Here is a 57671-nt window from a genome sequence, read left to right on the forward strand (position 1 = left end):
CGCCGCGCAGAAACGCAAAGGCGACAGCCCCGAAGAAGACAGCGTGATAGACCCGCTGTCGCCACGTCTCGAGATCCTCGACATGGCCGTAGAGCCATTTGGTGGAGACGATGGCGAAGGAGAGCCCGCAGACGCATCCCAAACACACGCCGATCGACGCCGCCGCCATGAAGCGCGAGGCCGTCGTCTGCACGACCTGCTCTCCATGGCGGCGCGCGGTCCGCCGACGCGACTCGATCCACAAAAGATTGCCGGAATAAAACAGGAAGGCGCCGGCGAGGCCGAGGAAGAAATAGGCCCAGCGCACGGGATCGCCGCCATAGCTGCCGAAATGCAGCGCGAAGAAAGGCGACACGGCGGCCGTCCAGCCGCTCTGCCTTTCGGGCAGATAGTCGACATTGACGATCTCTCCGGTCTCGCCCCGCAAGACAGCGAATCCGCCGCCGCGCGATAGGAAGCGCGGATCCTCGCCGACAGCGCGCACGAGCGCGCCGCGTGTGCCGGCGTCGCGATATTGCAGGCTCGTGAGCGAGAACTCTGGCGACACGGCCGCGACGGCGGCCATCAATTCGGCGACAGCTCTCATCGGCGCCGTCTGCTCGTCGCGCTTCACCCCTGCAAAGGGGCCGGTCGAGCGCATGATCGCCGGCAGCCTGCCATCGTAGACGACATGGTCCAAGGCGTCATAGATCGGCTCGTGCAGGCCGAACACGACCGCCGTCAGCGCGATGACGAGATGGAAGGGGAAGCTCGCGACGCCGACGAGACTATGCGCATCTAGCCACATTCGCTTCAAATTCGCGGTGAGACGCAGCGCGAGAAAATCCTTGGCGAGCGAGGGCAGAACCAGGATGAGGCCGGAGACGAGCGCGACGGCGTAGATAGCGCTCACGACGCCCATCACCGTCGTTCCAGTTTCGCGATCGAGAGGAAGACCAGCGGTGCGATGGATCGCATCGACGAATCCGCCGACGCCAAAAACATTCGAGCGTTCGATGCGCAATTCGCCATCCGCTCCGAGCGTCGCCGACCAGACGACATCGTCATTGCGGCTCTTGCGCCAAGTCAAACGGGCCGGCTCGCCGACCGTCGCGAGATGGAGCGTGAAGTCCTTGGCCGCCTCTGGTCGCGCCGCCAATGTCTTCTCGATGAGACGATCGGCGTTCTCGGTCGAAATGGAGCCGCCGATCGGCGGCGAGGCCCAATGAGCGAGCGGCTCCTCGAAGACGGTGAGCGCGCCCGCGTAGAAGCAGACGAACAGCAGCATGCCGGCCACGAGCCCGGTCCATGTGTGAACGCTCTTGTAGAGCCGCAGGATCTCGCTGCGCATGTCTCGTCCTCAGTGCAGAAGCCGCCGACAGAGATAGAGGCCGCCGAAAGCGAGAAGATTGGCGCCGCCGAGCCACAAAAAAGCGGCGCGACCGCTGCGGAAGAGAAAGACGAGGCTCGCGACGCCAAGCCAGATCGGCGCGACGAGCCACATCACGAACTGATATTTATTGCGCGCCTCGAGGCCGCCGGGACCGGCGACGGCGAACAGCCCGGCGAATGCGATCGCCAATGTGAAGCCGAGGACCGAGCCGGCGAGGCTCTTGCTCAGCCAATCAGGACGATGCTCGGCCACGGCTATTTTCTCCCTTTGAGACCCACGAGGCTCGACCATGCGATCAGCAGCGGCATCAGCGCGGCGACCGCCGTGAAGAACGCCGTCGACGCCTCGAGCCGAATTCGCCAGACCATCCAGGCGGCGAGAAGAAAGGCGGCGGCGAAAAGGCCGGGCCGTCTCCCGCGAGCGCGCGTCAGCAATTGCCGCGGCGACGCGACATAGAGGCAGGCGGCGCCTGCGACGACGAGAGCCAGAGCCGCCGAATGAATGAACGCCGCCGCCATTTTTCATCCCTCAAAAATCGACGGTCGCGGAAAGGAGAACCGTTCGCGGCGCGCTCAAAATGACGATGCCGTCGGCGAAATAGGACCCGGCCCAATAATTGTGATCGAGGAGATTATTCGCTTTGGCGCGGAAGGTGACCTTCTTGTCGAGGAGCTGCGTCGAATAGCGGAGGCCCGCGTCGACACGCGCCCATTCGGGAATTTTTTGCGTATTGGCCGAGTTGACGAATTGCGCGCTCGTGTAGACGACGCGTCCTTCGAGCGTCAGGCCTGGAACGAAGGGCGTGTCCCATTCGCCGCCGAGATTGACCTGCCATTTCGGCGTTCCATAGGCGGTCTTGCCGTCGAGCTGCCCATTCGCCGTCTTGGTGAGCACGCCGATCGTGTAGGCCGCGCCGCCGAGGATGCGCACGCCTTCGACGATCTCGCCGAACACGTTCCATTCGACGCCCTGATTGCGCTGGCGTCCGTCGGAATTGTAGACATTGCCGCTCTTGATGAGGCTCGGCTTCTCGATCTCGTAGAAGCTCAGCGTGTTGGCGATCTGTCCCGCGTCCCATTTGACGCCCGTCTCGATCTGCCGCGACTTATAGGGCGGAAATATCTGATTATAATTCGCGGCCGCCGTGTCGGTGACGCGGTCGCCCTGGGTCAGACCCTCGATGTAATTGGCGTAGAGCGACATGGGCATCGGCAAAGGCTTGATGATGAGGCCGAAAGCGGGCGTCACCGCGCTCTCGTCGTAATAATTCGTCTCGGCGCCCGTCGTCGTATTGTAGCTCTTCGTCTGAACCCGCTGCGCGCGGAGGCCGAGAATGAGCTGCGCCCGATCGTCGAAAGCGGAGAGCGTATCGGCGAGAGCGATGCTCGAGAGCGTCGTATCTGTGGACTTCGGCGCTTCTCCCGGATCGCGCGCGATGAGCGGCGTGACGGGAAAGTAGATGCTCGACACATAGGCCGAGCTGCGCTGAAAGGCCGAGCCTATCTTCGATTCGAGATTGGCCGCGCTCAAAGACAATCGATGGCCGATGTCGAAAGTGTGGAAGTCGGCGCGCAAGCCGCCTTGAAACGAAATCGTGTCTGTATAGCCGCGCAGATCGATCGACGTTCCGCTGTAGCGGCCGAGGACATTGACATTGGTCGCGACGGTCGAGTTCGTCAGGCCGTTGAAGCGGGCGTCGATCGCGCCTGCGCTCGCGAACAGAGTGACATTGTCGGCGAGATCATATTCCACGCGCCCCATGGCGCCGGAATTGTTCATTCGGCCGGAGAGACCGCGGAAAATATTATTGCTCGAGTCCGGCGCGGCCGCGACGCCGGTTCCGGTGAAGCTCGCCATCATCGGCACGCCGCCGCGGGCGATCTCCTGGTTGAAATAGGCGTCGAGCGCGATGCGCAGCTTCTCGCCGCGATAGTCGAGCGCGAGCGCCTCGAGCCCGCGTTCACGCGATTGGTAATCGAGCGTCGTATCGCCGCCGCGATAGGCGCCGTTGAAGCGAACGCCGAAGGCGTTGTCCTGACCGAAACGCCGGCCGACGTCGATATGCGTTCCGAATTGCGAGTTCGATGTATAATCGCCGGTGACACTCGTCACGGGCGTGTCGCCGGCCTGCTTGGTGACGAGATTGATCGATCCGCCGACGGCGCCATAGGGAGCCATGCCGCTCAACAGCGCAGCCGGTCCCTTCAGCACCTCGACTCGCTCCAGAAACTCCGTCGGCACGCGGCCATCCGGCGCGACGCCATAAAGTCCATTGAGCGCTGTCTCGCTGACGAGGACCGAAAAGCCACGAATGCGGAAATTCTCGCGAACCTGACCGGAAGAGACGGTGAAGCGCACGGAAGGATCATTCTCGAGCACGTCGGAGAGCGTGCGCGCCTGCTGGTTCTCGATGAGCTTCGAAGTGTAGCTCGTCATATTGAAGGGCGTATCGAGAAAATCGCGATTGCCGAGCATGCCGAGACGCGCGCCGCGCGCGGCCTGGCCTCCCGCATATTCCCTCGGCAGATTGCCGAGCTCGGCCCGCGCGGGCGCAGCGAAAAGCGAAGGCGCGGTCGATGGTCTCGCGGCGACGGACGGCGAAGGCGCATGCCTCCGCGCCGGCGCCGTCGCAGCGCGTGCGCGCGTCTGCGCGACGCGCGCCGCAGCTGCGCTCTGGCGAACGACAGGCCGCGGCTTCTCTTTGGGCGCATCGACCGCTACGGCTGGCAAGGAGGTCACGGGCTCTGCATGCGCAGCCGCGTCGGCGCCGAGACAAAGCATCGCTGCTGCGCTCAGGAGCTTCGCCTGATGGCTTCTTTTTTCTGAGCCCGTTTTCGATCCGGCGCGCTCTAGTATATCGCCAGCGCATGTTATTGTCATTTGTCATCTTCTATATTCGAGTGACGTTATTTGTAGGAACTCTATGTAAATGTATAATTACGGTCAATAATCTGAGCGGTCATTTGGATGCATTGTAATAAATGGATAATATTATGTATTTTCATACATTTGGCTTGTCTGCTCGGGTCACAATTTCGATGTTTGGAATTGTTACACTTATAATCTAGCCGCATTGCGCGCCGCGCTCGACAGACGCCGCCGACGGCGGATCCGGGGCGCGCGTCTCGGCCGCCCGTTCGAGGCCAACGGCGTTCGCGAACCTCTGAACCGCGCGCAAATTCAATCGCTGTATGACGCTCGGATCGCGCAACAAATATGATAAAGAGAGCTCGCAGGCGCAAAATCCACTTTGGCGGAGCCATAGGCGTCGAACTCGTCGATCCAGCTTCCCGACACGGCGGGTTCGAGGAATCGAGCGCGCATCGCATCCAGAAAATCGCTCGCCATCGGACCATCGCATCTCCGATATTTCGACCGCATTACATGGGCGGCCTTTGCAGCCTCGGCATAGAACCAGAGCCGAGTCGAGCGATCCGCGGCTCCGCCGACCGTCGCGCGAGCGTAAATTCGGCCATCTGCGCCGACGCCGCTGCGAAGCGCGGTTTCCCATAGCCGCGCCACGGTCGGCGTCTGATTGAAATGTCGAAGCTCCTCGTTTTGCTCGAGCAACCATATCCACTCGAAATGATGACCAGGCTCGAACGGAAAATGCGGGCCGTCGAGAGGACGCCAAATTTCATCGAAAAATTCGACGAGAATGGACTCTTCAGCCTGAACGAATCGACTGAAGAAAATGTCTCGCACCGCAATGGCTCGTTCCAGATACGCGGAGCGCTTCGTCGCATCGAAGAGTGAGAGCAATGCTTCGAACAAATGCATATGCGAGTTCTGACGGCGCGGGCTATCGCTCGCCGGAAGAGTCTCGACATAGCCGCCATGCTCGGAAGCCATGTCGCGATCCAGAAAGCTCAGCGTCGCATCGGCGAGCGCGATATAAGTGGAATCGCGCGTCGTCTCATATGCCTTCGCGAGAGCGAGCAGAATGAATGCATGTGTATAGAGATCACGACGACCATCGACGACGGCGCCGTCGCGCGCCACGGAAAAGGCCCAGCCGCGAGCGCCGTCGGCTTCATAATAGCGTTCGATCATCGTCGCGCCCGCGCGCGCGACCAGCTCTGCTCCCTCCGCGAACCAGCCTGTTCGATGCGCAACGCTGTAAGTGTAAATCTGACGCGCTTGCACCATGGCTCGCCTGGGCGTCTCAAGCAGCGGCGCGCCTGTGAGCGAAAGACGTTCGACGAATGAGCTCGTGCGCTCATCCCAGCCATTCGAAGCCCACAACGGAAGCGCTTTCTCTTTCAGCCACGCACGGATCGAGCTCGGCTCTTCGGCGCCAGTCATATCGTATCCTTTGAGAGTGCGTGTTCGAAGGCAAGGAGGTCGCGCAGCCGCGACGCCTCAGCGTAAGCCGATTGAACCACAGGTCGACGCCGGCTCGATGCAAGTCCGTTCACGGGCGGCGACCTCATCGGCATGCCTCGAAAGCGATATCGCGAGCCGCTTCCGTCGAAGTCCTGTCATCATGAGCGCGCGCGAGCGCAAAGAGCCGCTATCCGCTCGATCTCCCATCGGATCGATGCATAGAGATCGCCGCCCGAAAACAAGCGCCCACGAATTCCTGCGCGCCGCGCCGCCTCCATGTCGATTTCCTTGTCGCCGACGAGAAGGCTCGCACCCATGTCGATCGGCCACTCGGAAGACGCCCGCAAAATCATGCCGGGATTGGGCTTCCGATCGGGATGATCAGTATGTCGCCATTCAGCGTCGACGGCGTCCGGGTGGTAGGGACAGAAATAGAATGCGTCGATATGAGCCCCCGCCGCAGCGAGTTGCGCGGACATAGCGGCGTGAAATCTGTCGATATCCGCTTCGCGAAACAGCCCGCGCGCAACTCCGGCTTGATTGCTGACCACGAAGGCGAAAGCTCCCGACTCGTTCACGCATCTGATCGCTTCGACGGCCCCCGGAATCCACTCCAAGTCCTCGACGCGATGGCAATAGCCCGCATCGCGATTCAGCACGCCGTCACGGTCGAAAAAAACCGCGGGTCGGCGCCTGTTGCCAAGATCTCTACGCGCTTGGTCGAGCGATTCCGGCGTTCCGATATCGATAAAATATCCTTCGAGCTCCTCCCCGAGAATAGCGCGGGTCGCGGCGAGCCGCGGATAAACGTCCGACTCGATCGAGCAGGGCTCGCTCTCGACAAACGTCAATATCTGTCGCCGAAACACGCCCACTCCGGCATTGATCGACGCCGGTCCCGAGCCTTGCTCTTTTTCATGAAAGGCGACGACATAGCCATCTTGCAATTTCACGCTGCCGTAGCGCGTTGCGTCGGACTCTCGTCGCAGCGCGAGCACGCCGAGAACATCCGGCCTCTTCTCCAGGCCGGCCGACAGGCGCCGGAGATTGATGTCGAATAGCGTATCGCCATTCGCCAACAGAAATACAGGATCGAGCAAGTGCGCGGCATTTTTCAAAGCGCCCGCCGTTCCCGCCGGCGCAGATTCGACCACGATTCGCACGGACGCGCCGCGAATGGAACGTCCTTGGTAGCGCTCGAGGACGCTGTCGTGCAAATGTCCAGCGAGCAGAAGAATGTCATCGAAGCCGTGGCGAATGATCTCGAGCAGCAATGCATCGAGAAACACAGTGTCCCCGTCGATCGCCATGAGCGGCTTTGGCGTCGTGGATGCGAGCGCGCCGAGCCGCGTTCCTTTGCCGCCGACCAATATCACAGCCTGCCTCGTCGTCATGACCGCATGAACCTCGCATATAGGCGCCGGTCGGCGAATGGAACCGCTCTATCTGAAAAGCGAATACGAATCCCCGCGCTTGTAGACTCTCGCTCGGGCCGCTCTGAAGAACTCCTTCCAGGCGCCGGCAAATACGTCGTGAGAGGGAAGGGTGATCGCCCCAGCCCAATGGGCGAGATAGATTTCCTTGCCTTCTGGATCGAGCGGCTTACCGTTCGAGAAAGTGATCCCCGGAGCCTTATAGTAGTTCTCGTGGGAGGCGTTCTCGACGCAATGAGGCAGCAGCGCCGTCTTCAGCCCTCGCCTATGCACCACGAAATTCATCAGCGGTTGCGCGAACAATTGGCCTCGCTTGCGAACCTCGTGGAAGATGTCGATGTCGGCTCGAATCGTCTCGAGAACGTCGGACAGACTCAGAAAGCGGCTCGACGTAACCCAAAACCCATCATTGAACAGCAGCGCGCCGTCCAAGAACGCGTGCTTCTTTTGGTTCTCGTTGTAAACATAGTCGAAGCTCGGGGACGCGACGATGAATTCTCGCTCGCCGCGTTCGAGGCGACCGAAGACCGTCCGCAAGTCACGAAAAAGGATCACATCGACGTCGACATATGCGACTTCGTCGAGCTCGAGCGCGAGCGCCTGCAGCTTGCGAAGGCGACGCCGATGGGAGTTGAATATTCCAGGATAGAGCTCGTGCGACAGCCGGTCGATTTCCGCGGGCTCGCTTTCGACGATTGTCACGCCATAGACGTCGGCGGCCCGTCTGGTCAGTGAGATATTGTCGTCATAGGGAATGAGATAGAGCGGCAGCGCGGCGTTGGTGTCACGATAGCTTTCCAGAAAGGGAAGCAGCCAGTCGATCACCTTGTCATTGGCGACGATCGCGACTCCATACCGACGCTCGTCGGACGGGGATGAATCGAACCCGGCTCCAGTCATCTATTATCCCATGTCCGTGCAGTCGTCCGTATCGAAGCTTGCGCGTCGCGAGCGACCTATATTTGTTCGAATCGACAGCCCTGCGCAACTCGGAGGCGTCGCCTTTGGCGCATCGGCTACTATCTATATTCGAACCTGAGCGGAAGCATAAAGTCCAGCATATGGCGAAACAGGGACTTTTCTTTGAACGGTCTGTATTTCGATAAAATGTCAATTTCAAATCGAATTCGAAATTATTCGGAAATACCTCTCCTCGGCAAAACCGCTAGGAGGGGCTGGGCGCTGTCGCGAGAAAGGCTTCTTGAACGGCATGTCGCAATTCGGGCGAATAAAAACTCCCAGCTTCGGTCCGTCGGGCCACCGCCGTCGACTCGATGGGAGAACGGTCGCTATCGTTCATCCGGCGTGGTCCTCGTGCGGCTCCTATCGAGTGATCTTCAGCCAGGCCATGGCGTATCGCGCGCTCGGAGCGCGCGTCGTGTCCATAGCCGTGATGGATGCGCCGACGGCCGACGCGCCGCATGGAGAGCGATGGCCGCGGTACATCGCCGAGAGCGCCGATTTGCCTGTCGACAAGCGCTATTTTTCCGGCCCTCCGACACGCAGCTGGACGAGCTTCTCCTTGCTCAAAAACGGGTGGTGGCCGCTGATCCATGGCGATCAGGCGTCGTGGCTCATCGAGCTTTGCAAGCGCGCCCCTTTGCCGGAAGGGATCGGCGACGAGAGGATCGATCTCGTCCACGCCAATCACTTTTTCACGCTCCCTTTGGTGCGTCGCATGCTTCGAAACCGTCGAGCGCCCGTGGTCCTGGAAACCCATGACGTCCAGGCGGCGCAATTCATATTGCGCAATCGTGACGGCTTCTTCGTGCCTCCATATGTCGGTTTCTCGGATCTTCTCGCGATCGAGCTCGAGTGGATGCAGAAGGCGGACTATTGCGCGCATCTCAATCGTGAGGAGCACGACACCTTCCAACGACTGCTCCCGAAAAAACGCCATGCGCTCATATATCCGGCTGTGCCGCCAGCGCGACCGTCGCGCGGAGGCGACAGGATTTTGACGGTCGCCAGCGGGCACTACCCGAACTATCTCGGAATCAAATGGCTGCTGGAGGAGGTGCTTCCTCTCGCGCCCGGCGTTTCGATCGACATCGTCGGGGACGTCGACGAAGCGGTGAGAAAGCGCGACAAATCACTTTTCGACGCTCATCGACATCTATTTCGAGGGCGCGTCCCGCAGATCGAGTCGGCATACGAGCGAGCCGGCTGCGTGCTGCTCCCGACCTTGGAGGGATACGGGCTTTCGATCAGAACGGCGGAAGCGCTATCCAGCGGCGCTCCGCTGATCGCGACGCCGCTCGCGTTTCGGGGCCTGGACGCCGGCGTGCAAAGGCTTCGCAATGTCACGGTAGCGACGGACGCCCCGAGCTTCGCAGCAGCGCTACGCGCCGCTCACGCGCGCATCGAGGATGGCGTCGGGACGACGGACAGCCGCACGAGCGACACGCGGCAATTCTTCGACACGGTATTCGGCTTCGACGTCTATGTCGACGCGCTCGCGGAGATCTCTGCAATGATGTTGACCGCATGAACGAGCCAGCTTTCCGACCCCGCACGAGCCCCTCGGCGCTTTTCGGCAAGGAGGTGGCGATCGTGCATCCTGCATGGCATTCTTGTGGGAGCTATCAGTCCATCCTCGGTCAAGTCGAGGCGTATCGCGCGATGGGCGCGAATGTGTCGATGGTCGCCGTCAGCACCGATCCCGGATTCACTCCAGAACGTTCTTGGATCTGGCGATCATATATCGAATCGACGCCCGAGCTCGATCGCGACGCGCGCTTCTACGCCGGAGCGCCGTTGAGCGCTCTTTTCCATCCGAGCTTTCTTCGTAACGCCGTTTGGCCCTATGCGCACGGCAATCAAGCGATTATTCGCAAGGCTCTCGCCGAGCGATCACGGCTTTCGGAGAGGCTCGACAGCCTGTCCTTCGACATGGTTCACTGCAATCATTTCTTTCTGATGCCCGTCGCCGAACGTCTCGCGAGAGGCGGCTCGCCTATCCTTCTAGACAGCCATGATCTGCAAGCCCGTCAGTTCATGCTCATGAACCAGAAGATTCCGTGGCTGCGCCCGCATGCGAGCTACGAGGCGATGCTCGCGGTCGAGCTTGAGAGCATGCGAGGAGCCGATCTGCTCTTGCATGTGAACATCGAGGAGCATGAGGTATTTTCAGAACTTTTGCCCGAGAAGCGTCATGCTTTGCTCTATCCGGCGGGGCCGGAGGCGCCTCGCGGGCCAGGCGGCGACGACATAGTCGTCGTGGCGAGCAACAACACGGCCAATGTCGAAAGCGTCGTGTGGTTCCTTCGGGAAGTCGCGCCGAAGGCGCCGGACATCGATATCAAGATCGTCGGCAACATAGATGCTGGAGTGCGCTCGGCGGCGCCGGAGGAATATAGGCGCTATCGTGATTGGTTCGTCGGACGAGTGGATGATGTGCGGCGCGTATATGAGAATGCGCGACTCGTCTTGCTTCCGATGGTCAATGGCTTTGGCCTTTCGATCAAGACGCTGGAGGCGATGGCGAGCGGCTTGCCGTTGATTGCGACATCCGCCGCTCTGCGTGGCATGCAAGACGACGCGTTGGCTCTACGAGACGTGACGATCGCCGATGATCCAGAATCGTTCGCGCGCGCGCTGAATCGAAAAGCTCGCGAGCCTCGTCGGACGGAAGCGCAGCGGCGAACGAGCGGCGTGAGAGCCTATTTCGATGCTCATTTTTCACAAGCTGTCTATCGCCGCAACCTCGAGGCGTTGGTCGAATCGCTTCTAGAGAACGGACGTCGGCCATGAAGTCGTTCAGCCTCGGCGCGGACGCCGTTCCACGCGGAACGCGAGTTGGCGGTCTCGCAGCGGGCGCGACGATTCGCTCCCGGGCGCCCTTGCGCCTGGGCTTTGGCGGCGGCGGCACCGACCTTTCGCCTTTTTGCGACCTGCACGGCGGCGCAGTGTTGAATTGCACCATCGATCGTTACGCATATTGCTATTTGAGCGCGCGCGACGATATGAAGCTGGTGCTGGACGCTCGTGATAGAGGCGTTGTCGAGACCCACGCATTCGGGGAGCCGATCGATTGCTCCGGCAAGCTACGGCTGCATCGAGGCGTATATAATCGGTTTCTGCAGGACGGCTTCCTGTCACGATCTCGCGGCGTCACGATCGTGACGACGACTGATGCGCTCGCGGGATCGGGGTTGGGAACGTCGTCGGCCCTCGTTGTCGCCATTTGCGAAGCGATGCGGGAATATGCCGATGCGCCTTTCGGATTGTATGAGCTGGCGCATCTGGCCTTCGAGATCGAGCGTCGGCAGCTTCGACTGGCGGGCGGCAAGCAGGATCAGTATTCGGCGGCGTTCGGCGGCGTCAATTTCGTCGAGTTTTTCTCGCAAGATCGTGTGATCGTCAATCCGCTCCGCGTTCACAGGAATATTCTGCTCGAGCTCGAAGCGGCGCTCGTCATTTGCTTCACCGGGCTGTCTCGCGAATCGGACACGATCATCCAAGCGCAGATCAACCGGTTGAACTCGAATGACGAGGACGTCATCGCAGCGATGATGGCTATGAAGGCGGCGGCTTACGAGATGAAGGCCGCGCTGCTCGCCGGAGATTTGTTCGCTTTCGGAGATATGTTGAATCGGTCTTGGCGCTTCAAGAAGAGCACGGCGGCGACCATTTCCAATGATCGTGTCGAGCGGCTCTTGCAAGTCGGGCTCGCGGCCGGCGCCTTCGCCTGCAAGGTGTCGGGAGCGGGCGGCGGCGGCTTCCTCATGTTCATGACGGAACCCGAGAGCAAAACGGCCGTCATGCACGCCCTGAACGCCGCGGGCGGGGAGGCGACGCCGGTGCGACTGACTGGCGAAGGAGTGGAAGTCTGGACACGCCCCTGAAGCGGGGCAAGCTCGGCGGCTAATAGCGTTTCATGCTTTCGAGCTTCTAACGCGCGCCGCGCGCGTCTGCTGGCGGCGCAAAGGCGCTAGATGGGAAGGCGATCCGGGCGATGAGGCCATTCGGCTCGCGTTGGCGCAGCTCGATCTGCCCTTGATGAGCTTCGACAATTTCTTTGACGATAGAGAGCCCGAGGCCCACGCTTCCCGATCGGGACGAGCGCGAGGCGTCGAGTCGAACGAAAGGTTGGAGAACATCCTCGATACGATGCATGGGCACGCCGGGGCCGTCGTCGGCGACATCGATGACGACGCGGTCGCTCTCGACCGATGCGGAAACAATGACCCGGCCGCCGAAATGAAGGCCGTTGTCGATCAAATTGGTCACGGCGCGGTGGATCGCATTCGGCCGACAAAAGAAGGGAATTCCTTCGCGGCCTTCATATTGAATATTCGCTCCGGTCTCTTCGAATTCGTCGCATAGAGTCGAAAGGAGCGCGCCCAGATCGAGCCATTCCTTTTCTTCCTCGTGGAAGGCGCCGCTGAGAAACGAGACGGCGGATGTCACCATCGAATGCATCAAATCGATGTCACGCAGAAGCTTGGCTGTGACGTTCTCCGCCTGTCCCGCTTGAAGCTGCAGGCGCATGCGCGTGAGCGGTGTCCTGAGGTCGTGGCTCACCGCCGCGAGCACGCGCGTGCGTTCGCGTAGCGACCGCGTGATGCGCTCCTGCATGAGATTGAACGCCCGCGCCACACGTCTTATCTCGATCGGCCCTTCTTCGTCGATCGACTCCATGACGATGTCGCGACCGAAAGCGTCCGCCTTGTGCGCCAGTCGACGCAAGGGGCCGGTTACTCGCCACACCGCCCAGCCGGACATTGCCGCCACGGCCACGCAGAGGAATGAGAGGGCGCTCATGAGCGGAAGGGTCAATTTAAAAAACTGGTCGGCTTTCGGATCGCCGGTCAGAACCTCGAGCATTCTCCCCTCCAACGGCAGCAAAACTTGAATATCTGTCGCCGGAACGTCGGAGCCGCAGGATCGAACCGTGAATGTCCCCATGACGTCGCCGAATTTCGATTGCAGAGCCGATCGAAGCTTCTGCGCGTCTTGGCCGAGGCCATCGCAGGGCCGCGGCGTTTGCGTCATCTCGATGGAGAAGTCGCTTCGTCGGGCGCCTGCGGCGATAGCGGCGCGCGCATCGTCCGGCGCGCTGCGCATCGTCTCGACGAAAGTGGCGATGCGATAAGCGGTCGGCCATGGCCATGGCGGCGGCGGCGGCGTCGGATCGAAGATCGAGAGCAGAAGGATAAAGAGAAGGATGGTCGTCGCCGAGGACAAGGCGATGATGGAAGCGATCTGGCCGAGCGTCGTCGCAAAGAAGCGCCGCATCATTCGATCGAAACCTCGGGCTGAAAGGCGTAGCCGTCCGTGCGAATGGTGCGGATGACCTCGACGACCGAATCATCATGCGCCAGCTTGCGCCTCAGGCGACTTACAAGAAGATCGACGGATCGCGGCGCTATGGCGAAACCCTCGCCACGCGAAAGATTGATCAGCTCTTCTCGTGAAAGGACGCGGGACGCGTTCTTGCAGAAAACCAGCAGCAGATCGGCTTCGGCGCCGGTCAGAGGCACGCGCAATCCTGCGGGAGAGCGCAGAAAACGCCGCTGCGGATAGAAAGCGAAGCCCGAAAAGCGCAGAACGAATTCCGCGCCCACAGCGCGAGGCCCTTCGGCGCTCAACGAAGGTCGCCGGAGCACGGCGCGAATTCGTGCGAGCAGCTCGCGAAGATCGAAGGGCTTGCTGACATAATCGTCAGCCCCGAGCTCCAAGCCGACGACTTTGTCCACCGGCTCGTTGAGCGCAGTCAGCATAATGATGCGCGGCCCCTCCGTCGACCTCAGACTACGGCAGAGCTCAAATCCATCCATGCCGGGAAGCATGACGTCGAGGAGCACGAGATCCACATCGCCGCCCGACAGAATTGGTTTTGCTTTCTCCGCACTGTCGCACACCGAGGCGACGAAGCCCTTCTCTTCGAGAAAGGCTTTCAGCAGATCGCGTATGTCGAGGTCGTCTTCGACGATGAGTATGTGGCTTTTGTTCAACGGTTCATTGCACTCCTGGAATCATGCGTCCTCGAGGAGCCGCCGCATCGGGATAGGCGCTATTTCATCGAACGGCAATGCTCCAGCATGTGTCGATTATGACACATTGCTTTAAGATATAAAAATGACGTTCGCTTGATTGAGACCTGCGGCTGCTCGGCTTCTTACGTCGCCGATGACGAGAGTCGCAGCGACGTGCGGAGAGGCCACGTCGGCTTCAATGTAGAAGGCGCTTCGATGTCGGCCAATCGTCGGGTCGGACGCATGCCGGAAAAGCCCAAAGAAGACCTCTGGAACGACGTCACAAAAATATTGGTAATGGCTGGGAAAGGGGGTGGACATTTCATGAGGATCGGGCGGCCAGCGCCGCGCTCCAAATTTCGCGCGCAGCGGCTCTAAATTTGCTCAGCGCGAATCGCCCCTTCCTCGTGCGATGCACGAGGCGGCAAAATTCGCGCGGCCCGTCGCGCCGCCGCCGGGGACGCGGTCGTTCGCCCCGGAGCGTCGCGGCGGCGTCGCACGAGCGCCGAATACGCGCTAATCGAATTTCTTCGCGCCCAGCGTGTACCAAAATCCGCCGACGGCCGCCGGGGACACGAACAAGAGCCTCAGATTGTCGGGCGCCGATTGGAACAACGCCACGGCTTCGGCGCAGGAGCTTCGGAGCGCGGGACATTTCGTCTCCACTCCGGCGCTCTTGTCGCACGCCTCCAGATGAATAGTCTCGCCGGGCACAGAGCACTTCAGGATGACGATTTTCGCGGCGCCGGAAGGCGTGTCGGCTATGCCGCTCGAAGAAAGAAGACATAGGAGGCCGAGCGCGGCCAAGCCGCGCATACCGATACGAACACCAATCATTTTTGCCCTCTGGCGCGAAATTCGGGACGCGACGCCGCCCCGGCGGGCAGCTTAGAAAAGTGTCGCGACGTCGACAACGGCTTTTTTGTCCGACCCTGCGGCGACACGACCGGTGATTTGCGCCTCGCGCTTTAGCCGCTATCTTGCCGCCGGTCTCACGAGAAATGGGCGCGGTCGCATGTGGCGAGATCGACTTGACGCATTCTGGGATGGACGACGCGGCTTCGCCATTCTCTTTTGCGATGACGAGGAGAGCGGCGCGCCGACCCTGCGGCCGGATATAATCGTTCTTTCGGCGCCCGATCCCGAATTCGCCGGCGCGACGCTGCTCGACCGGCTCGACGCGCGGCGGCTTCGCGGCGGTTATTGCGTGCTCGAGCTGCCGCCAGATCATTCGCATGTCAGCCTGCGCGCGCCGGACGGCGCGGAGCTGCGCGTCGCGCTGCGGGGCGCCGACGCCCCCTTCGCCGGCGGCGAGATGCGTCTGCTGCTCATCGACGCGCCGGAGACGGCGGGCGACGAGCCGGCGTCCTTCCGCGCCGTCTCGGCTCCGGCGCGCGGCGACGTCGAGCGCGCCACCCGCGGGCCGATCGCCCGCTCCGGCGCGCGGCTCGTCTGGGCGCTCCGTGAGCGCCGTCACGTCGAGCGGCGCGACGGCGTCGCCGCTCTGCTGCAGCTCTGGGCCGCGCAGCGCGTCTTTCCCGCGCAACAGAGCCGCATCGTGCTCGAGGCGCTGGAGCAGCAGACCGTCCGCGGCGCGCCGGCGCTGAAGGCGCCTTTCGCCATAATGGAGAATTGGCTGCGCGAGAACGGGGCGCCCTGCCCCGCCTTGCGCCTGCGCTGTCCGGGCGCCTTCGACCGCGACGTCTCGCTGCTCGCACGCACCAGCGTCGTGCTGGCGATGCATCAGCGACAACGTTTGCGGGAATGGGCGCACGAGCAGCGCGCCGCGGGCGAGCCCATAATAGAGCCGCTCGATTTCGCCGACATTCGCCGCGCGGTGGGCGCCGCGGATGAGCGTCCCGAGGCGGTGGAATCCGACCAGAGCATCGTCGTCCACAATCTCGCGAGCATTCTCGCCGCCGGCGACGGCGCCGCCTTCGACGGCGTGTCGGCGACGCGATGGGCGGAAGACGGCGAAAGGGGCCTGGTGCTCGATCTGCACTTCTTCGGCGCCTCGCTCGGCGACGACATCGGAATCGTCGGCGCCGCCGCCGACGCCTGCGATCTGGGCGTCGTTCCAGACGATCCCGGCGGCGCCGCCTTCGCGCGCCTGTTCCGCGTCGAGAGCGACGGGCCGCGGCCGCGACGGGTGGCGGAGGAGGACCGCCTCCTGGACGAGATCCTGCGCCTCGCCGCGGATCGAGAGCAAGACGCCGGCCTCGCCCGCGCGCCGTCCGAGCGAAGGACCAACGCCGAGGGCCGTCGCGAGGGTTTCGTCTCCGGCATGAACGCCGCGCTCGCCGCGGCCGCCTATCCAGGCCGGCTCCACGCCGCGCGGCAATGGGACATGCTTGAGCCGATCGCGATGGCGGCCTTCGCCCGTCTCTGCGCCGAGGCCGACGCGGAAGGGCGGGCGACCGTCTCGCGCCTCGGCGGCTATGACGCCTATCGGGCCGATCCGTCGCTGATGGAGGCCTGCGTGCGCGCTCCGCGGCTCGCGCGGGCGAGCGACGAAGCCGGCTTCCGCGCCTATTGCGGCGGCGCGCGGGCGTTGCCGCCGCGTTTCCTCGCTTTGTGCCGCGCGAGCGGCCTGATGGCGGCGGCGGTCGGCGCGGCGGCGCAGAGCCGCCTTCTCGAATTGTTGCTCGCGCATCCCGCTGTCGCCGCTCACGCCATGGAGACGCGCATCGAGCTCGACGACGCGCGCGATCTGGAGCGCGTCGACGAGATCGCCTTGCTGCTGCGCGACGAGGCGATGGTGGAGCGAGCGGCGATCTATTGCGACGATCTGCAACTCGACGAGGAGGCGCGCCGACTGCGCGACTATGTCATTCGCCGCCGCGCCGGCGAATGGACGCAATTGGCCGAGGCGCAACGCCTCGCAGTGGTCGTCGACGAGGCCGACGCCTATCGGCGCCGGCTCGACCTGGAGCGCGCGGCTCCGATCGAGACGGAGCCGCGCGCCGTCGCGGCGGCGCCGAAATCCGACGGCATCCTCGCCACAATGCGGAATTTCCTGCGTTTCGGCGGCGCCAGGGGGCCGGGAGGCTGAAACAGTCGGAATCGAGCCTATGACGCAGAAGCTCACATTATGCCTGGTCGGACCGCGCGGCGGCGGCAAATCCGCCGCGCTCGCGACCTTCACCGACTGCATCGTGCAGAACGCCCATGGCTATCCGGCCGAACTGCGGCCAGCGGCGCAGTCCATCACGCGCGCCGCCTTCCACGGGCTCGATTCCGAAGCGTCGCGGCTCGATATTCTCGATGCCGGCGCCGACGAGTATCAGCGGCTGCGTCGCGATTTCGCCGAAGGCGGCGCGCCGACCGACGCGACGCGCCTGCACGAATATTTCTTCCGCATGACGCTGAACGGCGAGGCGTCGCCGCCGCTCGCCGAGCGAATGCCGGCTCTGGTCAGGATCATCGACGCGGCGGGCGCCGCCTCCATCGCCGACGAAACGGCGCCGCCAGAGGCTCCGCGCGAGCTGCGAGACGATTTCGTCAAGAGGCTCGCCGAGGCGGACGCCATCATCCTCGTGCTGCCGATGACGCGCTTCGAGGACAGCGGCTGGGTCGGCAATCTCGCCCGCCTCGTCGAGCGGCTGGCCTTCGCCGCCGATTGCCGCGCCAAACGCGTCGTCGTCGCCTTCTCGCATTATGAGCGGCTGTTCGTCCGGCTCGGCCCCAGCGCCTTCACCTACGCCTGCGATCCCGCCGTAGCGCTCCATGTGCTGCGTGGCGCGCTGCGCGCCTCGTCATGGAGCGACGGCCTGCGCGCGCTGGAGGCCTCCGGGCGCACGGCGGTGCGCTTCACCGTGTTCTCGGCCCATGGATTCGTGAAGGGCTTTCAGAACCCGAACATCGATCCGCACATTCGCGGCGACCAGCGCTTCCGCCGCGCCGGCGTGGACGGAAGACGCGGCTTCAACGAATTCTGGCGGCCCTTTCTGACCGCTGATCCGTTTCTCTACGCGGCCTTGGATCTCGAGAACGCCTTCATGTTCTCCTTCGCGCAGATCGACGCATCGACGCTCGCCGGACGTTCGCCTTCGATACGAAATTCAACCCCCTCGTCCTGATGCGCTTTTTGCGGCGCGCAAAACGCCTCGAAGGAGACGCGCGGCGAGAGTTTCGCTCGGGGCAGAAGCGTCTATTCGGCGGCCGCTTCCTCGCTCTCGGCATCGACGGACGAGGCGGCGCGCAGCGTCAGATAGCGGTCGAGCGCGCTGCGCCGGCGGCGCCAGTAGCCACGCGCCGATCCGTCCCCGGCGCCGAGCTCGGCGGTGAGCGCGGCGACCTCCGCCGCGACGGAGCCGCGCGACGCGCGCTTCAGCGCGAGCGAGAGCTTCGCCTCCACCTCGGCCAGCGTGCGATTATCGAGCAGGTAGACGCCCTTGCGGTCGAGGCTCGCCACTCCCTCCCGCACCAGCCGGTTCAGCAGGCCGACGATATTGCTGCGCACGTCGATCGGCAGATCGGCGATCTCGGCCGCGTCGAAGGCGCTGCGGCCGCCCGGGCGCGGCCGCGAGAGCCGCAGCAGCGCCTTCATCAGGCGTAGATCCGCGGCCTCGCCGTCGCTGTCCGCGACATCGAGCGCGGGCAGAGCCGGCGCCGGCGCGCGCGACTGCGAATCGCGCGCCTTGAAGATTTCCGACAGCAGCTTCATCACGAACATGAAGGCGTCCTGCGCCACGGCCACGCCGATCGCCATGGTCGCGTCCGGCGTGAGGCCGACGAAGGCCTCGCGCGCCAGCTCGAAGCGATTGCGCTGCATGCTGTGCGTGCGCAGGAAGATGTCGCTGCGCTCGAGATAGCTTCGTACCTCCGCTTCCGTGAGACCGGCCGCCTTGGCCATCACGATGCAATCGTCGACGATCTTCTTGGCGTCCTCGAAGCCGCCGGCGGCGGAGGCCGTGTCGGCGTCGGCCGCGTTGCGGATGCGCGTGGCGATGGCGCTCATCTCGCCGCGAATCTCGCCGTCGAGCGAGCATTTGCGCTCGAATGTGGCGCGGCCGGCGATCGTCTCGTCCCGCGTCGTGAGCCGGTCGCGCGTCTCGACGCTCGCGGGCTCGCAATCGAATTCGGCGGCGACGCCGCCGTGCTTGACGCCCGCGGCCCGCATGGCCTCGACGATCGCCTCGCAGGCCGGCTTGGCCTCGCGAATCCGCGCCCAGCTCGGATCGGCGCGAATGAGATCGCGCGCGAGGGCGAGGCGGCGCGCGGCGCTCGCGATATCGGCGGGCTCCTCCCCCGCCACAGCGGCGGCGGCGTGCGCGGAGGGCGCGCTCTCCGCCTTCTGCCGCAGCGTGACGATCTGCGCCGCGAGCATGTCGCGCTGCCGGATCGCCTCGTCGCGACGACCGGTCGGCGCCGCGAGCGTGTCCTGTATCGTCTGAATGCGCTTGCGCGCCGCATTGGCCTTGCCGCGATGCGACTCGCAATTTGCGCCGCAGGCGGCGCCGAGCCCGTCGAGGCCCTTCGACGCGTCGACGGCGAGCTGGTCCTCCTGGCGCGCCGTCGAGGTGAGCGCGACGATCTCGTCCTGCTTGGCGCGGATGATCGGCTCGAGGTCGGCGGCGGCATGCTCGAGCGCAGCGAGCCTTTCGCGCGTCTCCGCCAATTGCCGCGCCGCCGCCTGCGCCTCCTCGATCTCGGAGGCGCGCTTGCGGGCGAGCTCGGAGGCCGCGCGCCGGCGCTCCTCGCGACCTTTCTCCAGCCCGTCGCGCAGGCGCGCCGCAGCGTCATTGGCCGCCTGCAGCGCAGCCTCGAGCGAATCCTGATAGGCGCGCATGCCCGCCGTCGCATTGAGGCGCGCCGTCTCAGCGTCGTAATCGGCCGCCGCGGCCTCGGCGGCCGGCAGCAGCACGTCGGCGGCGAGCGCCATGGGCTGCAGCTCGGCCACCATCTTCTTCGACGAGAGCCGGAATATGTTCGTGTAGTAGTAGGTGAAGGAGAAGAAGGCCGAGATGGAGAAGACGAAGAGATAGACGATCGCCGTGACGCTCGTCTTGACGAGCATTCGCTCGCCGAAGATCTGCCGCCGCGCGATCAGCGCGCCGAGATCGGCGCCGAGCGACCAGCTCGTCGCGGCCAGCATGACGAGTATGGCCGATGTGCCGATGATCGCGCCGACGACGCCGACGAGGTCGCTCGACTCGCGGCGCATGATGTCGATCATGCCGCTCGATGTGGTGAAGAACACCCAGCAGAATACTGGAACGACGACGATGGCGGCGACGCGGCCTATGTCGATCGACGGCGGAGCGGCGAAAAGCGGGCGAATGCGCGCGAACGCACGGAGCAGCGGCTTCTGCCGCTCTTCCGTCGCGAGCGCGGTTTCATCTGGCTCAGGCGCCGCCTCGACGACGGCGTCCGGTCGAATCGAATTGACGTCGGCCATGCCCGGCTCCCTCGCGCGCTCCGCATCTGCATCGAAGCCAAACTTAGCATAGAGCCGGGAATGCTTGAACGCGCCGGCGCGCCCTCGTCGTTCGACGCTGTTTCCGCGCCCATTTCGGGCGCGCGGGATGGTCCTGGGCGCGGCGTCGCCGCTCGTCGATGTCCGAGCAGCATGGCCGACAGCGGATCGCCCATGAGCAGCCGGAGCGCAAGACCGCCGATCACATACTCGGATAGCGATGCGCGGGGGCGACGCGCGACAACTCCAGGGACGCGAGGAGCGGATGAAACCAGCCGCTGCCGAGCGAGCGATGGCGAGGCGAGCCGGCAGCCGAGCGTGGGCCGCGCCGAGCGCATCGTGAGATGCGCGCCGGCCAGATCGACGGCGGGTAGAGGTGTGTGAATTTCGCGGAACGCGCCTCTGGAAGGACAAGCGTGCGGCCATTTCGCCGTATTGCGAGCCCATGCGACCCGATACGCGGCGTCAGATCGCCGTCGATGTTTCGGCGCTGGACCGCGGCCGCGCGGCCCGCGAGACGAGAGGCGCCTGCTTCCAAAAGCGCAATGCGCTGAGACCTTCCGGGACGATCAGCGACAAATAGGCGACGAAAGGCGAATCGATATAAAGTCCGAGCGCGACGAGCGGCAAGGCGACGAACCAAAACACTGAGCTATCCGTTTTCGCCACCGCCCCGAACGACCCTCGAGCCTGCAAGACGGCTCTGAGGATCGACGTCATGTAGCGCAGCGGTATCGATGCAGCCAGAATTTCGACCAAGGTCGTCCACCAAGGACCATGCTGACCATATAATCGCCCAAGCGCGTCGGCTCCGGCCATGAGCAAGATCGCAACGCCCACGGCGAAGGGAGCGCCCTTCAGCGAGATCGTTCTGATCGAATCTATGAGGCGTTCGTCAGTGAGCCCTGCAAGGCGAAATGCGAGAAAGCGCATCAAAGTGACGAGCGGCGTGAAAACGATCAACATCAATGTCTGACCCGCGGCGAAGCAATTCAGCCTCCCGACGTGATAATTGCCGAGTCCGGGCGCCGCGAACATGGCGAGGCATGCGAGCATAGCGAGATGCATGGCGACGCCCCGCTCGGACTCCCAGAGCGCCGCTTTGCCGAAGCGACGCGCCCATGAGGCGCCCGGCAAGGTACGCCAATCGACGCCATGCCGCGATAGAGCCCAAACTCCCCAGATCGACGAGCCGACGCAGATGACGGCCCCTATCTGGAAGCAGCTGGAAAACCCCAGTCCGAAAATCTCCATGGCCAAAAAATTGCCGATGGCTTTGGCGGCGAACTCCCACAGCTTCCATTTCACGACGCCAGAGCCTTGGTCGAGCGCATGGAGCATGAAGGCCGAAGTGCTGCTGACGAAGCGGAACGGCGCGGCGAACGAATACCAGAGTACTCCGTCGCAGATCAGTCCAGCGATCGCATCGTCATCGACGAGCAGCCTCGCAAATCGGGGATAGCTCGCCGAGCCGAACGCCGCGCAGCACAGGCCTGCAAACAGCGAGAGCCATAGGATCGCGCCGATGACGCGCGGACTTGCGCCGCTTCGCCGCGCCTCGCCGATCGCGGTCGAAGCGACGGCGCCCAGCGCGCTCAGCAAGATCACATCGACGACGACCAGACGTGTCGTCATCGCATAAGCGCCCGGCGCGCCGCCGCCCAAATGGCCGACCATTATCACATCGGCTTGCTGTGCGAGCTGCCCCGCCACGATCACGAGAAGCAGGGGCCAATAGCCTCGCCAAAAGCCCTTGTCGCTCTCGATCATAGAGGTATGGGCCGCCATCCCGGGAAATGATCGAGCTCGTAGCCCGGCGTCCGAAAACATCCAAAATTGTCTTCGGGCGCCGGAAGCTCGCATTCGAACTCGACCTGTTCGACTTCGATGAAGCGCGTCTCTATGCTGCTGAGCTTCCAGCCGGCGACAGCCTTCGTCGGTCCGATCAGACGGCTCGCGATGACGATCCCGCAATAATCGAGATCACGGTCGCGTCCCGACCACCGCGACGCGGCCGCGGCCATGAGCTTCAGAGCGAGGTCTGCTCCCACGCGTTCACGAAACTCCGATTGCAGCAGCCATTCCGCGGCCCAAATATGATAGGCCCAATCGAATGTGAGGTTCTTCTCCTGCGCCCATTGCATGAACGGCAGGAAAATCGCGCGCCCGTCAGGGCCCGAAAGCTCCAACAATTGCGGAACGGCGTCGAACAGCACATGCCAATAGGCCCGATAGCTGATGTCGAGACGAACATGACTTCGTGACTCTCGCGCGAACGCGTCGAGCCGGGAAGGGTTCATCATGTCTTGATAGAGATCGGCGTCGATTCTAGCCGGCGCAGGCGACAAGAGACTCATTGGTCGTGTCCTCGGCGTGGGGGAATATCTCGCGCAAACGTTCGAGATCGATCGCGATCGAGTCATATTCGATCTCGAAATCGCGCTCATATGTGATCGTCGAGCCCGGCTTGTCGAATGCCGCGCGCATGGAGCGAAGGAACTCCAACGTGTCCGGCGCCATTTCCCTATCATGCGAATCGACGATGACTCGCGGGTCCAGAAACGAAGGCCCATATCCCGCGACATGAAAATGTCGCGTCGACGAGATGACATCGTTCCAAGCGTCCAGCGGCGCGCCGCAATTGTGTCGGGCGACCACCGCATTGGAGGCGTCGAAGAGGATCCCCGCTCCAGTTTCTCGGCAGAGCCTTCGAAAAAACTCGGGCTGCTCCCATCCGCCGTCCATGATGGATGGATAGTTTTCGAGATGGAGCTGGACGCCGAGCATATCCTGCCATTGCTCCACGCGATTCCGAACGGGGGCGTATTGGGCGTAATCGATTTCGCCGAGATAGAAGAGATTCCGTCCGTTCGGCGCAAAGCGCAGCAGATGGTCGGACACGTATGCCGGCTGAAGCGCATCGATGAGAATACGGATCTGCTTGGCGAGCTTCTCGAGCGTCTCTCTGTCATTCTCGAGAAACTTCGACAGCATGATATGGAACCCGACCGGACACTCGAACGCGTCCGCCAGCTCTTTGACCGGAACATTCAAGAAATTGTCGATGAGCAGCTCGCAATAGTCGATTTGCCGCTCTCTGAGCATGCGCCGAACCATGTCCAGCGTGCCGTTCAAGGTGAAGTTGAATCCGATTTGCATCTGGAAAGCTTTCGACGATGTCCGCATGGAAGCTGGAAAGCCGTCCCCGGCCGTATGAACCGGGGACGGCGCTGCCGAATAAAATCAGCAGGTGCCGCACCACGGCGGGTTGCACGCGCACATGGCCTGAACGCGGCCGATCACGGGGAGGATTTCCTTCTTGACGACTTTGATGGTCATTGCTTTCTCCATTCGGCGTTTGATCTGTCGCCACGCCGTCGCAACCGGCGACGTGACGACTCGCTCTTCCGCAACGCCCCAGCGGAAGACGATTCCGTGTCGCGTTTCGCTCTTTATGTCGAAAGAGATTCGCGGCTCTCGACGGGCGACAGTGATGCGAGCGCTTCGAGGAGCGCATCGTTTTCCGACGGCGTCCCGACAGTGATGCGCAAATGCTTTCCGATCCGAGAGGTCGGAGGAAACGCTTTGACGAAGATGCGAAATCTCTCTCTCAATTCCTCCGCGACGCTCGCGCCAGTCCGCGGCGTCGCGCAAAAGAGGAAATTGCCTTCCGAGCGAAAAGGAGAAAAGCCCGGCATCCTCGCCAGTTCCTCGCGCAAGCGCTCACGCTCGCGCTTCACCTGGTCGATGAGCGGTTGGAACAGAGCGGTTTCTTCGAGAAAGATTCGCGCGACGCATGCGGTCATCGCATTCACGCGGTAAGGGAGCGAGGCTCGTTCCAATTCGTCAATGAGCGGCTCCGATGCGACGAGATATCCCAATCGGCACCCCGCGAGTCCGATCTTCGAAAATGATTGCGCGACGATTACATTGTGGCGATCGATCGCATCCGTCGCATAGGAGACGTCGGCATAGGCGGAATATGCTTCGTCCAGGCACAGCAGGTCGCTCGTGGACACCGCGAGCCGCTCGAATATGGCGCGATCCAGGGCGCGGCCGGTCGGATTATTGGGATTGCCGACATAAAATATTTTTGCGCCGTCCACCGCCGTCATTTTGTCGACGACCTCCGTCGACAAGGCAAATGCGTCGTCGAGCGGAACAGTGACGAAGCCTTTGTCGTTGAGCGCGGCGAAATGCCCGTAGAGCGGGAATGTCGGCGTCGGAACGACCACCGCTTCGAACGGGCCCCCGAAGGCACGACAAACAAGATCGAGCATTTCCGTCGAGCCGACGCCGAGAAGAATATTTTTGGCCCGCACGCCGATATTCGCAGCGATCGCGGCCTCGAGCGCATCGATCTCCATCGCATCTGGATAGCGTCGAAAGTCGATCGTCGAAATCTCTCGCGCGACACGCGCCAGGAATTCGTCCGGGAGAGGAAAACGCATCTCATTGGCGTCGAGACAAAGGCCGTCGCCCCGCGGAATCGCGCCGTACATCGGCGTCGCTCCCAAGCGTTTCTTGGCTTGCGGCCGGGGCATCGCAGAGGGCGCTGTTTGCGCGAGAACATCGATCAGGACCGACAAGGCGCGTCTCCTGTTCTACCGATGGTGAAAGCTATCGTGGCCATGCCTGGGCTCGCTCTGTGTGCTTCATCGAGACATGGGACGATGGCGCCTCGCGCATCTGCGAGTCATTCACGAAACATGTCGGATCATTCACTCGTCATGAGAGACGCACCGATGCGATCGAAACCGACATGGGCGAAAAAAAAATTTCTCGTGATACCGAAAAATTCGCTCGATCGATCTATGTCGCGGCGATCGACTAGAAAGAGACATACGTCGACGCCGGAACTTATGCGCGAACCTCGAACGAACGCCCGCTCGAGCCGCAGATGTGGAAGCGAACGGCCTCACAGCAGTGACGCCGTTCGTCATGTTTCTTATCGGGCGGTCGTGTCGGGGAGGCTCAGCTCCAGCGCTTTCGACAATCGTGCGCGATGCGCCTCGATCTTATCGCTTTCGGAGCGAGGAATTTGCGGAAATGCGAGCGCCTGCGCGCAAGCATCGGTCGCGGCGGCGATCGATGTCGGCGAATTCGGCTTTTTGAAGCACCTGCGCCAGCTCTCGATATATCTCGCCATGCCCGGATCGAAGGGTTTCGCCGATCCGGCGCGATGCGCATCCGCGTCGGCGCCCTCGTCATTTTCGCAGACTGTTTCGATGATCTTGCAGGGACCTTTCGCACGGCATTCGGCGTCGGCTTTGTCTCGTGCATGAGCGAGGCTGTCGCCGAGCGCCGCTACGTAGCGAGATCCGTCGAGACTCGCCGCGACGGCGGCGCAGCCGTCGTGAAACGACTGCGCGACCGTGCAGGCGCTTCTCTCGCCGCCGCAGACATAAACGGCGAATCGCGCGGCCCCGTGCGGGTCTGAAAAGCCGCGCGCGGAGCCCGTCAGCCATTCCCCATTGTCGCGTCGCCCGAGCGCGAGAGCCGACTCCGCCCGAGAGCCCGAAGAGGCTCCCGATATGAGCAAAATCCACGTCGATAGGACGTATGCGGCGCCGCGCCCGAGGCGCATTCTCTTCGGCCTGTGGGCGTGAGCGTGAAATAGTGAGATTGGTTCAGTCATGAACGAGCTCGATTTTCGATGAGTCGGCGAATGCGCGCGCCTGCCGAAAAGTCATGCAGGATTCGACGATTGAAACGCCATGCTATCGCGTAAATCGCCACGGGCTTTGGTCAAATGCCTTTCCACCGTTCGTGTCGATACGCCGCAACGGTCGGCGATTTCGATGTTGGTGGCGCCGTCGACCACTTTCAAGAGGATGATCTGCTTGCGCAATGGCGACAGCTGTTCGAATGTCGAGGAATAGTCGTGAGGCTCGGCGACATTCGGCGTGTCGGAATGAACGGATTCGTCGAAGGGCGTCGCGGCGTCGGTAAAGGCGGAGCGGAGCTTTCGCCGCCTGTGCATGTCGGTGACGAGATTGGCGGTGATGCGATATAGATAGGCGCGCGGACAGGTTAGCTTTTCGGCTCCTTCCTTCACCAGTCGCAGATAGGCCTCCTGAACGATGTCTTCAGATTCTTCCCAACCGAGTCGACGGCTGGCGAATTGACGTAATCTGGGCGCATAGTCCCGGTAGAGCTGTTGGACCGACTTCTCCTTCGCTGTCATGCGCATCTCCATAGCTTCGCTCGGAAGTGGTGAAACAGGCGTTCTGTGGGCTCTAGCGTCTATGGCGCGATCGATCGCCTCCTTCGCCGCCGAGCTTCTTCATGGATTCGCCCGACGACCGAATATGAGAATGGCTTCGGTTCAAAGCGATCTGATTCATCGGCACGACCAAGACGGTGGGGGCGATCGACGCATCCGCGAGCGCGATCCGGCACATGAGTCCGAACCCTTCGCAGCGTCGAAGAACTTCGATCGCCGTGGGGCGGGGCAAGCGCCGGTCATCGACCAAACGGCTACGCGAGAACGGTAATAGCGCGGGGCGGCCCTGCGCCGCGAAAGGCGATTCACGTCGCAGGCGAGCGACGAGCTCTCTTTCTCTTTGCATGCCAATCCGCCTCGAATGAGATTGCGAGAAGCTAAAAAGGCGGGAGCGACGTCGCGACAAATCAATCGCTCTTCACCGAATGGAAGAGGCGTTGAAATTTGGGTCGGGTCCGCTCGTCGTCTCGGACGTGAGCTGCTTCGGCTTTCCCGGGTCGCCTGGTCAGTTGTCCATCGGCGGCGTCCGTCGCCACGCTTGGTTAGAGGCGGCTTCGCTCGGAGCGCGCTGGATGTGCCGCGTCATGCGGTGTCGATGCGACGAGCGCGCCAAGCCAAAGCGGTCGCGCTCGCGCCTATGACGCGCGTTCGATGTGATGTCGGCGCGGCGAATGTGGCCGTTCGAGCGCCGAGACAATTTATATGTGACAGAGCGCTTTGCGCCCTCATTTCCTTCGAAAATCGCAATAGCCGCATTTTGTTTCCTCTGACGATCGGTTTCAGTCGCCTCGCTTTCATCGATGCAATAGTAGGCGTCGTCGCGTGAGGCGCGCGCCCGCTAGATGAGGCCTTCCGCTCGAGGCGGAAGGCGTCCGCTTTTCCCGTTCAGAACTCCCATCGGAGCGAGCCGAGGAAGCTGCGCGGCGTTCCCGTTTGAATCGTCGTCCTGCTGCTCGCCGTAGGATAATAGATGGCGTCGGTTATGTTCTTGACGTTGAGTTGCGCGGTCACCTTGTAGCCCGCGATCTCGGTCGTATAGGCAACCATGCCATTGAGCAGCGCATAGCTCGGCAGGATCAATGTGTTGGCGTTATCGCCAAAGGAATCGTCGACGACGGTGACGCCGGCTCCGAGGCTCAGACCGCGCAATTCGCCATCGGCTGCATATTTGACCCAGAGGTTGCCGTAGTTGCGCGGGCTGCCGGGCAGCTTATAGCCGGCGACCGCGAGTTGCGTCGTCATCAGCGTGGCCGGATTATAGGTCAGCGCGCCTTGCATCGTGCGCACATCGTCATGCGTGTAATTGGCGATGACGCTCCAATTGTCGTCGATGCGGCCCATGAGATCGAATTCGACGCCGCGGCTGCGCGCTTTTCCGATGACCAGCGAATTGCTCGCATTGGTGGGGTCCGGCGTCGGAATATTCGTCTTTGTGATGTCGAAATAGGCGAGCGTCGCCGTCAGCCGACCGTCGAGGAGCTCCGCTTTGACTCCGCCTTCGAACTGCTCCCCTTTTTGCGGCGGAAGCGCCACTCCGAGGCTGGTCGTATTGTTCAAGCCGAAGGAACGCGTGAAATTGCCGTAGAGCGAGAGCCATGGCGTCGGCTGATAGACGAGGCCGACTCTGGGGCTGAACGCCTTATTATAGACCGTGGTGTAGGAAGCGAGAGCGCCGGCGAGCGAGGTGACGGTCTTATTGCTGCCCGTTTCCGCCCAATCATAGCGCCCGCCCAGCAGCACATGAACCGAGTCGTCGAAGAAGGAGACCATGTCCTGCGCATAGACGCCGGTCCAGCGTTGATCCTGCGTGATATATTGTGGGGCGGCGAAGGGATTGTCGAGCGTCCAATAATTGGGAGCATAGATGTTTATCGAGCTCGTCGCTGCGAATATATTCGTGTACATCGGCATATGAGTGCTGAGATAGTCATAGCCGACGAGGGTCGAATGCGATAGCGGACCCGTCTCGAACTTGCCTTTGAGGTCCAAATTGGTCGCGAAGTCGAATTCGTGGAATCCGCCGCCGAGCGTGGAGTTCGTCAATGTGCGCGTGAGAACGCCGGTCGCTTGATTGATGGTCGAGCCGAGCGCGTTGATCTGGCTGTCGTCGAATGTCGAATAGCTCATCCGATTGGTGAGGCTCCAACCGGGGAAGAAATCATAGGTCCAGTCATAGGCGACGCGCTTCTTGTCGTATTCGTGCGGAGAGGTCGTCGTCAAAAGCGGAGTCTGAAGATAGCGCGAGATCGGTATCGGCGCAGGATAGGAGCCGATCGCCGGCAGCACGGGATAGTCGTCGACCCAAGTGCGATGCTGATATTCGAAATCTATGTTCATCCGAAATTGCTCGGTCGGATGAAAGCTCAGCGTCGGCGCCAGAAAAATATTCTGGTCCTTCACGAAATCCCGATAGGAATAAGTGTGGTAGAATTCGCCGTTGATCCGATATCCGAATACATTGTCCGGCGTCAGCGGACCGGTGGCGTCGACCGTCGTTCGGGTAAGTCCATAAGAGCCGTTCTGCTGCTGAACGGAATAATAAGGCGTCTCCAACGGGCGCTTCACCACGAGATCGATAAGGCCGCCGGGCTCCACGCGGCCATAGAGAATCGCCGCCGGACCTTTCAGCACCTCGACCGATTGCAGATTGGCGGTGTCGAGATAGCGCATTCGGTATTCCATCAGGCCGTTCTTATAAGCGTTGCCATTGCTGGAAAATCCACGAATTTTATAAGATTCGGAAAAGCCCGGAGTCGTTTGCACGGAGCTGACATTGGTGACGATCGCGTCCTTGACGCTGATCGCTTGCTGATCGTCCATCAGCTGCCGCGTCACCACCTGAACAGCGACCGGCGTTTTCAGCAGCGGCATGTCCATCTTCATGGCGCTGGACGCGTTTTCGGCCTTATATCCGGTCATGCGATCGCCGGGGCCCTGGGGAGCGCCGCCAACGCGACGACCCGCGCGATCGGCGTTCGATTCGTGTCCGATATCGATCGTCGGCAGCGGCGTCGCGCCCTCCGGGCTCGCGTCATTGCGCACTTCGGTCGCCTGGGCGAGAACGATCACCACGGATTTTCCGTTGGGCGACAGCTCATATTTCAAGCCGGTTCCAGACAGAACTTCCGACAGCGCTTCGGCGAGGCTGTGCTGGCCGGTCAATCCTCTGGTCCGATGGGAGCGGGTGAGGCGCGAATCATAGACGATGCGCACGCCGCTCGCATCGGCGACGCTGTTCAACGCGGTCGACATGGGGCCGGCCGGAATATCGTAGCTGCGGACGATCTCGGAGATTTCCTGCTGCGACATCTGCGCATGCGCTTCGGCGCGATCCGCGTTCGAGCCGAACGCGATGGCGCTCATCACGGACGCGATCGCCGTGGCGCTCATCATCCCACCCTTCGCCGACTTGCTTCCATTGGGAATCCGATCCGACATCGATTTGGTTCCGTCCCGTCTCCTAGCGGCAGGCACAGCGCCTCCCACTCTGACAAGGACGAAGCTCTCCTCCTCCAGGGAGGTCGACGAGTTAAAAAATTCTCCTTTCTCTTTGCCGCGAGCGCGACGCGGTAGCCGAGGCCGCCGCCTTCGCCCGACGGCGAAGACGGCCCGCTATACAACAAGACGAACGGCGGCCGTGATAGGGGACGCGGCCGCGCGGAAAAAGGCATGGTCGAGCGCAGCTGGTCCGCGCGCCGGTTGTGGTGCAAATGGATCCTCGACTTTGCGGAAAGCCGAGATGAGAGCCTGCCCGGCCCTCGTCCGGGGAGGTCGAAGAGCACAACTTTCTTCTTTTTATCCCGTGAGCACGACGAGATAGCCGAGATCGAGAGCGCGAAGGCCGAGGGCCTTCTCGATCGCGGAAATCGCAGCCATTGGCTCCGCCGCATCGAACACGCCGCTCACACGCCTCTCGCGGATCGAGGGATCGAGAATCAAAATATATCCGCGCAGATAATGTCCGAGGACGGAGACAACCTCGGTGAGCGGCCTGTCGTCGAAAATCAGCTTTCCGCGCCGCCATGCGGTCACATGGTCGACCTGCACCCGATATGGATCAACCGCGGCGGCGCCCGGCCCAAAAGCGCTCTGTTCGCCTTCATCGACGATGATCGCCGGGCCGCCCGCCATGACGCGCACGCGATGCTGCGCGACTGTGACCTCGGTTCGCTCGCCTGTGGTCGAAATGTCGAAACTGGTGCCGAGAGCCGTCACCGAGCCGCGGGCGACCAGAACAGAGAAAGGCCTACCGGCGTCCGGCGCGACCTCGAACCATGCCTGCCCCTTCAGGAGCGTCACATTCCTCTTGCCTTCGTCGAAATCCAGCGAGATGGCGGAGCGAGGGCCGAGTTCGATCCGAGAGCCATCCGCGAGCGGGACCATCCGCGTCTCCGCGACGCCGGTGCTGGCCTGCGCCCGTAGCATGATCCAGGCGTCGTCGAAGAAGACATAGGACAGCAGCGCGAAAGCGAGCCCCACGAGGCCGGCGGCGACGCGAGCATGCGGCGTCCGGCGCGGCGGGGCCACCTCGAACTCGTCGATGAATGGCCGGAGGCCTTCGAGATCGCCCCAGATACGGCAAACCTTTTCGAATGCTTCGCGGTTCGACGGGTCACATGTCAGCCAAAGGACGAACGCCTCGCGCTCCTGCGGCGTCGGGGCTCGGCAATCGAGGCGCGTCCACCATTCGATGGCCGCTCGACGACGGCTCGATCGATCAAAAAGAGCGTCGTCATCCTCCATACGTCGCGCCAATCTGCCTCTTATCGGGCGTCACCGCCGCCACTGATCCCTTACTGTAAGAGGACGTATGTCGACAGTCGCAAGGAGCTTGCCTCGCGGAAAAATTTTAGTCGAGCGCCGCATGGCACCGCTCTAGCGCCAATCGTAGATGTTTGAGGACCATGTTTCGGGAAATGCCCAATCTATGAGCAATCTCGTCCGGCGAGAGATCATGGAAGCGGCGCAAGATGAACACCTCCTGGCACTTGGGGGGTAGACCGGTCAACGCAGCGTAGTACAAGCGGACGCTTTCCTTCGCCTCGCAAATCTGTGATGGATCGAGCCCAGCCTCGGCGATCTCAGTCGGAATATCGCCCGGCGCGACGTGCTTGGCCATGCTCTTGCGGTGGCGGGATAAGTCGCGTGCGAGATTGATCGCCGTTGTTCGCAGATAGGCGTCCTCGTCGACGATCGGCTCGATCTCCCGACGGCGCATAAGTCGCATAAAAGTCTCTTGTAGAAGATCAAAAGCATCTTCGTGGCCCACGCGCCGCGTCAGGCAGCCGAGAAGATCGCGCTTGTTGCGCTCGAAGAGTTCGCCGATCAAACGGCCTTTGGTCTTGGACATGGGCGGGCTTCCGCTGGAGCCTCGAATTCGCGATGACAGCGAAGCGAGAGGCCGCCACGAGCGGTTCCCGCCTCCAACGATCTCCCCGCTCTAGATCAGGGAGACTCGCGTTCAGGACAGAGACGGCGGAGCGCGAGCGAGGTGAGAATTTGCCCAAGGTTCGAGGCTGCGGTCGAAATCGTCGACCGCGGCGAGGGGGACGCCGGTCGAGGCTGGACGGGTGAAAAAATCGCCAACAACTGCGAGGAATGAAAGCAGAGTGGGCGGATCGCCCCGTCCACCGGCCCCGCAGAGAAGGCAGCACTGATCGGTCGTGTGGCGTTCATCAATAGGTGCGCCTCGATCCGACTCTGAGCCGATTCTGCAAATCTCATAATTTGCCGCCGCGACTGAGGCGGAGGCATGAAATCGAAACGCGGCAGCGGTACGTGCAGAGAAAATAATTCCCTGCAACGCGACCAAGCAAATCAAAGCGCCAAAGAGGGCGCTCGCTGCTCCTTTCCGCTGAGATCCCCAATCCGCCATGAGCGATTTGTAAGCTCGGTCTCCGGCGTCGGTCAAGGCTCTGGGACATCTAGCGCTTGTCCAGGCGGTAGTGAGGGGCGCGGTGGAATGAGACGAGGCTCCTCGATCTGGACGAATTCGCCCACGCGCCACATAGCGGCGCAGGCGTCGTGGAAATGCGCGCGAAGAACGAAGGCTTCGGCGACGGGACTGGAGCGAAGCCGCTCGTCGAAACGTGCGAGGGCGTCCGGGCCCGCTCTCGAAGGGCGTTTGGAGGCGCTCTAATGAAACCGAGCCGGGAAGATCTAACCGCATTCTAATTCCGTGCGAACCAAGATATTTTTCAAGTTATTTCTAGTTTAGCTTGAATGATAGAAGGTGCCTTTTTCTCCTTCGCGGCTTGGATCGAAAAGCGCCGCCGCGGCCGCCGAAAGCGAGCCTCGGAACGGCTCTGGAGACGAGCTTTCGGCCAGCAAATCGACGAAAAGGCGTGTTTTTCCGGCCTTTCTCCTGCTTTCCCCCGGGTGGGGTCGGTGGATTTCGGCCTTCGGCTGCGTTTTCAAACGACCGATTTGTAGTCACGTGCAATTATGTATTTGCCTATTGCGCTGGAGCTTGTATGTCGATAGAAACTCGAATCATCGACACGTTTCCGGCATTTGTCGATCTCATCGACATCTCGGGAGCAATCTGTCGATCGACAGAGGTTTCTTCGACATGTCGTTCGACCCTGCACGCCCTTACAATGACCTTCCAGCTCTGCCGCCGAGCCAGGACGTCGAGACCAAGGCCATTCTCAAGGCCTGCGTCGGCGCCCGCTCCGCGCTGGCCGAGCTCAAGATTTCGGGCCGGCTGATCCCAAACCCGTCGGTTCTGATCAATTCGATTCCCCTCCTCGAAGCGCAAGCAAGCTCCGAGATCGAAAACATCGTCACGACCACGGACCGGCTATTCCGCTTCGCCAACCGGCCAGAAGCTGGCGTCGACCCCGCGACCAAGGAGGCGCTCCGCTATCGCACGGCGCTTTATCAGGGCTTCGAGAGTCTGAAAGATCGCCCGCTTTCGACGCGGAACGCCATCGAGATATGTCGGACCATCAAAGGAGTGGATCTCGATATCCGCGCAACCCCGGGCACGGCGTTGCTGAACGAGGCGACGGGCCGAGTGGTTTACACGCCGCCCGAGGGAGCCGAATTGCTGCGCGATAAACTCGCCGATTGGGAACGCTACATCCACGCGGACGACAGCGTCGATCCGCTGATCCGGCTCGCCATCATGCATTATCAGTTCGAAGCGATCCATCCGTTCACAGACGGCAACGGTCGCACGGGCCGAGTTCTCAATCTGCTGTTCCTCGTCGAACAAGGACTGCTCGACATTCCCGTCCTGTATTTGAGCCGCTATATCATTGATAATAAAAAGTCATACTACGATGGCCTGCTCGCGGTCACGACGGATGACGCGTGGGAGCCATGGATCTTGTTCATGCTCGCCGCCATACGCGAAACCGCGACGTGGTCGACCGCAAAAATCTGGGCGATCCGCAACCTGCTCGATGTGACGGCCGAACAAATCCGGCGCGGCTTGCCGAAAATCTATTCTCGCGAATTGGCCGAGATCATATTCGTCAATCCCTATTGCCGAATCGCCGATCTGGTCGGCGCGGGCATCGCCAAGCGCCAATCCGCTTCCGTTTATCTGAAAGCCCTCGCGTCCCTCGAGCTTCTTCAAGAGATTGAAGCAGGCAGAGAGAAAATTTACACGAACCCCTCCCTGCTGACGCTTCTTTCCGACCGCGGCGGATCGGACGTCGTCTCCCGATGACGGATTCGAACGTCAGGGGCCGGCTTATCGGCTATGCTCGCGTCTCGACCGAGGAGCAGGTCACCGACGCGCAGACCGATGTGCTGAAGGCGGCCGGCTGCGTCGAGATTTTTCGTGAGCATATGTCGGGGGCGAAAGCCTCACGGCCGGAACTCGCCAAGGCTCTTTCGCGCGTGCGACGCGGCGATGTGCTGGTCGTCGCACGGCTCGACCGTTTGGCCCGCTCGCTGTCGCATCTCCTGGCCGTGATCGCCGAGCTCGACGCCAAGGGCGCGCATTTCAAATCGCTCGCCGATCCCATCGACACCACGACCCCGCAAGGCCGGTTCGCCCTGCAGGTTCTCGGCGCCGTAGCGGAATTGGAGCGCGCCCTGATCCGGGAGCGCACCAAGGACGGCCTGCGCGCCGCCAAGAAGCGCGGCCGCATCGGCGGCAATCCAAAGCTCCGCGCCGGGCGACCGCGACGCCATCCAGCGCATCGTCGACGCCAAGGCGGCGAATTATTTCGAGCGCGTCAACCGAACGGCCGAACATTGGCTGCCGGTCGTCCGGCAAATGCGCCCCGGATCACCGCTGGCAGGACGTCGTGCGCGTGCTCAACGCCAAGCGCGATGCCGCTTCAGGCGCTCCCCTGCCCCAATGGACCGTCGAGAGCCTGAAGCGCGCCGTCAAATGCTTCGTCGCCGAGGGCTTGATCGAGCCCCGCCTCCTCCATCAAGCCGCCAGCCGAAAAGTCAGCAGCGAACGCCTGGTCACGCTCGTCGCCGGGATCAAGCGGGCCAATCCCGATCTGACGCTCGCGCAGATCGGCGCGCAGCTCGAGGCTATGTATGAGCGCACGCCGCGCGGCGGAACCCGCTGGGCGCCCTCCTCCGTCAAAAGCCTACTCGATCGCGCCGAAAAGCTCCGATTGCTCGACGCCGAAACGCTGTGAGCGAGCGGACCGCCGGGGCTCGATCCAATAATCCATCCCCGCGTCACCCCGTTTTCTTTCGTTCGCGCGCCGCCTTCGCGGCCTTGCCGCGCAACAGCGCCATCAGCACGGGTCCGAGCGAGAACTCCCCTGCCCTCGCCTTTTCGGTCAGGACGCGAAGATAGCCGCCGGCGCTCTTGATCTCATCGCCGCGTTGCAGGATCGCGGCGATGACGATGGAGGCGTCATGCTCGCCCAGAACATCCAGGGCCTGTGACCAGGCGTCCGGCGACACGCCGAGCGCCGAGCGCACTGTCGCCGCCGCAGCAGCGAGGTCTCGCCATGACGAGATTTCGCCACTCGGGCCGTAATCGACGATGTCTGGACAGGCCTCCAGCACCATTCCGAGCGGATAGGCGCGAAGCGGCGGTTTTGGATCGACGGTTCGAGGACGATCTGGGGATGTTTCTGGGGCGCGATCGATCGCTCCCCCGGGCTCTTCGAGATTTGGCTGGGGTGGCTGAGCCCTGCCTTCTTGAAGGCTAGGTTCAAGATCAGAAGAGTTTGTGGTTTGATTCTGTATGTGACGCTCAGTTTGAGACTCATTGCCGCTCATATTTTGAGCTTTTATATGCGTTTCCAGCGACTTGTGGATTTCCGCCGCTAGAGCGGCCAGTTCGCCGGTCAAAGCCTCCAGATCGGCGCGGGAAAGCCCCCGTCCATAGCGCCCCGAAAGCGTCGCATAGCGCTGATGCGCCTCGTCCCAATCGCCCGAGACGCCCTCCTCCAATGCTGTCTCGATCATTTTGACAATGTCGCGGCGGGTGAGGGTGATCTTTTCCCGCAGCAACGCGATCGCGCGGTTCTCGGCCCGCACCTCCTCGGCGAGATTCTCGATTTCGCTCGAGCGCGCCACGAGTGGCGCGAGGTCGAAGCCGAAGGCGTCCGCTATCGCTCCCCCCTGCCCTTTCCGGGCGAAGCGTTTGCCGTTCGGGGAATCACGGCGGATGATGAGCCCGGCGTCGACCAAGCAGGCGAGATGCCGGCGCAAAGTCGCCGGCGCCATGCCATGGGCGCGGATCGAGAGTTCCTTGTTCGAAGGAAACACGACGATTCCGGCGCCGGCCGAGCCCGCCTCGGCGGACATCGAAGCGACCTCCGGCAGACTGAGCGCGGTCTCCTGGTGGAAGCTCAGCAGCGCGTGCAGCACCGATAGCGCGCGCTCGGTGACGCCGAGCGGCTCTTTGGCCTCGGTGAGCGCGCGGAACAGCCGCCACTTATGGACGACTGTTTCGGATGCGCCCGGCTTGGCGGCGAAATTCTCGGTCGCGGCCTGGCTCGCCACCATGGCGAGCGACAGCGGCCGCCGCCCAAAGGGCGTCGTTGGACGTGTCTGCATGATCCTTTGCCTCGTTCAGGCAAAAGAAATCCGCTCGCCGAAACGGCGCCGACTCTTGACAGCGATTCGCGGAAGTGGGATTCTCTCAGTCGCAACACATCGAGAAGGGCTTCCGGGGCGTGATCGTTTCGGGGGCCTTTTTCTTTTGCTGGGTTCTCCTCTCGTCGACTCTCACGCGCCTTTCGATGCGCCGTCGATGGCGTCGAAAGAACGATACTCCTCGAGCAACTCGGGTAGGCGCGCAGCGAGGAACCGCGCAAATGCGCTTCCGTCCACTTTCGCCAGAGTTACTTTGACATCGCGCTCAGAGGCGCGAATTTCCGCGACCGACTGGCCGGCGGAGTTCTTGATTTCTATGATCGGCCGGGCAGGGCGCTGCTCCGCCTCCCCCCGCTTTGCGGCGGCGAGCGCCCGTGCAAAACGCGCGTCGCCGTCGAGCAACGAGAAGGCGGGCAGGGTGATCGCGTCCCGCGCCCTCTTCAGTGCTGAACCTTCGCGCAGCAGCTCGGCGAATTCCTGCCAGCGGCCGCGGCCGATTCTCGGCGCCTTTCCGATCGCTCGAACGACATCATCTGGGACCGCCTTGGCGACCGAAATCAGCTTGGAGGCCTCGGCCCTGTCGATGGCCAGCGCCTGCTGAATCACAGAACGGCTTCGCCCGGCGCTCTCCAAGCGCCGGGCGAAGACCGCGCGCTCGATGAAGCTCAAATCCTCGCGCGCCGAATTTTCGACGCCCTGCGCGATGACGAGATCATCATCGCCGAGCGCGCGAATGATCGCTTTCACGGGACGGCCGAGCTGGAGCGCTGCGCGAATGCGGCGATGCCCGAAAGCCGTCTGATAGCGTCCTGCCAGCGTCGGGTTGGGGCGCAGCAAGACGGGGATTTCCTGCCCGCGGTCGGCTATCGATTGCTTCAGCGCCTCGAAGGAGGCGTCCTCCTCCTGGAGAAAGCGATCGGCGTAAGGGGAAGGATCGATCGCGCCAGGATCGACATCGACAACCTGCTCGCCTGCGGCAATGCGGGCGCGCAGCGCCTCATTTTCTCGCTCTATGTCGGAGAAAGTCTCCTTCATCGAGCGCACGGCGCCGGCCGCCACTCGGCGCGGCTCTGGATTGTTGTCTGCAGACAACATCGGGGCAGGGGGCTGCGCGAACAGGGAGCGGATCGTATCCGTGCGCTTGCTCATCGCCGCCACACCTTCTTCATGAGGCCGAGAATTTCGCGATTGACGCCGTTCACAGAATCGAGCCCGCGCTCGAAAGCGGCGCGCCCGACCGAACCCTTGTCGAGCTCGTAGAGTGATTGCTTGGTGAGCCCGGCATTGGCTATGGCCGTCGATTTCCAAACCGTCGCGCCCAGCACATCCTCGTCGAAAAGATTGCGCAGCAGAGCGACGATCTGCGTTTCCGGCACGTCATTGGGATCATGCCGCGTCACGACATATCGGATAAAGTCATAATCCAGCTGGCCGCCGGCCTCCTCAATGACCGTCATGACGTCGGACGTCATGAGAAGAAATTGATTCATGGAGGCCACATCCACCATCTGCGGATGAATGGTCACGAGCATGGCGGTCGCCGCATTCAACGCGCCCATGGTGAGATAGCCCAGCTGCGGCGGGCAATCGATCACGACGATGTCGAAATCGTCGGCGACCTGGTCGATCGCGCCGCCGACACGCCGGAAAAACAGATCGCCGCCGCGCAGCGATCGCTCCGCCATCGCGCGCGGGGTGTGATGCTCGAACTCCATGAGCTCGAGGTTGCCCGGAACGAGCGACACGCCGGCGAAATAGGTGGGCCGCACCACCTCCCGCATCGGGCGGCGCGCCTCGTCGTAGCGAATCGCGCCATAGAGCGTTTCGCCTTCCCCTATGTCGAACTCCGGCTGATAGCCGAACATAGCGGAGAGCGACGCCTGGGGATCGAGGTCGATCGCCAGCACCCGGTAGCCTTCGAGCGCGAGAAACTGCGCCAGATAGAGGGAGGTCGTGGTCTTGGCCGACCCGCCTTTGAAATTCGCGACGGCGATGACCTGCAATTTGTCGCCGAGGCGCCGATGCGGCAAAAAGCCGAGCGCCTCCTTCGGCCGCGCGCCGGCGAGGTAGACCCGCAGCTCACCGATCTGGCTCGGCGTATAGGATCGCCGCCCACCGCCGGACACTGCGGGAATTGGGCCGAGCCCGTCGAGCGATAATTGCCTGAGGTAACCGTCAGAGACGCCGAGAAAGCGTGCGACCTCCCCGGAGGAAAAGGAACGCAGCGTCTTCCGCGCGGCCGGCGGAAAAAGCGTCGCGCTCAGCGCCTGCATTTGCCCCGACAAGACTTTTGCATGCCGGGTCATTCGCTGCAGCGCGCTCTCCGGCTCCGAATAGGGCAGGGCGTCCAAGTTGCTCGTCACAGAAAACGGTTCCTGAGCGTTAAACGGCTAATTTCCGTTTGCGACTAGAGGCCGATTCTCGATTCTTTGCAAGTCGTATTGGGTTAACCGAGTCCTAACGGCCACCGAGCCCACACCACATGCACGCGCTCGTCCCCTATGCGCAATGCGGATCGCCAGTCGAGACGCGGTTCAGCGCTTCGGCGCCCAGACTTCGCCAAGCTGACCGCAGTCGCGTCGACGCTCGGAGCCGCCCGAACGAAACGGCGCCTTCCCAATCCTAGCCCATGCGGAGATCGCACGATTGCGCGGATAGAGGCGCCGCGCCGACGCCATTGGCCATTCGAAACATCTCGGTTCAATCGAAGCGCCGTGCCCTCACCCGAACGCGAGCGCCGGGCGTAAGCGGCCCGGCTCTCGTGACGCTTGACGCTTCCAATGCGCACCGCACGACGACGCTCTTGAAACCCAGCGAGCACGCCGGCCTAACGACCGGGCTCTTCCGCTCGCATCGATCGAAGAATAGCTTCGGCGAAGCCGAGGAGCGCGTCTGGGGGCAGGGATAGACGTAGGCTTGCGGCATTCTCAGCCTGAGCGTCCGACACGAGACGAACTCGAACGACTTTCCGTTTTAAATCGGGCTCCTCGACAATCTCGAGGGCCTCTCCCTCCAGGATCGGCGTGTCGATCGGGCCATTACGTGAGCGCAGCTCGCGGGCGATCTGCGCCAATTGCAAGAGCAGAACCGCAAGGCGCTGCGCTTCGTCAGTGGGGAAAATAATATCTGCCGCAGCGTCATCGGCTTTGGCGTGGAGAACAATGTCTTCGCCGTCATTGGCGACGGCTCCGCTTTCGATAGACCTGAACCCGACACGAATGGTCATGCCAATCATCCTCTCGTCGAACGCTATGCCCCATCGCCATTCTCCGGGGTCCAGGAGGCCGACTGGAATCGACAGCGATCGAAAGCCCGACCGAAGAGTCTATCCGCTTCAGCGCTTTCGATATGAGGGGGGGGGACGTCGTTCGTCCCGGGGGGATTACGGACGCCTGCGCATCGACGCCAAGGTCATCGGTCGTCGTCCCGACACTCGTCCTTCTCATTTCCGCGGTCGTGTTCTGGCGATGGAATGTCCATCGCTCTGCGGCATATTCCTAGTGATGTTATATATTAATGTCAAAGCAGGCGCGCATTCCGCGGCTCGCGCATGAACGAGGCTCTGTTCCCATCGGCGCTTATCGCGACGCGTTTCACGCCACCCGAACGAACTCGGCGACAGACACGAAACGCCTCATACGAGATAATAGACGGCCTGAGCCTCGCGCGCATGGGGCGCGGACGCCAGAGCGCGCGCGGCGCGCACCGCATTGAGGGTCGCCGAATAATCCGTCTCCTCTTCGGGGAAGATCCGCTCTCCCGGATGGCGATCGAGGATGTGCATGCGTCCGAGCGCGGCCTGAAGATCAGGCCTGACGCCGGCGAGCAGAACCTCGAGCCCCTGGGCGCGCGCTTCGGCGAGGAAATGGTCGAGCGCCTCGAGCGCCACGGCGTCTGGATTGCGCACCCGCTTCAAGCGCAGCACGATGCATGTGACGCCTCGCGCCTGCGCCTCGTCGGCGGCGGACTGAAGATAACGCTCGAAATCCGGCGCGGCGCCGAAGAAGAGGTCGCCCTCGAAATCATAGATCAGCACGTCTCGGCTCGGCGGATCGGAGGCGATGCGCGCCCGCACGACGCCGTCGTCGGCGACGACCAGCTCTTGCGCCTTCAGCCTGGCGGCGCGCAGCACATACCAGACGATCGACAGAGTCGCGCCGATGAGAATCGCGAACTCGACTCCGATCGCCAGCGCCGACGCCGTGGTGACGAGAAGGAGGATCGCATCATAACGCGAGGCAGTGAGCGTGTAGCGCAGCCGCTCGAGATCGATGAGCCGCGCGGCCGCCACGATGAGGAGCCCAGCGAGAGCAGCCTTGGGAATATAGGCGGTCAGAGGCGCGAGCAGCAGCACCGCGACCGCTACGAAGGCAGCCGTGAACACGCCCGAAAATCGTGTGACCGCTCCCGCCTGATAATTGATCGCCGTGCGCGAAAGCGACCCGGCGCCGGGCATGCAACGGAAGAAGCCGCCGATGAGATTGCCGACTCCTTCGGCGAGGCATTGCCGATTGTAGTCGAGCGGCTGACGCGTCTTGTGGGCGATGGCCTTGGCGATGGCGAGCGCCTCGAGCAGGCCGAGTATGCCGATGGCCACGGCCGACGATGCGAGATCGAGGAACCAACCGAACTCGATCTCGGGAATATGGGGCGTCGGCAGAGCCGCGGGCACCGCCTCGATGAGCGGAATCGCCGGCTTTACGCCTGGAGCCCCTTGCGACCAGCCTGCGAGCCAGGCGACGAACGACAGCGCGATCAGAGAAAACAGCATGTCGATTTGCGGCAGCCGGAATCGCTTCACGGCGTATCGCGCGGCAATGGCGATGGCGATGGCGCCGCCGCTGATAGCGATCGCCTTTACGTTGAAAGGCGCAGGCTGGGTCAACGTCAAATAGAGGCGATAGAGCACATGCTGATGGCCCGTGCCCTGCGCCCGAACGCCGAGCGCATTGGCCACTTGGCCGATGATGGTGAGAAAGGCCGCTCCGGCGATAAATCCGGTGACCACGGACTCCGAAATATAGCGCGTCACATCGCCGAGCCGCGTGACGGCTATGGCGATCTGAACGACGCCCATCATCACGGCGAGCAGGAACATCGCCTCATAAGCATCGAGCTTGGCGTCTGGATCGATGAAGGCGAGAGCGCCGAAGACGACGAGCGAGACGGCTCCCGTCGGACCATTGACGAGATGATTCGACGATCCCAGCACGCCGGCGATGGCAGTGAAGACGATAGCCGTATAAAGACCGAAGCGCGGATCGACGCCGGCGATGAGCGCATAGGCCATGCTCTGCGGAAGCGAGATCGCCGCAACCGTCATTCCCGCGACGAAGTCCTTGCGAATGTTGGAGAGCGTCCCGGCGCCGAGCCGATCCCGAAGCGGGACGGGCCGCATCGCTGTCTCGATGGTCATTTGATCGAACTTCTCCTTATCGCCTCTCGTCCAATCGGCGATCATTCGGTGCGGGGCTTGGGCGTGTAGACAGTGTCGATGATTCCATTCTCGGAAAAGAATTTCTGCTGCGCATCCTGCCAGTCGCGCGCGATGGCGGCGATCGGAAAGAGGTCGATCGCCGGCAGACGACGCGCATGGCGCACGAGAGTCTGCGCATCGACGGGCCGGTAGCCGTCTTTCGCGATGATCTCCTGCGCCTCCGGGGTGAAGAGAAATTGTAGATAGGCCTGCGCCTGCTTGGCGCTCGAATGCTTGGCCGCATTTGCGTCGACGACGGCGACGGTCGGCTCGGCGAGGATACTGACCGTCGGATAGACGATCTCGAGCTCGCCTTTCGAGGTCTCCGTCTCGCGCAGCGCCTCGTTTTCCCAGGCGACATGGACATCGCCTTTCCTCTCCACCGAAAACGCGACGCCGGCCGCGCGCGCCGCCGCGACGAGAAAGGGCGCGTGGTCATAGAGCGCGCGTAAGAACTCGCGCGCTTCCGCTTCGCTTCCGCCGCGCGTGACGACTGCGCCCCAGGCGGCGAGCGCGGCGAGCTTTCCATTGCCGGAGGTCTTCGGGTCGGGGAGGATCACCTCGACGCCCGGCTTCAGCAGATCCGCCCAATCGCGAACGCCATGCGGATTGCCTTTGCGAACGACGAAGACGATCGTCGAATGATAGGGCTGGGAATGATTGGGGAGGCGTTCGCTCCAGCCGTCGGGAATGAGCCCACGCTTGTGCAAAGCCTCGACGTCCGACGGAAGGCCGAGCGTGACGACATCGGCCGGCTCTTCGCCTTGAGCGACGCGCCTCGCCTGGTAGGACGATCCGCCATGCGACTGCTTGATGGCGATGCTCGATCCCGTCTCTTTCTCATAGGCGGCGGCGAAAAGCGGATTTATGTCCTGATAGAGCTCGCGCGTTGGATCATAGGACACATTGAGAAGGTGATGCGCCGCGCGGCCTTCGACATTCTTCCCGACAATCACGGCGACCGCCAGCGCGGCGGCCGCAACGGCGGCGATGTTCAACCAAGGAATGCGCATTCTCGTCGACCTCACGCCGCCGATGGGCTCGACATCACTAATATATACAGTATGTAGACTAAATATCAGCAGCCCTGTCAATCAGCGCCCGACGGACGACGTCGCCGTTGGAAATTTTTGCTCTGGCATAAGGTTGATCGGCCGCTTTCCTCTATGGGTTCGCCTTCGCGCAAGGGCTCACGAAGGACGAGGACAAGCCGCTCGTCTATCCAGGCAGATACTGGGCCGTAGATCGCGTCCATGCCGATCGGGAATCGCCGCGTCGAATAGCGTGACACGGAGCGACGCTTATCGCCGCGCCGTGTCGCAGTCTTTTTCAGCTCAGGCGAGCAGCTCTTTCACGACCTTGCCATAGACGACCGTCGGACGTTCCGCGCGACCGGCTCTCGAGAAGGTGGTCTTGAGGTGGTCCAGGCCGACGAGCTGCAGAACCGTCGCGTGCAGATCATAGGTGTCGACCGGATTTTCGACGGCCTTCAGGCCGATCTCGTCCGTCGCGCCATGCGTATAGCCGCCCTTCACGCCTCCACCCGCGAGCCATTGCGTGTAGCCCCATGGATTATGATCGCGCCCGTCTCCGCTCTGGCCATAGGATGTGCGCCCGAATTCGGATGTCCAAACCACCAGCGTTTCATCCAGCAGTCCGCGCGACTTCAAATCAGCCAATAATCCAGCAATGGGCTTGTCGACGGCGCGGGAACGCGCGCCGTGATTTTCTTCGAGCTTGCTGTGCGCGTCCCAATTGCTGAAATCCACGCCGGCATTGTCGAAAGGCCAGGACACGACTTGAACGAAGCGCACGCCGCGTTCGACGAGCCGCCGCGCTCTCAGCAAAATCGTTCCATATTCGCGAGTCGCCTCTGAGTTCAGCCCGTAGAGCTCTCGGGTCGCCGCCGTCTCTCGGGTGAGATCGACCGCTTCGGGCGCAGAAGCCTCCATTCGGTAGGCCAGCTCATATGAGCGCGCGCGCGCCGCCAGCTCGCTATCATTGGGATGACGCGTGGCGTCCTTCTCATTGAGATGCAGCAGGAGATCGAGATTGGATCTCTGCTCGGTGGAAGAAATCAATTCCGGCCGCTCGAGATGGAGTATCGGCGATGGTCCCGATCGAAACGCCGTGCCTTGATAGACCGCCGGAAGGAAGCCCGAGCTCCAATTGATGGCTCCGCCCCGCGGCTCCTTATCCCCCGCATAGAGCACGACGAAGGGGGGCAAATCTGGATTGGCCGAGCCGAGCGCGTAGGAAATCCACGCCCCGAGCGAAGGACGGCCGGGAACGAGATCGCCGGTGTTGAGCTTCAAGATCGAGATGTCATGCGTGGCGCCGACGGTGACGCTGGACTTCACGAAAGCGATTTCGTCCGCATGCTGCGCGAGCTCCGGCAGAAAATCCGAAAACCATGCGCCGCTCTCGCCATATTGCTTCCAAGCACGATTGGAAGCGAACAGCTTTCCAGTCTTGCCTTGACCAGCGGTGCGAATGCCCGTCAAGAACGATTCCGGCGTGTCCTGTCCGGCCAGCCGCTCCAAAGTCGGCTTGTAGTCGAAGAGGTCGAGCGTGCTCGGAGCGCCGTCCATATGCAGCCAGATGATCGACTTCGCCTTGGGCGCGAAATGCGGCTCCCGTCGCGCCAAAGGATCGAGCTTCGGCGCGGCTGCCGCAACAGGAATCGAAAGAATGCCGCCTCCGGGCAGAGAGGCGTTCAGCGCGAATCCGCCGAGCCCATAGGCCGAACCGACCAACCAGTCACGTCTCGAATGTCCGCTCATGCTATATTCCTTCGCAAAGGCTCAGGGGATAGGTCAAAATCGATAGATGAACTCGTTGGAGTTCGCGACCGTATGAACGAGATCGACGAGAGCCGAAGCGCGCAGCGGATCCTGTGTCGGCGCGACATCGCCGGTCGGCAGGGCGATCGACAATTTCCCGTCCTTTGCTTTGCTCGCGATCAGCTGCCTCTGCTTGTCGAGGAACTCGACGAGCAGCGCTTTCTCCGAGGCGTCCGGCTTTCTCGCAAAGAGTATTTCGTAGAGACGTTCGAATTGCGCCGATTCGTCGCCGCCGACCTCCGCGAGAAGCCGTCCAGCCAGCGCTTGCGACCATTCGAACACGATATCGCTGTTGACGAGCGCGAGCGCTTGCAGCGGCGTCGTCGTCACATCACGCTTGCTGTGCACTTGCTGCGTGTTCGCCGAGTCGAAAGGCTCGAGCAGAGGATATGGCACGCTGCGCCGCGCGAAAATATACAGGCTGCGACGGTTGTGATCCTTCGGGTCCTTCGAGACCTCCCAAGCGGATCCTGCATTCAGATTGCTCGGAACGGGCGGAAACACGCTCGACCCTCCGATCCGCCCGTCCAGCCTGCCCGAGGCGGCGAGGAGCGAGTCGCGAATTTGCTCGGCGTCGAGCCGCTTGCGGGGGAAGACGGCGAGCAGCTTGTTCTCCGGGTCGACAGCGGCGACGTCTTCCCGCTGATCCGACGACTGGCGATAGACGCGCGACAGCAGAATCTGTCGATGCAACGCCTTGACGCTCCATCCCCCCTTCACGAAGTCCGAGGCGAGACGATCCAATAGCTCTGGATGCGTCGGCTTGTCGCCCGCCCGGCCGAAATCGCTGACCGTTCCGACGATCCCCTTGCCGAAATATTCGTTCCACACGCGATTCACATAGACGCGCGGCGTCAGCTGATTGCCGGAGTCGACGAGCCAATTCGCCAGCGCCAGCCTTCGCCCCGAGGACGTCGCCGTCGGCGCGATAACGGGCTTTTCGCCTGTGAGCGCCTCGGGAAAAGCAGGTTGCGCTTCGTCGAGCGGCCGCTCGTGATTGCCGCCGAACAAGACATAAGTGGGCGGCGCGTCGGCATGCCCGAGCTCCGTCACCGCCGTTATCGTGTTCGATCCCTTTTTGGGCCGGAGCTCGTCGAACTTCTTCAAATCCTCGAGCAGCGACTTATATTCTGCGGCCAGCTTGAGGAACTCGTCACGCGACACGGTGATGCGGGGACCTCCAGCAGCGGCGCCTTCGCCGCCCTCCGAGAAGCGCGCATAGACGTCCGCAGGAAGATTGCGCAGAAACAGCCCGAGGCGATCGTCGGTCGAGTTGATCGCGACACGATGGTTGAGCCATCGGTCGAAGGCGTCCCATTCCCCTTTCGGCTTGAGGATATGCGCTTGGCTGCTCGCCTCGTAACGCTCTTTATTGAAAGCCGACAGCACGTCACGAAATTGCTCGACGATCTCTTTTCGACGATTCTTGTTGGCGCGAATCGCCTCGTCATATTTCGCCTGCGCGGCTTTGAATTCTTTTTCGGCCTCTCCCGGCGCGGCCACCGGCGTCCTTTCATCGACGCTCGTATTGGCGAAGAACGCCTGCAAGGAGAAATAGTCCTTTTGGGTGAATTTGTCCGACTTGTGATTATGGCATCGCGCGCAGCCGATCGTCGTGCCGAGCACGACGGACCCGACCGTATCGGTGATCTCCGTGGCGACCTGATATTTTCTCAGCACCAGATCCCGCGCGTTGACGTTTTCGGGAAAGGCGGCGAGAAATCCCGTCGCGGTCAACGCTTCCTGGTCGCCGGGAGCCAGCTCATCGCCAGCGATCTGCTCTCGAATGAAACGCGAATACGGCTTGTCGCTATTGAACGCGTTGATGACATAGTCGCGATAGCGATAGAAATTCCCGCGCGTCTCGTCGCCTTGGAAGCCCGCGCTATCGGCGTAACGCGCCAGATCGAGCCACCGACGCGCCTGCCGCTCGCCATAATGCGGCGAGGCCAACAGACGATCCACCAGCTTTTCATACGCATCCGGCGCGTCGTCATTGACGAAGCGCGCGACGTCCTCGGGCGCCGGAATAACTCCCCAGACATCCAAGGTCGCGCGGCGAATGAAAGTTGCGCGATCGGCGTCCGGCGAGGGAGCGAGATTGGCCTGCTCCAGCTTTGCGAGAATGAAAGCGTCGATCGACGTCCGTGGCCAATCTGCGCGCTCGACTGTCGGCGTGGCCGGAACTTGCAACGGCTGATAGGCCCAATGCGTCCGACTACCGGAGGAGACGGGCATTCCGTCGTCTGCGGCCAAGGCGACCGAAATCGCAGAGGCCGCCGCCAGTGACATAAAAAATGCTTTTTTCGTCATGCGCATCATGGGGCTTCCTCGACAAAGCGCTTTGTCGCCGCATAAAAGTGGGATGTCTCGGTCGCGGCTAAATCATACTTATTTAGTATAGATAATGCGCGCTCTGTCAATCCCATTCAGGGGAATTCCGTTCGAGCGCCGGCGGGTTCGACCTTCGCGCCGGGACGGCGCGTAATTTATAGAGAGATGTTGATATTATCGTCGACGGGCGTCCGGCCACTGTCGGCGCTTCCACGCCATCGCATGCATTTTCTTCGCGACTGGGCTCGACGAAGGCGACGCCATAATATATATATTATCTATCTGATATATGTATTTAAGGAGGCGTCATGCCCGTTGCCGATCGATTTCGTCCTCGCGCTCGGGCATGCGGGCCCTCGAACGCGGGAAAGCGCCGGCATCCGGCAGGGCTCCGCAATCGGCTGCTCTCTTCAGTCTGCTCGATCTCTTGCGTTTTCGGCATCGCCAACGCAATCGCGCTCCGCCAGGCGCGAGGTCAGGAAGCGACCATCGCCGACGTGACCGTCGGCGCCCAACGGGGCGAATTGACGAAGCAAGAGCAGAAGGTGCTGCTGGAGACGCCCCGCTCCGCCGCGATCATCAATGGCGAAAAGGCCGAGGACCAGCGGCTGGATCGGCTCGACGATTTCGCGCTACGCGTTCCGAATTATCGGCCCAACACGGGCAATCCAGAGACTTCGCTTCCTGCGATCCGCGGCATGGGGTCGGGACGCGTATTGCAAATCGGCGGCGAGTCCGACACGGGCTTCGTGCAGGACAATGTCTTCTGGAAATATGTCGGCTTTCAATGGGGCGACTATGTCGATCTCGATTCCTTCGAGATCGGGCTCGGCCCACAAGGAACGACCGGCGGCAAGAACACGACCGTCGGCACGGTCGGCGTGCGCACGCAATTGCCCTCGTTCGATCGCAAGGCGACATTCGAGACCTCCTACGCCAATTACAGCCGCATCATCGAGAAAGTGAACCTCACCGGGCCGATCATCGACGAGAAGCTGGCCTATCGCGTCGCCTTCTATCTCGATCAGGGCGACGGCTGGATTCACGATCAGGCGACAGGGGCCGGCTATTTGAACAATCATCGCTGGGGCGTGCGCGGGCAATTGCTCTATGTCGGCGACGAGTTCACCGACCGCCTGATCTTCAATCGCGCGAGCTCCTACGAATATAATAATTACGGCAAATCGGGACGTGGCCCCTTCTCGGATTCGGCCGTGCTCTATGCGAACGGAACCTTCGGGACGAATTTTTCGCAAACATTATGGAACCGACTCGGCCGGCCGGTCCTCACCTTCGATCCCTATAAGCCCTATGTCGTCGGCTTCGGAACGCACGAGGCCCAGACATTGAGCGTATCGAATGAGATCGATCGCCAGATCGGCGAGAATACGCTCACGTCGATCTCGGCATGGGGGCAGTATTACACCCATCCCAATTCTCCCGAGACTCCGGCCGGCGGCTCGCAAGGGACCGAAACGAACAATGGCTACGGCAATATCTGGGTCGATCAATATTCGCAGGAACTCCGCCTCGCCTCGCCCAAGGATCGCCAATTGGAATGGCAGACCGGAATCTATTCGCTCTATGAGAAGCTCTGGGATTTTTCTGGAAACAATTTTGGAACAGACGCCGCGAAATGGTACAATAATGCAGCATTGCAGCGCGGCTTCCAACAACGCCAGACCGGAAAGTCGAACACTTTTCAGCTCGCCGCTTTCGGCCAGGCGTCGTACCATCTCGACGATCGATGGACTTTGACCCTCGGCCTGCGTGACAGCTACGAGGTGAAGGAAGGCTCCAATTTCGCCTGGATCAACGCCGCGAGCACGACCTATTCGGCGCAGCAGGTCTATTCGGCGGTTCGCGGCGCGACGGGCGCCGGCATTTTCGACACCGGCGGCCAGACGAAAAAACGCAATATGTTCACGGGGATATTCAACCCGAAATACAAGGTCGACGACAACATCACGCTCTATGGGCTCCTCGGACGCGGCGAGAAGGCCGGGGCGATCAATATTTCCGCGCTGCCGATCATGGATGGCCTGACGTTCAAAGGCTTTCAACCGGTCATCACAAAGCCGGAGACTTCGTGGGATTACGAGATCGGCGCCAAGACGAGCTGGCTCGACGGACATTTGATCGCCAATATGAATCTCTATTGGTCCGACATTTTCAATCTTCAGGATCAATTGACCGATACGAGCTATCTCGACAGCACTGGCCAGCCTCTGCGCTTGACCTACCTCGGCAACATACCTCACATCAGGCTGCGCGGCGTCGAGTTCGATGGACGCTGGAGTCCGATCGAACGCCTGCAGCTGAATCTTTCCGGCGCCTACACCGAGGTCCGCTACATCGACTTCGCCAATGCGGCTCCTCCCTCTGACTGGATCTGGCCGACTCCCAACCCCGTCCCGGCGGGGTTCATCAAAGCGCCTTTGACTCTTTCCCGCTCGAACACGCGATGGGAGAATCTACCGAAATGGGCGTTCAATGTCGGGGCCGACTATGAACATCCACTCGGGCCGATCCTGAGCGATCTCGGGCCGAGTTGGGCCGTTCCGGTCAATGGCTTCGCCTATGTGAATGTCGCCTGGAAGGACAGAACGCAGCTCACGGACCCGCATTCCGTGTTTCAATATTGGCAGGCCGCCTATTCGCTGGTCGACTTCGGCTTCGGCCTGCGCACCGAAGACAAGCGCTACAGCCTGTCGGTCTGGAGCAAGAACCTCTTCGACAAGCGCTATTTCACCTCGTGGACGGCAGGGACGACGACCGCGCCTGCGACCGTCGGCCTGCAAGATCTGCCGCGCACTTTCGGCGGAACGCTGAGGGTCACTCTCGATTGATCTCGAGATTGCCTCGCCCTCGATGCGGCTCCGCCTCGTCGATGGCGAGGAGATGGCGGAGCTGCTCGACCACGGTCTACATCGTGAGTGAAACAGGGCCATATATTCGTCGATAGTGCTCGACGCATGCTATCGCTTCGGCTCACTGAATCAGCGGGAGCGGAGCGTCCGACGTGTATGTGCCGACCCGTGTCGTTCGCTTCGAGGGAGAGGATCGATGGCCCGGCTATCTCTCATCGCGTTGTCGAGCATCGTCTTTCTCACGAGCGCTTCGGCTGACGCTTTGAAGGATACGCTCCCGCATATTTCCGTGACGGGAGAAGCGTCGGAGGACGAAATCCCCGATAGCGCCAAGCTCCTTCTGGATATCGTGACCGAAAGGCCGACCGCGGTCGAAGCCGTGGACGAGAACGCGCAGAAGACTCGAGCCTTGCTGGAGGATCTTGCCCGGCAGGGAATACGAACGGACGGCATTCGCGCCAGCGGCTCGACGCTCGTCTCCCTCCGATCGGACGGCTCCGCCGCGCGCGGCGCGCATGCAGGGCGCGTCTCCAGGAGCTTCCGAGTGCGGAACGAATTGAGCGTTCTCGTGAATTCGCTCGATACGGCCACGGCGATCTTCCTGCGCGCCGTCGACTCCGGCTCCAATGACGTTCGGGGAATGGAATTCATCGTCGGCGACGAGACGGCGCGTTCCGAACGATTGCGGGTCGCAGCGATCAAAAATGCGGAGCAGCGCGCGAGAAGCTATGTCGAGGCCTTGGGCTCGAAGCTCGGGCGCATCATCGAAATCGCTCACGACGAGGTGACGCGATCCGATGACGTCGAACGCGAATCGACGCCGACGGCCGCCGCGCCGACGAATGGAGCGATCGCCCTGCCTCTGCGGCCCGGCGCGCGACGGCTCACGGCAAAAGTATCGGTGACATGGGCGCTTTCGCGTTAGCCTTTGTCTGCATATATCATCGAAGCCCCGGCTCGAGCTCGGCCTGAAAGGCGAAACGAATGCGCGAAACGCCTTTTTCTCGAACGAGCGCGGCGCGGCATGGAACGGTCTCCGCGGTCAGGGGAGCCGTGCTCGACGTGCGCTTCGAAGAGGGCGCGCTGCCGGAGATCGAGGAAGCTTTGATCGTCGAGAAGAATGGCGGTGGAGAAATCTTAGTGGAGGTGCAGGCGCATCTCGACCGCAACAGCATAAGAGCCATCGCTTTGCAATCGACTGTCGGATTGTCGCGCGGACGCAGAGTCCGGGCGACCGGCGGCCCGATCGAGATCGCAGTTGGCGATGCGACGCTCGGACGGCTGATCGACGTGACGGGAGGCGTCGGCGACAATGGGCCGCCCCTGCCCACGGACGCGCCGCGTCGCCCGATCCATCGCGCGCCGCCGCCGCTCGCGGACCGGCCGCGAGGCGCCGAGATTTTCGTGACCGGGATCAAGATCATCGACCTTCTGACCCCCATCGCGCAAGGCGGCAAGGCCGCTATGTTCGGCGGCGCGGGCGTCGGCAAGACGGTGCTCGTGATGGAGCTCATCCACGCTATGGTCTCGGGTTATCGGGGAGTGTCGGTGTTCGCCGGCGTCGGCGAACGCTCGCGCGAGGGTCATGAGCTGCTGCTCGACATGGGCCGCTCGGGCGTCCTCGACCGCACCGTGCTCGTCTATGGTCAGATGAACGAGCCTCCCGGAGCCCGCTGGCGCGCGCCGCTCACGGCTTTGACGATCGCGGAATATTTCCGCGACGAGAAGCGCCAGAACGTGCTGCTGCTGATGGACAATGTCTTTCGATTCGTCCAGGCCGGGGCCGAGGTTTCGGGCCTGCTCGGACGGTTGCCCTCGCGCGTCGGCTATCAACCGACGCTCGCGAGCGAGGTGGCGGCGCTGCATGAGCGAATCGCGTCGGTCGGCGGCGTCGGAGTGACGGCAATCGAGGCGGTCTATGTCCCCGCGGACGATTTCACCGACCCGGCCGTGACGACGATCGCGACGCATATCGACAGCATGATCGTATTGTCGCGGCAGATGGCGGCGGAAGGCATGTATCCGGCGATCGATCCTATCGCCTCCTCCTCTGTCCTGCTCGACCCGCTGGTCGTCGGCGAGGAGCACGCCAATGTCGCGACGGAAGTCCGCCGCGTCATCGAGCATTACCTCGAATTGCAGGATGTGATTGCTCTGCTCGGCGTCGAGGAGCTGGGCGCCGAGGATCGCAAGCTCGTCGGGCGCGCGCGCAGGCTGCAGCGCTTCCTGACCCAGCCCTTTGCCGTCGCCGAGGTCTTTACCGGCGCGCCGGGGCGATCGGTTCTGCTCGTCGACACGCTCGCGGGCTGCCGCGAGATTCTCTCCGGCGCCTGCGATGACTGGCGCGAGAGCTCCTTCTATATGGTGGGAACGCTGGAAGAGGCGGAGCTGAAGGAGAAGGCCGCGGCGCGGACGGACGCCGAAACGAAGGAAGGACGAGCATGAGCAGAACATTGCGGCTCACCATCACGACGCCGAACGTCGTCCTCCTCGATGAAGCCGACGTGCGATCCGTGCGAGCCGAGGACAAGAGCGGCGGATTCGGGATCCTGCCCGGACACGCCGATCTTTTGACCGTGCTTCCGCCATCGGTCGTGCGCTGGCGAGCCTCCGACGGGACAGAACGCTATTGCGCGATTCGACGCGGCGTGATGACCGTCCGAAAAGGAGAGATCGTGTCGATCGCGTGCCGCCAAGGCGTTCCGGGCGGCGATTTGCGAGAGCTGGAAGCCGAGGTCGAATCGGCGCGCGCGGCGGAGAAGGACGCATCGGCGCGCGCGCGCGTCGAGGAGACGCGGCTGCACGCCAGCGCCGTGCGTCAGCTCGTCCGCTATCTGCATCCTTCGAGCGCTTCGGAAATGTTCGGCGACGGAAAGGAAGCGCCATGAGCGAAGCCGGGCCTGGGCGAGAGCGCGACCCTATGGCGGAAGCTTCGCGCCTGGCCGCCGCACGTCGCGAGCTGTTGCGCGAGCAGGCAGAGCCCTCGCTCGGACGACGGCTGGGACAGATCGGCGCGCTCGGCTGGACCATCGTCCTTCCGGCGCTCGCCGGATTGTTCCTCGGCCGCTGGCTGGACAAGGCCTATTCCACGGGCGTGTTCTTTTCGGCGCCTCTCGTCATGATCGGCGCCGGCGCCGGCCTGTGGCTCGCCTGGAAATGGATGTCGCGCCAATGATCGCTCCGTCCGCCGCCTCTCTCTTATTCCAGCTCGCGCTCGGCGCGGGGGCGGGCCTCGCCGCAGGCTTCGCCTATTTCGTCGCCTTGCGCTGGAACGTCGATCTCTTCGAACGGGGCGCGGCGCCCAAGGCATTGCTCCTGCTCATGGCGCGCTTCGGCGCGCTCGCCCTGGCTTTGACGGCGCTCGCGAAAATCGGCGCCATCGCCCTGCTCTCGGGCGCTCTGGGATTGCTGGTCGCGCGGCGCGCCGTTCTGCGTCGATTGGGAGGCCTTCGATGAAATCCTCGCCGCTCGCGCTCGAGCCCGGCTTTCAGCTCGGACCGGCGCCGATCAGCAAGCCTGTCATCGTCACATGGCTCATAATGGCGGCGCTCACGCTCGCGAGCGTCCTCCTGACGCGGCGGCTCTCGCTGCGGCCGGGGACCGGGCAGTCCGCGCTCGAGCTCTTTGTCGAGACGCTCGATGCGCAAATATGGGACACTCTGGGCGCCGATCCGGCGCCCTATCGCGCGCTGCTGGGAACGATCTTCCTATTCGTGCTCGCCGCCAATTGGTCGTCGCTCATTCCCGGCGTCGAGCCGCCCACCGCGCGGCTCGAGACCGACGCCGCGCTCGCTCTCATCGTCTTTTGCGCGATCATCTATCACGGCCTGCGTACGCGCGGACTGCTCGGCTATCTCGCGACTTTCGCCGAGCCGAGCATCGTCATGATCCCGCTCAACCTCGTCGAGCAGATCACGCGGACCTTCTCGCTGATCGTTCGCCTGTTCGGGAATATAATGAGCGGCGTGTTCGTCATCGGCATTGTCCTCTCGCTCGCCGGCTTGCTCGTGCCGATACCGCTGATGGCGCTCGACTTGCTGACCGGGGCGGTCCAAGCGTACATTTTCGCGACACTCGCCATGGTGTTCATCGGCGCGGCGGTCGAGGAGCGCGACTCTCGAACGCATGAAGCGCGATAGCGGAGGAAGCCGCGAAATGGACGATATTCAATATATCAGCGTGATCGCCGCGGCCGTCGCCGTATCCTTCGGCGCGATCGGCCCCGCGCTCGCGGAAGGCAAGGCGGTCGCCGCGGCCATGGATGCGATCGCGCGACAGCCGGAGGCCGCGGGCGTCCTGTCGCGCACATTATTCGTCGGCCTCGCGATGATCGAGACCATGGCGATCTATTGTCTCGTGATCGCGCTGCTGCTTCTCTTCGCAAATCCTTTCATCAAATAAGGCGCGCGCACGCATGCAGATCGACTGGTGGACGCTCGGTTTGCAGACCGTCAATGCGCTGGTGCTGATCTGGCTGCTCTCCCGTTTTCTCTTCCGTCCGATCGCGTCGATCCTCGCCGATCGCAAGGCGACGGCGCAACGCCTCCTCGACGAAGCGGCCGCCGCCGAAGCCTCGGCTCGAACATTGGAAGAGAAAGCGCGCGTCGCCGTCGAGGACATCGCGTCGAAACGCGCCGAGACGATCCGCGCGGCCATAGAAGAGGCGAAGGCGGCGAGCCGCGAGCTACTCGACGCCGCCCAGTCCGACGCTGATCGAATGCGGGCCGACATGCGCCTCGAGATCGAGCGCTTCGAAAAGTCAGAGCGTCGCGCCGAAGCGGAGCGCGCGAGCCTCCTTTCCGTCGACATCGCCCGGCGCTTGCTCGACAGGCTGCCGCGGGAGTCGCGCGTCGCAGGCTTCGTGGAGGGGCTCGCCGAAGCGATCGCCGCTCTGCCGGAGCTGGAACGCGTGGATTTTTGTCTGCGCGGCGAAACGACTCTCACCGCGCCGCGCCCGCTGACCGCCGAGGAAGACTCACTCTGCCGGAGCGCGTTCGAGCGCGCTCTCGGACGCCCATTAGAATTCGCCCTTCGCGTCGATCCGACATTGCTCGCGGGCCTCGAATTGGAGAATAATCACACCAGCATCCGCAACAGCCTGCGCGCCGATCTCGAGCGCATTTCCGCAACTTTGCTGACGGAGCGGGAAAATGCCGGATGACTCCGGCGAATGGCTGGACCGTGGCCGCAAGGCCGTCGCCCAGATCGATCTCGGACCGCGAGTCGAGACGATCGGTCGGGTCGAGAGCTTCGCTGACGGAATCGCCTTCGTCTCTGGCCTGCCACAGGTCGAGCTCAATGAATTGCTGCGTTTCGAGAGCGGTCAGCTGGGCTTTGCGCTCGCGCTCGAAACAGATCGTATCGGCGTCGTGCTTCTCGATTCGGGCGAATCCATCGAGGCCGGCGCGCGCGTCTTCGGCACTGGCGAGGTTGCGCATGCTCCGGTCGGCGAAGGCCTTCTCGGCCGCGTGGTCGATCCGCTCGGACGCCCTCTCGATGGCGGCGAGCCGATCTCCGCCGCCGCCTTTCATCCCGTCGAGCGCGACGCCCCGAGCATCATCGCGCGCGATCTCGTGACCGAGTCGGTCGAGAGCGGCATATTAGTCGTCGACTCGATGTTCGCTCTGGGGCGCGGCCAACGCGAGCTCATCATCGGCGATCGCGCCACCGGCAAGACGTCGATCGCCATCGACGCCGTCATCAACCAGCGTCATTCGGACATCGTCTGCGTCTATGTCGCCGTCGGGCAACGGACGACCGCGGTGGAGCGCGTGATCGAGGCGGTGAGGACGCGCGGCGCCGCAGAGCGCACGATCTTCGTCGTCGCCTCGGCCGCAGCGCCTCCCGGCCTGCAATGGATCGCGCCTTTCGCGGGAGTCACCATGGCGGAGTTCTTCCGCGATCGTGGCGGTCACGCGCTCGTCATCATCGACGATTTGACAAAGCACGCGATCACTCATCGCGAGCTCGCTCTGCTGACGCATGAGCCGCCGGGACGCGAGGCCTATCCCGGCGACATCTTCTATGTCCATGCGCGGCTGCTGGAGCGCGCCGCCAAATTGTCGAAGGAACTCGGCGGCGGCTCATTGACTGCGCTCCCGATCGCCGAGACCGACTCAGGCAATCTCTCGGCCTATATTCCGACCAATCTCATCTCCATAACCGATGGCCAGATCGTGCTCGACCGCCGCCAGTTCGCCGCCAATCGCCGTCCGGCCGTCGACGTCGGCCTCTCGGTCAGCCGCGTCGGCGGCCGCGCGCAGCCGGCGGCGCTCCGAGACGTCTCGGGAAAGCTGCGGTTGCAATATTCGCAGTTTCTCGAGCTCGAGATGTTCACGCGCTTCGGCGGCATGTCGAACGCGCGGATCGAGCGCGACATGATCCGCGGCGAACGCATTCGGGCGCTGCTGACGCAGCCTCGTTTCACCCCTCTGCGCCTCGCCGATCAGGTCGCTCTGCTCGCCGCCTTGGACGCGGGAGTCCTCGATTCCCTGCCGGTCGCAGACATTCCTCTGCTGACGGCGAGACTGCCGGCGCATCTCGATTCCGCCGCCGCGCAAAGCGTCGCCGCGCTCGCGCATGGCGCGCCCCTCGATGCGGCGAAGCGCGCGGATCTGGCGGAGCGCGTGCGCGATCTCGCGACCGAGCTCGAGGCGACGGCGCCATGACCGAACGCTCGAGCGACATAAAGGCGCATATCGCCGCGACCCGTCAGCTCGAAAGCGTCGTTACGGCGATGCGCGGCGTGGCTGCGGTTCGAACGCGCGAGGCTCAATCGCGTCTCGATGGCGTGCGCGCTTATGCGAAGGCCCTGGGCGAAGCGATCAGCGCAGCGCTCCCCCTGCTGGCGCGAGCGCCGCATCCGCGCAGCATGGCCAATCATCGGCCCGCATCCGACCACATCATTCTCGCCTTTTGCTCGGGACACGGATTCGTCGGCGCGTTCAACGAGCATGTTCTCGAGACGACGATGCGGCTCGCCGCCGGCGCCGGCAAAGAGCGCACGAGCGTTTTCATCGTCGGAGAGCGTGGGGCGACCCTCGCCAGAGAAAGAGGCTTGCGAGTCGACTGGACATTGCCGATGGCGTCGCGCGTCGACGACGCGCCGTCGCTCGCAGAACGGATCGCCGCCGCGCTCTATCGAAGGCTCGGCGAGCATAGCGCGGATCGCGTGACGATCATTCACGGAAGGCCGAGCGCCGCCAGCGTCGAAATCATCCAGAGACCACTCATTCCTCTCGATCTCGCCCGCTTTCCACCGGCGCCGCGCCTGATCCCGCCGCTCGTCGCCATTCCGCCCGAGGCGCTCATCGAGAGCTTGGCGCAAGAATATGTCTTCGCCGAATTATGCGAGGCGGCGGCGC

Annotated in this window: 47 protein-coding genes and 3 pseudogenes (2 of these 50 cut by a window edge); 18 read left to right on the forward strand and 32 right to left on the reverse strand. The window is 62.5% G+C overall.

Going from position 1 to position 57671, the window contains the following annotated elements:
• The 9 genes and pseudogenes from METLW4_RS28920 to METLW4_RS28605 all read right to left on the reverse strand — a co-directional run.
• Positions 1-169, reverse strand: partial view of an SDR family oxidoreductase gene (locus METLW4_RS28920; RefSeq protein ID WP_256377848.1) — the beginning only. 365 nt of this gene lie to the left of the window's left edge; only the first 169 of its 534 coding nucleotides appear in the window; its start codon is at positions 167-169; its stop codon lies beyond the left edge, outside the window.
• 75 nt (positions 170-244) lie between these two features.
• Positions 245-1330: pseudogene (locus tag METLW4_RS28925) on the reverse strand (PepSY-associated TM helix domain-containing protein); the annotation flags it as partial.
• Between the two features lie 9 nt (positions 1331-1339).
• On the reverse strand, positions 1340-1624 hold the full coding sequence (locus METLW4_RS0121275) for a hypothetical protein (RefSeq protein WP_018268256.1): 285 nt from the start codon (positions 1622-1624) through the stop codon (positions 1340-1342).
• A 2-nt stretch (positions 1625-1626) separates the two neighbouring features.
• On the reverse strand, positions 1627-1890 hold the full coding sequence (locus METLW4_RS0121280; RefSeq protein ID WP_018268257.1) for a hypothetical protein: 264 nt from the start codon (positions 1888-1890) through the stop codon (positions 1627-1629).
• A gap of 10 nt (positions 1891-1900) precedes the next feature.
• Positions 1901-4111: a TonB-dependent receptor gene (locus tag METLW4_RS0121285; protein WP_245258512.1), complete on the reverse strand. Its 2211-nt coding sequence runs from the start codon at positions 4109-4111 to the stop codon at positions 1901-1903.
• Between the two features lie 441 nt (positions 4112-4552).
• The gene (locus METLW4_RS0121295) at positions 4553-5677 is read right to left on the reverse strand and encodes an AGE family epimerase/isomerase (protein ID WP_018268260.1); all 1125 of its coding nucleotides are present in this window, start codon (positions 5675-5677) and stop codon (positions 4553-4555) included.
• A 179-nt stretch (positions 5678-5856) separates the two neighbouring features.
• Positions 5857-7092, reverse strand: a complete 1236-nt coding sequence (locus METLW4_RS0121300; RefSeq protein ID WP_018268261.1) for an HAD-IIIA family hydrolase — start codon at positions 7090-7092, stop codon at positions 5857-5859.
• A gap of 48 nt (positions 7093-7140) precedes the next feature.
• Positions 7141-8031, reverse strand: coding sequence for a hypothetical protein (locus METLW4_RS0121305; RefSeq protein WP_018268262.1), 891 nt, complete (start codon positions 8029-8031; stop codon positions 7141-7143).
• A 265-nt stretch (positions 8032-8296) separates the two neighbouring features.
• On the reverse strand, positions 8297-9031 hold the full coding sequence (locus METLW4_RS28605; protein WP_245258553.1) for a hypothetical protein: 735 nt from the start codon (positions 9029-9031) through the stop codon (positions 8297-8299).
• Here METLW4_RS28605 and METLW4_RS28610 point away from each other — a divergent pair.
• The 3 genes from METLW4_RS28610 (at position 8951) to METLW4_RS0121320 (ending at position 11978) form a co-directional block, all read left to right on the forward strand.
• On the forward strand, positions 8951-9622 hold the full coding sequence (locus METLW4_RS28610; RefSeq protein WP_245258546.1) for a glycosyltransferase family 4 protein: 672 nt from the start codon (positions 8951-8953) through the stop codon (positions 9620-9622). The genes METLW4_RS28605 and METLW4_RS28610 overlap by 81 nt on opposite strands.
• A gap of 560 nt (positions 9623-10182) precedes the next feature.
• The gene (locus METLW4_RS28615) at positions 10183-10884 is read left to right on the forward strand and encodes a glycosyltransferase family 4 protein (protein ID WP_245258514.1); all 702 of its coding nucleotides are present in this window, start codon (positions 10183-10185) and stop codon (positions 10882-10884) included.
• Positions 10881-11978, forward strand: coding sequence for a GHMP family kinase ATP-binding protein (locus METLW4_RS0121320; protein ID WP_018268265.1), 1098 nt, complete (start codon positions 10881-10883; stop codon positions 11976-11978). Before METLW4_RS28615 ends, METLW4_RS0121320 begins: the two co-directional genes overlap by 4 nt.
• Positions 11979-12024: 46 nt before the next feature.
• Here METLW4_RS0121320 and METLW4_RS0121325 read toward each other — a convergent pair whose 3' ends face one another.
• The 3 genes from METLW4_RS0121325 to METLW4_RS0121340 form a co-directional block, all read right to left on the reverse strand.
• Positions 12025-13374 carry an ATP-binding protein gene (locus METLW4_RS0121325; protein ID WP_018268266.1) on the reverse strand — a complete coding sequence of 450 codons (1350 nt, stop codon included), beginning with the start codon at positions 13372-13374 and terminating at the stop codon, positions 12025-12027.
• Positions 13371-14090, reverse strand: a complete 720-nt coding sequence (locus METLW4_RS0121330; RefSeq protein WP_018268267.1) for a response regulator transcription factor — start codon at positions 14088-14090, stop codon at positions 13371-13373. Before METLW4_RS0121330 ends, METLW4_RS0121325 begins: the two co-directional genes overlap by 4 nt.
• Before the next feature lie 537 nt (positions 14091-14627).
• On the reverse strand, positions 14628-14948 hold the full coding sequence (locus METLW4_RS0121340) for a hypothetical protein (RefSeq protein ID WP_157235560.1): 321 nt from the start codon (positions 14946-14948) through the stop codon (positions 14628-14630).
• Positions 14949-15126: 178 nt separating this feature from the next.
• Here METLW4_RS0121340 and METLW4_RS0121345 point away from each other — a divergent pair, with 178 nt between their 5' ends.
• Positions 15127-17163: a hypothetical protein gene (locus METLW4_RS0121345; RefSeq protein ID WP_018268270.1), complete on the forward strand. Its 2037-nt coding sequence runs from the start codon at positions 15127-15129 to the stop codon at positions 17161-17163.
• 19 nt (positions 17164-17182) lie between these two features.
• Positions 17183-18190 (forward strand): hypothetical protein, encoded by a 1008-nt coding sequence (locus tag METLW4_RS0121350; protein WP_018268271.1) that lies wholly within the window; start codon positions 17183-17185, stop codon positions 18188-18190.
• Between the two features lie 71 nt (positions 18191-18261).
• Here the strand turns inward: METLW4_RS0121350 and METLW4_RS0121355 are convergent, their stop codons facing one another.
• The 12 genes and pseudogenes from METLW4_RS0121355 to METLW4_RS0121415 form a co-directional block, all read right to left on the reverse strand.
• Complete coding sequence (locus METLW4_RS0121355; protein WP_018268272.1) at positions 18262-20511, reverse strand: hypothetical protein; 2250 nt, start codon at positions 20509-20511, stop codon at positions 18262-18264.
• Positions 20512-20994: 483 nt separating this feature from the next.
• Positions 20995-22299, reverse strand: a complete 1305-nt coding sequence (gene mbnM, locus METLW4_RS0121360; protein WP_018268273.1) for a hypothetical protein — start codon at positions 22297-22299, stop codon at positions 20995-20997.
• On the reverse strand, positions 22296-22886 hold the full coding sequence (gene mbnC / locus METLW4_RS0121365; RefSeq protein WP_018268274.1) for a methanobactin biosynthesis protein MbnC: 591 nt from the start codon (positions 22884-22886) through the stop codon (positions 22296-22298). Before mbnC ends, mbnM begins: the two co-directional genes overlap by 4 nt.
• On the reverse strand, positions 22858-23688 hold the full coding sequence (gene mbnB, locus METLW4_RS0121370) for a methanobactin biosynthesis protein MbnB (RefSeq protein ID WP_018268275.1): 831 nt from the start codon (positions 23686-23688) through the stop codon (positions 22858-22860). Before mbnB ends, mbnC begins: the two co-directional genes overlap by 29 nt.
• Positions 23689-23772: 84 nt before the next feature.
• Positions 23773-23868: a methanobactin gene (mbnA, locus tag METLW4_RS28040; RefSeq protein ID WP_157235562.1), complete on the reverse strand. Its 96-nt coding sequence runs from the start codon at positions 23866-23868 to the stop codon at positions 23773-23775.
• A gap of 113 nt (positions 23869-23981) precedes the next feature.
• Entirely contained in the window at positions 23982-25031 is a 1050-nt protein-coding gene (locus METLW4_RS0121375; RefSeq protein WP_018268276.1) for a pyridoxal phosphate-dependent aminotransferase, read from the reverse strand.
• A 446-nt stretch (positions 25032-25477) separates the two neighbouring features.
• The gene (locus tag METLW4_RS28930) at positions 25478-26167 is read right to left on the reverse strand and encodes a DUF4189 domain-containing protein (protein WP_083919351.1); all 690 of its coding nucleotides are present in this window, start codon (positions 26165-26167) and stop codon (positions 25478-25480) included.
• 51 nt (positions 26168-26218) lie between these two features.
• Positions 26219-26716, reverse strand: coding sequence for an RNA polymerase sigma factor (locus METLW4_RS26715; RefSeq protein WP_157235566.1), 498 nt, complete (start codon positions 26714-26716; stop codon positions 26219-26221).
• A gap of 924 nt (positions 26717-27640) precedes the next feature.
• Positions 27641-30145 (reverse strand): TonB-dependent siderophore receptor, encoded by a 2505-nt coding sequence (locus METLW4_RS0121405; RefSeq protein ID WP_026191709.1) that lies wholly within the window; start codon positions 30143-30145, stop codon positions 27641-27643.
• Between the two features lie 405 nt (positions 30146-30550).
• Complete coding sequence (locus tag METLW4_RS0121410; protein WP_245258547.1) at positions 30551-31282, reverse strand: FecR family protein; 732 nt, start codon at positions 31280-31282, stop codon at positions 30551-30553.
• 60 nt (positions 31283-31342) lie between these two features.
• Positions 31343-31498 (reverse strand): annotated as a pseudogene (locus METLW4_RS28625) (FecR/PupR family sigma factor regulator); the annotation flags it as partial.
• A gap of 106 nt (positions 31499-31604) precedes the next feature.
• Entirely contained in the window at positions 31605-32105 is a 501-nt protein-coding gene (locus METLW4_RS0121415; protein ID WP_018268284.1) for an RNA polymerase sigma factor, read from the reverse strand.
• Positions 32106-33326: 1221 nt separating this feature from the next.
• Here METLW4_RS0121415 and fic point away from each other — a divergent pair.
• The gene (gene fic, locus METLW4_RS0121420; RefSeq protein WP_018268285.1) at positions 33327-34433 is read left to right on the forward strand and encodes a protein adenylyltransferase Fic; all 1107 of its coding nucleotides are present in this window, start codon (positions 33327-33329) and stop codon (positions 34431-34433) included.
• Positions 34430-35367 (forward strand): annotated as a pseudogene (locus METLW4_RS25715) (recombinase family protein). The gene fic and the pseudogene METLW4_RS25715 overlap by 4 nt, the downstream one beginning before the upstream one ends.
• Before the next feature lie 43 nt (positions 35368-35410).
• Here METLW4_RS25715 and repC read toward each other — a convergent pair.
• From repC to METLW4_RS0121465, 8 genes are all read right to left on the reverse strand, one after another.
• Entirely contained in the window at positions 35411-36745 is a 1335-nt protein-coding gene (repC, locus tag METLW4_RS0121430; protein ID WP_018268287.1) for a plasmid replication protein RepC, read from the reverse strand.
• Between the two features lie 171 nt (positions 36746-36916).
• Entirely contained in the window at positions 36917-37933 is a 1017-nt protein-coding gene (repB, locus tag METLW4_RS0121435) for a plasmid partitioning protein RepB (protein ID WP_043333505.1), read from the reverse strand.
• Complete coding sequence (gene repA, locus METLW4_RS0121440) at positions 37930-39090, reverse strand: plasmid partitioning protein RepA (RefSeq protein ID WP_051079716.1); 1161 nt, start codon at positions 39088-39090, stop codon at positions 37930-37932. Before repA ends, repB begins: the two co-directional genes overlap by 4 nt.
• Before the next feature lie 521 nt (positions 39091-39611).
• Positions 39612-40010 (reverse strand): hypothetical protein, encoded by a 399-nt coding sequence (locus tag METLW4_RS0121445; protein WP_157235568.1) that lies wholly within the window; start codon positions 40008-40010, stop codon positions 39612-39614.
• A gap of 408 nt (positions 40011-40418) precedes the next feature.
• Complete coding sequence (locus METLW4_RS0121450; protein WP_157235570.1) at positions 40419-42200, reverse strand: SulP family inorganic anion transporter; 1782 nt, start codon at positions 42198-42200, stop codon at positions 40419-40421.
• A 41-nt stretch (positions 42201-42241) separates the two neighbouring features.
• Positions 42242-43273 (reverse strand): sulfate ABC transporter substrate-binding protein, encoded by a 1032-nt coding sequence (locus METLW4_RS0121455; RefSeq protein WP_018268292.1) that lies wholly within the window; start codon positions 43271-43273, stop codon positions 42242-42244.
• Between the two features lie 321 nt (positions 43274-43594).
• Complete coding sequence (locus tag METLW4_RS0121460; protein WP_026191712.1) at positions 43595-45043, reverse strand: DUF1501 domain-containing protein; 1449 nt, start codon at positions 45041-45043, stop codon at positions 43595-43597.
• A 33-nt stretch (positions 45044-45076) separates the two neighbouring features.
• Positions 45077-47425, reverse strand: a complete 2349-nt coding sequence (locus tag METLW4_RS0121465; protein WP_018268294.1) for a DUF1549 and DUF1553 domain-containing protein — start codon at positions 47423-47425, stop codon at positions 45077-45079.
• A 320-nt stretch (positions 47426-47745) separates the two neighbouring features.
• Between METLW4_RS0121465 and METLW4_RS0121470 the strand changes: the two genes are divergently transcribed.
• The 11 genes from METLW4_RS0121470 to METLW4_RS0121525 form a co-directional block, all read left to right on the forward strand.
• On the forward strand, positions 47746-50286 hold the full coding sequence (locus tag METLW4_RS0121470; protein WP_018268295.1) for a TonB-dependent receptor: 2541 nt from the start codon (positions 47746-47748) through the stop codon (positions 50284-50286).
• 217 nt (positions 50287-50503) lie between these two features.
• Entirely contained in the window at positions 50504-51232 is a 729-nt protein-coding gene (locus METLW4_RS0121480) for an SIMPL domain-containing protein (protein WP_018268296.1), read from the forward strand.
• Positions 51233-51291: 59 nt separating this feature from the next.
• Positions 51292-52752 carry a F0F1 ATP synthase subunit beta gene (atpD, locus tag METLW4_RS0121485; RefSeq protein WP_018268297.1) on the forward strand — a complete coding sequence of 487 codons (1461 nt, stop codon included), beginning with the start codon at positions 51292-51294 and terminating at the stop codon, positions 52750-52752.
• The gene (locus tag METLW4_RS0121490) at positions 52749-53195 is read left to right on the forward strand and encodes a F0F1 ATP synthase subunit epsilon (protein ID WP_018268298.1); all 447 of its coding nucleotides are present in this window, start codon (positions 52749-52751) and stop codon (positions 53193-53195) included. The genes atpD and METLW4_RS0121490 overlap by 4 nt, the downstream gene beginning before the upstream one ends.
• A gap of 32 nt (positions 53196-53227) precedes the next feature.
• Positions 53228-53482, forward strand: coding sequence for an AtpZ/AtpI family protein (locus METLW4_RS0121495; RefSeq protein WP_018268299.1), 255 nt, complete (start codon positions 53228-53230; stop codon positions 53480-53482).
• On the forward strand, positions 53479-53763 hold the full coding sequence (locus METLW4_RS0121500; protein ID WP_018268300.1) for an N-ATPase subunit AtpR: 285 nt from the start codon (positions 53479-53481) through the stop codon (positions 53761-53763). The genes METLW4_RS0121495 and METLW4_RS0121500 overlap by 4 nt, the downstream gene beginning before the upstream one ends.
• Complete coding sequence (locus METLW4_RS0121505; RefSeq protein ID WP_018268301.1) at positions 53760-54446, forward strand: F0F1 ATP synthase subunit A; 687 nt, start codon at positions 53760-53762, stop codon at positions 54444-54446. Before METLW4_RS0121500 ends, METLW4_RS0121505 begins: the two co-directional genes overlap by 4 nt.
• A gap of 16 nt (positions 54447-54462) precedes the next feature.
• The gene (locus METLW4_RS0121510) at positions 54463-54708 is read left to right on the forward strand and encodes a F0F1 ATP synthase subunit C (RefSeq protein WP_026191715.1); all 246 of its coding nucleotides are present in this window, start codon (positions 54463-54465) and stop codon (positions 54706-54708) included.
• 13 nt (positions 54709-54721) lie between these two features.
• Positions 54722-55468, forward strand: a complete 747-nt coding sequence (locus METLW4_RS0121515; RefSeq protein WP_018268303.1) for a F0F1 ATP synthase subunit delta — start codon at positions 54722-54724, stop codon at positions 55466-55468.
• On the forward strand, positions 55458-56975 hold the full coding sequence (locus tag METLW4_RS0121520; RefSeq protein WP_018268304.1) for a F0F1 ATP synthase subunit alpha: 1518 nt from the start codon (positions 55458-55460) through the stop codon (positions 56973-56975). The genes METLW4_RS0121515 and METLW4_RS0121520 overlap by 11 nt, the downstream gene beginning before the upstream one ends.
• On the forward strand, positions 56972-57671 hold the 5' portion of the coding sequence (locus METLW4_RS0121525; protein WP_018268305.1) for a F0F1 ATP synthase subunit gamma. The gene runs 203 nt beyond the window's last position; only the first 700 of its 903 coding nucleotides appear in the window; its start codon is at positions 56972-56974; its stop codon lies off the right edge, out of view. Before METLW4_RS0121520 ends, METLW4_RS0121525 begins: the two co-directional genes overlap by 4 nt.

The organism is Methylosinus sp. LW4, from assembly GCF_000379125.1.
In the GTDB taxonomy this organism is placed as follows: Bacteria; Pseudomonadota; Alphaproteobacteria; order Rhizobiales; family Beijerinckiaceae; genus Methylosinus.

Coding starts and splice junctions, on each gene's coding strand:
- METLW4_RS0121280 (WP_018268257.1), bottom strand. CDS start 1,890: ATGGCGGCGGCGTTCATTCATTCGGCGGCTCTGGCTCTCGTCGTCGCA.
- METLW4_RS0121295 (WP_018268260.1), bottom strand. CDS start 5,677: ATGACTGGCGCCGAAGAGCCGAGCTCGATCCGTGCGTGGCTGAAAGAG.
- METLW4_RS0121300 (WP_018268261.1), bottom strand. CDS start 7,092: ATGACGACGAGGCAGGCTGTGATATTGGTCGGCGGCAAAGGAACGCGG.
- METLW4_RS0121305 (WP_018268262.1), bottom strand. CDS start 8,031: ATGACTGGAGCCGGGTTCGATTCATCCCCGTCCGACGAGCGTCGGTAT.
- METLW4_RS28610 (WP_245258546.1), top strand. CDS start 8,951: ATGCAGAAGGCGGACTATTGCGCGCATCTCAATCGTGAGGAGCACGAC.
- METLW4_RS28605 (WP_245258553.1), bottom strand. CDS start 9,031: ATGGCGTTTTTTCGGGAGCAGTCGTTGGAAGGTGTCGTGCTCCTCACG.
- METLW4_RS28615 (WP_245258514.1), top strand. CDS start 10,183: ATGCTCGCGGTCGAGCTTGAGAGCATGCGAGGAGCCGATCTGCTCTTG.
- METLW4_RS0121320 (WP_018268265.1), top strand. CDS start 10,881: ATGAAGTCGTTCAGCCTCGGCGCGGACGCCGTTCCACGCGGAACGCGA.
- METLW4_RS0121325 (WP_018268266.1), bottom strand. CDS start 13,374: ATGATGCGGCGCTTCTTTGCGACGACGCTCGGCCAGATCGCTTCCATC.
- METLW4_RS0121340 (WP_157235560.1), bottom strand. CDS start 14,948: ATGATTGGTGTTCGTATCGGTATGCGCGGCTTGGCCGCGCTCGGCCTC.
- METLW4_RS0121345 (WP_018268270.1), top strand. CDS start 15,127: ATGTGGCGAGATCGACTTGACGCATTCTGGGATGGACGACGCGGCTTC.
- METLW4_RS0121350 (WP_018268271.1), top strand. CDS start 17,183: ATGACGCAGAAGCTCACATTATGCCTGGTCGGACCGCGCGGCGGCGGC.
- METLW4_RS0121355 (WP_018268272.1), bottom strand. CDS start 20,511: ATGGCCGACGTCAATTCGATTCGACCGGACGCCGTCGTCGAGGCGGCG.
- mbnM (WP_018268273.1), bottom strand. CDS start 22,299: ATGATCGAGAGCGACAAGGGCTTTTGGCGAGGCTATTGGCCCCTGCTT.
- mbnC (WP_018268274.1), bottom strand. CDS start 22,886: ATGAGTCTCTTGTCGCCTGCGCCGGCTAGAATCGACGCCGATCTCTAT.
- mbnB (WP_018268275.1), bottom strand. CDS start 23,688: ATGCAAATCGGATTCAACTTCACCTTGAACGGCACGCTGGACATGGTT.
- mbnA (WP_157235562.1), bottom strand. CDS start 23,868: ATGACCATCAAAGTCGTCAAGAAGGAAATCCTCCCCGTGATCGGCCGC.
- METLW4_RS0121375 (WP_018268276.1), bottom strand. CDS start 25,031: ATGTACGGCGCGATTCCGCGGGGCGACGGCCTTTGTCTCGACGCCAAT.
- METLW4_RS28930 (WP_083919351.1), bottom strand. CDS start 26,167: ATGACTGAACCAATCTCACTATTTCACGCTCACGCCCACAGGCCGAAG.
- METLW4_RS26715 (WP_157235566.1), bottom strand. CDS start 26,716: ATGACAGCGAAGGAGAAGTCGGTCCAACAGCTCTACCGGGACTATGCG.
- METLW4_RS0121405 (WP_026191709.1), bottom strand. CDS start 30,145: ATGAGCGCCACGGCGATCGCGTCCGTGATGAGCGCCATCGCGTTCGGC.
- METLW4_RS0121415 (WP_018268284.1), bottom strand. CDS start 32,105: ATGTCCAAGACCAAAGGCCGTTTGATCGGCGAACTCTTCGAGCGCAAC.
- fic (WP_018268285.1), top strand. CDS start 33,327: ATGTCGTTCGACCCTGCACGCCCTTACAATGACCTTCCAGCTCTGCCG.
- repC (WP_018268287.1), bottom strand. CDS start 36,745: ATGCAGACACGTCCAACGACGCCCTTTGGGCGGCGGCCGCTGTCGCTC.
- repB (WP_043333505.1), bottom strand. CDS start 37,933: ATGAGCAAGCGCACGGATACGATCCGCTCCCTGTTCGCGCAGCCCCCT.
- repA (WP_051079716.1), bottom strand. CDS start 39,090: ATGACCCGGCATGCAAAAGTCTTGTCGGGGCAAATGCAGGCGCTGAGC.
- METLW4_RS0121445 (WP_157235568.1), bottom strand. CDS start 40,010: ATGACCATTCGTGTCGGGTTCAGGTCTATCGAAAGCGGAGCCGTCGCC.
- METLW4_RS0121450 (WP_157235570.1), bottom strand. CDS start 42,200: ATGACCATCGAGACAGCGATGCGGCCCGTCCCGCTTCGGGATCGGCTC.
- METLW4_RS0121455 (WP_018268292.1), bottom strand. CDS start 43,273: ATGCGCATTCCTTGGTTGAACATCGCCGCCGTTGCGGCCGCCGCGCTG.
- METLW4_RS0121460 (WP_026191712.1), bottom strand. CDS start 45,043: ATGAGCGGACATTCGAGACGTGACTGGTTGGTCGGTTCGGCCTATGGG.
- METLW4_RS0121465 (WP_018268294.1), bottom strand. CDS start 47,425: ATGATGCGCATGACGAAAAAAGCATTTTTTATGTCACTGGCGGCGGCC.
- METLW4_RS0121470 (WP_018268295.1), top strand. CDS start 47,746: ATGCCCGTTGCCGATCGATTTCGTCCTCGCGCTCGGGCATGCGGGCCC.
- METLW4_RS0121480 (WP_018268296.1), top strand. CDS start 50,504: ATGGCCCGGCTATCTCTCATCGCGTTGTCGAGCATCGTCTTTCTCACG.
- atpD (WP_018268297.1), top strand. CDS start 51,292: ATGCGCGAAACGCCTTTTTCTCGAACGAGCGCGGCGCGGCATGGAACG.
- METLW4_RS0121490 (WP_018268298.1), top strand. CDS start 52,749: ATGAGCAGAACATTGCGGCTCACCATCACGACGCCGAACGTCGTCCTC.
- METLW4_RS0121495 (WP_018268299.1), top strand. CDS start 53,228: ATGGCGGAAGCTTCGCGCCTGGCCGCCGCACGTCGCGAGCTGTTGCGC.
- METLW4_RS0121500 (WP_018268300.1), top strand. CDS start 53,479: ATGATCGCTCCGTCCGCCGCCTCTCTCTTATTCCAGCTCGCGCTCGGC.
- METLW4_RS0121505 (WP_018268301.1), top strand. CDS start 53,760: ATGAAATCCTCGCCGCTCGCGCTCGAGCCCGGCTTTCAGCTCGGACCG.
- METLW4_RS0121510 (WP_026191715.1), top strand. CDS start 54,463: ATGGACGATATTCAATATATCAGCGTGATCGCCGCGGCCGTCGCCGTA.
- METLW4_RS0121515 (WP_018268303.1), top strand. CDS start 54,722: ATGCAGATCGACTGGTGGACGCTCGGTTTGCAGACCGTCAATGCGCTG.
- METLW4_RS0121520 (WP_018268304.1), top strand. CDS start 55,458: ATGCCGGATGACTCCGGCGAATGGCTGGACCGTGGCCGCAAGGCCGTC.